The organism is Burkholderia sp. WSM2232, assembly GCF_000472545.1.
Taxonomy (GTDB): domain Bacteria; phylum Pseudomonadota; class Gammaproteobacteria; order Burkholderiales; family Burkholderiaceae; genus Paraburkholderia.
In genome coordinates this window covers 1-56,904 of sequence record NZ_AWZV01000037.1, presented here as the reverse complement: position 1 = coordinate 56,904, position 56,904 = coordinate 1, and the positions used below count along the sequence as shown (strand labels likewise).

The window sequence follows — 56,904 nt, the reverse complement described above, 5'->3', positions numbered from 1 at the left end:
GCGCGTCGACAAAATGGAAATCGTCATGTGACCAGCCTCGTCTCAATGAATACGGCTGTCCACGATAGAGGCATGCCGATTCAAGAAAAAGTGGGGTACAGTTCCGGGTTATCCGGAAATTTGTGTCCGTAATGGAGAGGAATCGTGGATAGCCTGAACGGCTTCGTTGTGTTCGTGCAGGTTGCCGAGACGCGCAGCTTCGTGGCTGCTGGACGGTCGCTGGGCGTGTCGGCGTCCGCTGTCGGCAAGAGCGTTGCGCGTCTGGAGGACAAGCTCGGTGTGCGCCTCTTTCATCGCAGCACGCGCAGTGTCACGTTGACGTCGGAAGGCACGCTGTTTCTGGAGCGAAGCCGTCGCATCCTGGCCGAGATAGAAGCCGCGCAGATGGAGCTTTCGCAGGCGACAGAAACACCACGCGGGCGCCTGCGAGTCAGCCTGCCGCTGGTAAGTTCGCTCGTATTGCCGGTGCTCGGCGAGTTTATGGCCGAGTATCCGCAGATCGAGCTCGATCTGGATTTCAGCGACCGGATGGTCGACGTGATTGACGAAGGCTTCGACGCGGTGGTCCGAACCGGCAAGCCGACCGACTCGCGGCTCGCGGCTCGCCGACTCGGTCACTTCCATTGGCAGGTAGTCGGATCGCCAGACTATTTCGAGCGGCGCGGCGTGCCGAAAGTACCTGCCGACCTACTTGAGCACACTTGCCTGCACTACCGCTTTCCGAACAGCGGCAAGTTGGAGACATGGGCACTGCGCCAGGCGGCCGGCGAGCCGGAGCTGACACTGCCCGTCTCGATGATCTGCAACAACATCGAAACGCGCGTGTGCTTCGCGTTGCAAGGTCGAGGCATTGCTTACCTGCCGGATTTCTCGATCAAGGAACCGCTCGCGGATGGAAGACTGCGTGCGGTGCTCTCGGAGCATATCGAGCGCACGGGCGTGTTCCATGTGCTGTGGCCGGCGAGCAGGCACCCATCGCCCAAAGTTCGGGCGTTCGTCGATTTCCTGAGCGCGCGGGTGTTTCCGTTTTCTGCAGACGCAAAGCTCGAGCCCACCTGTCGGTAGTGATTTGGGGAACAGGAAGGCAACTGACGCATGCTGCCAACCGATCACGATCAGCTCCGACGTCCTACGCGCGCAACGTCGGCAGTTGTCGGCTGCGCAGTAAAGCCGAACAATCGCAGTGGCGTGTCCCACTGAATCTGCCGCCGCGCCGCGGCGTCGGGCACGATGTGTTCGAACAGCGTCAGCAGCGGCCCATAGTCGACCCGTTCAGGCGCGCGCAGAAACGGCCAGTCCGAACCCCACACACAATGCTCCGGCCCGAACGCGCGCAGCAGCGCATGGGCAAACGGCCACGCGTCCTCGTACGGATGCGGTTGCTGTGCAAACTTTTGCCAACCGGACAGCTTCACGGCGGTCCTGCCGCTATCCGCAAGGCGCAACAGCGCCTGGAAGCCCGGCTGAGCGAGATCGTCCGTGTCGGCCGGCCTGCCGCAGTGATCCACGACTAGTGTCGCGGGCTGTCGCGCGAGCCACGGACCGAGTACTGTCATCTGCTCGCCTGCCACCTGAATCTGAGCGACCATGCCGAGATCCGCAAGCGCGCCGAACAGGCTCGCCGCGCTCATCACGAGTTCGACGCCCTCCATCGCCGGATTGAATGCCACTCCCCTCACGCCGCGCTCGCGCAGCGCGCGCAACCCGTGGCGGCCGATGTCGTTATCGACCACAGCGATGCCGCGAAAGCGGCCCTGGTATCGCTCCAGCGCGTCGAGGAGGCAACGGTTGTCGGTGCGATAGCCGCTCGTCGGCCCGACCAGCAGCGCATGTCGTACACCATACGCATTCATCGCGCGGATCAACTGCGCAGGCGTGCCGACCTCCTGTTGCGCGGGACGGTAATGGGTGTCGTCCACATACGGAAAGCGCAGCGGATCGAACACATGACAGTGACAATCGATCTTGTCTTCAGTGAATACGCTCATATGCTCGTGTTCAGTTCGTGATGGTTGTGGCGAGCGCATCGGCCGCGGCGCGGTCCACCACACGTCGTGCCGACCGATAGGCCAGCTCAAGACGCTCGGCGAGCGGCAATGACGGCATAGGCATTTCGACACTCAGTGCCGCGTGCGATGGCAACGCCCGCAGCAGCGCGTCGAGCGGCAGCGCGCCCGCACCGGGCGCCATCCGGTTGAGCCGCGCTTCGTGAATAGCAGCGTCGTCGCTAGCGGGCAGCGGCGCCGATGCATCGCATAGCTGCGCGGAACCGATCGAAGCCGGTCGCAACGCGGCAACGTCTTCTGGCGTACCGCCCGAGCGCGAAAGATGCAACGCATCGACCAGCAGCGCGAGATTCGGATGCGCGGCGCGTTCGATCACTGCGCGGGCTTGCGCCAGCGAGGCGACGCTTCGCCAGCGCATGAATTCCAGGTCGATGCGCAGGCCAAACGGCTGCGCGCGTTCGGCGAGCGCCGCAAGCGTAGCCGCGAGCCGTGCGCTATCCGGGTCGTCGCCCGACACGTTCACGCAGCGCGCGCCGAGCGATGCCGCCACCTCGAAAAAGGTGGCAAGCGACGCTGGGTCGAAGCCGGGTCCGACAGGCACGAACTCGACATCATGAACCGCTACGCCCTCGCCCGCCAACGTGTCGCGCAACTCGCGATGTGCAGCGCTGCCAATCGCGCTCAGATAAGCGATGCCGTCCGCGCTCGCCGGATAAAGACGCAGCCCGACCGCGGCGAAGCCGGCGCGCGACGCGGCGCGCACCCACCTCGCCGGCTCGACATCGAGTGCAGTCAGATGCGCGACCGCCAGCGGACGCGCGCCACCGTTGGCCGGTTTCAATACGTGGCCCTCCCGCCGGTGAGGTCGAACGTGAAGCCGGTCGTAAAGCTGCACGCAGGGCTCACGATCCAGCGGACCATCCTGCCGACTTCCTCGATTTGCAGAAAGCGGCCCATCGGAATTCTGGCCTTGCTCGCCTCGATGTGCTGCTCCGACATCTCGCGCATCAGTTCGGTTTCCACCATTGCGGGCGCGACGCAGTTGATCAGCACGTTGTCGCGCGCAAGTTCCTTCGCGGCCGACTTCGTGAACGCGATCACCCCCGCCTTCGCTGCGGAATACGCAGAGATGTACTGCACGCCCTCCTTGCCAGCGATCGACGCGACGTTCACGATGCGTCCGCCGCCGCGTGCACGCAGATGTGGAATTGCGACGCGGCAGCAATAGAACACGCTGTTCAGATCGACGTCCAGCACGCGCTGCCAGATATCGACCGGATACTCCCAGCTCGGCGCGACCGGCCCATTGATGCCCGCGTTGTTCACGAGTATGTCGACTTGGTCCAACGCGTCGACCGTAGCCGCGAACGCGCGTTCGACCGCTTCATACGACGACACGTCCACTGCCTGCAGATGATCGGGTTCCAACTCCGCGTGCCGCGCGCTAAATGCGCTGACATCGAGGTCCCATAGCGCAACCCGTGCGCCGGCCGCCTTCAGTTGTCGTGCGATACCGAGGCCGATGCCTCGCGCGGCGCCCGTGATGATCGCGACCTGGCCGTCGAGTGTCTGATCCATGAAAAAGCGTTCCTTTGGAATATCAATGAGAGGGTGTCGAAGATGTATAAGCACCGCCCGGAAGCACGATCCGTTTGATGTCGCCGACGACGAACACATACGACAGCGCGCCGACCAGCGTTACCGCCGAGATAAACGCGAGTGCATAGACGAAAGAGCCGGTCGCGCCGACGATCAGCCCGATGACAAGCGGCGTGACGATGCCGGCCGCGTTCGCGAACAGATTGAAGATGCCGCCGCTCAGGCCGAGCAGGCCCTTCGGCGCGATGTCCGAGACGATCATCCACGCCAGTGCCGACATGCCTTGCGCGAAATACGCAACGCACAGAATTGCGATAACCGCGGTGGTCGACTCCACGTAGTTGGCAAGCGCAATCGTCGCCGCGCTCACCAGCCCGACGATCACCGGCAGCTTGCGCGACCAGTTCAGCGAGATGCCTCGCCGCAGCATCGCGTCGGAAATCGAGCCGCCGGCGAGCGTGCCAACCGACGCCGCGATAAAAGGCAGCACCGCGACCATCCCCACCTTCAGCCACGGCATGTGCCGCTCGGTCGCGAGATAAGTTGGAAACCACGTGAGAAAGAACACATTGGTCGAGTTGCACGCGAACTGGACGATGCAGATTTCGAGCATGCTGCGCTGACGCAGCAGCGCGCCGATGTCCGACCAGCGAAACCGCGTAACGTCACGGCTGCCGTCGACGACACCCCCGCCATCCGCGATGTAGTCGAGTTCCGCGCGGTTCGCCGACTTCGATTGATGCGGCTCGCGAAACCGCATTAGCCATATCGCACCGAACGCGATGCCGACCGCACCGACCGTGCCGAACAGCGCGCGCCATCCAAAGCGCTGCTCGAACCAGAACAGCAGCGGACTCAGAAACGCCAGCCCAACGTACTCTGCGAACGTGTAGACACCGGTGGCGCGGGCCCGCTCGCTCTGCGGAAACCAGATCGCGACGACACGGCTATTGGTCGGAAAGCACGGCGCCTCCGCCGCGCCGATGAGCAGACGCATGACCAGCAGAGACACGAAGCCCGTCGCCAGCCCCTGCAGCCCGGTGAACAGCGACCACAACGTCAGCGCGAAAAAGTAGGTCCAGCGGGTGCCGATTCGATCGAGCAATACTCCACCGGGAATCTGCGACGCAGTATAGGTCCAGGAGAAAGCCGAGAAGATCACGCCCATCAACGCGGGTGTCAGGCCCAGTTCGTGGCTCATCGCGGGTGCCGCGATACCCGCGACGCTGCGGTCCAGATAATTGATCGTCGTGCCGATCGCGAGCAATGCGAGGATGCCGATGCGCGCGCGCGTTCGCACTGCGCTGGCGCCCGCTGCGGTGGTCTGAGCGTCGAGCGCGCGGGGCGGATAGGTCCGGTTCATGTTGTCTCCATGTTGTTTTTAGCCGCCCCGATCCTTTTCGCTACTTCCGATCGGGGCTCCATCACCTGATCGAGATACTAGGGAGTTGCCACACTGCTGTCGTATGCCGAGTTTGAGCTACCCTATAACTTCTGGTTAATCGCTCGGCGCGTCGTCGGAGAATCAATGCGTTTCAAACTGCGGCAAATGGAGGTTTTTCGCGCGGTGATGCTGACGGGCTCGATCAATGCGGCCGCGAAAATGCTCTATGTGTCACAACCCGCTGTCAGCAAGTTGGTCTCGCATACCGAAACCACGCTCGGGTTACTGCTCTTCGAACGCTCGAAGGGTCGCCTCGTCCCGACGGCCGAAGCACAGGCGCTGTTTCGCGAGGTAGAACAGGTCTATCAGTCGGCGCTGAGGGTTGACGAATTCGCGCGCGCACTCGCACTGGGACCGGCCAGCCTGCTGCGCGTCGCGTGCAGTCCGTCGCTGGGACCGGCGATCCTCGCGCCCGCGATCGTCGAACTCAAACGCGGAATGCCGAAGCTGCGAATCGACTGGCATACAACGCTCATGTCCGATATGCCGTTCGAGGTGCTGAGCAAAGCGATCGACGTCGCGGTCACCTCCATGCCGATCGAGCACGAACATCTGGAAGTCGTACCCTTCATGCGTGGCCGTATGGTGTGCGCGTTGCCGGCCGGGCATCCGCTGGCGGACAAAAAGCGTATCGCGCTCGCCGACCTCGCTGGCGAGCCGATGATACTTTTTCGACGTGATATTCCGTTTGGCACGATGATCTTCAGAGCGTGCCAGCAGGCCGATGTGGAATTGACTTCGGTGGTGGATGTGACCCGCGCCGATCAGGCGCTCGCGCTCGTGCAGGGTGGACTGGGACTCGCGATCGTCGATGAGTTCGCGGCCGGTGAAACCGATTGCATGGTGCGGCCGCTCGTCGAAGATCTGGAAATGATTTCGACGTTCGTGTATTCGAAGTTTTCGCCGCCGCCTAGAGGCGCGGTGCTGCTAATGCGAGCTATCCATCGCCGCGCGGAAAAACTCGGGCGGCAGCTGGGCCACTCGCATGGCATTGTCCAGGCACGAGCTGATTAATGAAAACCCTCCGCCATCTGGCCCGCAGACCTTCACCAGGCAGTGCTCCGGACACCCGATCTTAACTGCCTTGATTCGAAATCATCCCTCGCGTCCCGATTTCGAAATCCGTGCCATCCGGAAAGTATCGAGTACGGTTGCCGCCTGCGCTGGAATAGCCGTGGCGTTGCGGGCTTTCATCAACGCCTCTATCCGTTGCGCGGTATCCGTCGAGGGCGCCGGCGTATAAACCATGATGCGCATCCCAGGCGCATCGGGCACTTCCAGAGAGAGTGCATCGAGTGCAAGGAGGCCTGCGATGGGATGCTCAACCACCTTTCGCCAATCGCTTCGCTTGAGCACTTCGTGCTCGGCCCACCATCGGCAGAAGTCGGCGTCCGTATCGTTCAGTTCTTCGACGAGATCACGCAAAAAGACTTCGCCCGAGGGCCGAAGAATGTAGTCGCCGCGAAATTGGGCCAGCACGCATTTCGCGTACTCGTCCCAGTTCTGAAAGAGTGCCCGCGCGCCGTCATGCTGGAAAGTGAACCACAGCAGATTGCAACGGCCCGCCGGCATCTTGCGGAAGTCCGTGAATACACGTACTGCCGCTTCGTTCCACGTCACATAGTTCCAGTTTCCATCGACGACATAGGCAGGCATGTTGCCAAGTTGGTCGAGCATGCGCCGAACCGTATCGGTCACGTTCTGCGCAATCGGATATGGGCCGGGCGGCGTGTAGTGGTTAGCCAGTTCGAACAGGTGCGTGCGCTCATGCGGCGAAAGCTTCAATGCGTTTGCAAGACTTTCGATCGTCTTGAACGACACGTTCACTTCCCTGCCCTGTTCTAGCCACGCATACCAGGTGACGCTGATACCCGCGCGTTCAGCCACTTCTTCGCGCCGCAGCCCCGGCGTCTTGCGACGGCTGCCGCTGGGAAAATCGACGTCCTCCGGCCGAAGACGCGCCCGGCGTGTCTTTAGAAAGTCGGCCAATTCGTTCAGACGCTGCTGCTTTTCCATGTCTCGCCTCCTCCGGCTTTCCCTGTTACTGCCATTACTAGTAATGGCAATTGCTAGATGCGCTCCGTGAAGCATGCCACATTGGCGCCGTCGGGAATCACGTTGTGCCTGGCATTGGTAACGCAGGATTATAGATCGCGTTATCCATGCACGTGGCGGCAAACCGTGCGTCATCCAGCGGCCGTAACGCACGCGTCTCCCGGCAGATATTCCAAAATTCACGGAGACATTCATGCGTCGTTCGACCTGCTTTCATCGCGCGAGCGTTCTCGCTGCCGCGGCTTTCATCCTGACGGCGTCTTGTGCCGCGCGCGCGGATTACACCGGCGCGCCACGCACGTTTCTGTTCAATCCGGCCGTGCAGATTCCATTCTCCGACACCGCGAAGTTCAAGAAGAAGCCGCCTTATGTGATCGGCTTTTCGAATGCGGGACTCGGCGATAGCTGGCGCGTCGTGATGCAGCATTCGCTGATGAAGGCTGCCGCCGAGCATCCCGATCAAATCAAGCAACTGCTGATCACTAACGGCAACATGGACGACGCCAAACAGGCCGCCGACATTCAGGATCTGATTTCGCGTGGCGTGGACCTGCTGATCATCAGCGCCAATACACAGAAGGCGCTCGATCCCGTCGTCACACGCGCGATGAAACAGGGGATTCCCGTCGTGATGGTGGACCGGCGCGTTTCGTCCGACAATTTCGTTTCGTTCGTGACGGGCTCCGACGCGATGATGGGCCGCGTGTGGGCGCAATGGATCGTCGAAAAGCTGCATGGCAAGGGCAACGTCATCATGCTGGCAGGTCAGGCGGGTTCGAGCGTCAGCGCCGACCGCGAAGCAGCCGCGCATGAGGTGTTCTCGCAATACCCCGGCATCAAGGTGCTGGACACGGTCTACTCCGACTGGAGCCCAGTCAAAGCCAAGCAGCAAATGCAAGCGATGATCGCGAAGTACGGGCACACCATCAACGCCGTGTGGTGCGCACACGGCTTGCCCGTCGCCGGTTCGGTCGAAGCGTTTCTCGCAGCGGGCTTCAGGCCCGGTGAAATTCCGCCGCATACGACGGCTGACCTCAACGGTCCGCTGCAACTCGCGCTCAAATACAAGATTCCGATGCTCGAGATTGGCTACCCGCCTTCGATGGGCGGCACATCGCTCGACGTCGCGCTGAAAGTACTGCAAGGGCAGCCGTTGCCGAAAATCTACGAGATCAGCCCGCAAATCGCGCTGACGCGTGGCGACGAAACGGCCTCCGTGCCGCATCCCGATCAGTACATCGATCAGGTAGTCGATGCAAAGGGCCCGCCCGACAAGATCATCGACGGCGGCATGGGCCCGGACTACAACCCGTCGACCTTCAAGATCAAGCTGCCGGGTGAGAAATGAGCGAGCGCCTATTCAGTCCGTCCGCCGATAACGCCGCTGCGCGCGCTGACGTTATTGAAGTGAGTGGGATCACCAAGCAGTTTCCCGGCGTCAAAAGTCTCGACGCCGTGAGCTTCGGTGTGCGCGGCGGGGAAATTCACGCACTCGTCGGTGAAAACGGCGCAGGAAAATCAACGTTGATGAAAGTTCTCGCGGGCGCCTATCTTCCCGACGAAGGCACGCTCCGCTTCGATGGGCGTGAGATCGCCTGGAAATCTCCCGCAGACGCGAAGGCGCACGGCGTGCACATCATCTATCAGGAACTCGTGCTGTTTCCGCAATCGAGCGTTGCGCAAAACATTTTCGCCGGCATCGAGCCTCGCACGAGAGCGGGAACGCTCGATCATCGGGCGATGAACGCGCGCGCCGGAACATTGCTGCGCGAACTGGGCGTGCAACTTGATCCGCGCGAGCGCGTCGGTTCGCTCTCCGTTGCGGACCAGCAGATGGTCGAGATTGCGAAAGCAATGGCGAGCGACACACGCGTCCTGATACTCGACGAACCCACCGCCGTGATCGCGGGCAAGGAAGTGCAACTGCTGTTCGAGCGGCTGCGCGCGTTGCGCGAGCGCGGCGTCGCGATCATCTACATCTCGCACCGCCTCGACGAAATCTTTGAACTGTGTGACCGCGTGACCGTGCTGAAGGATGGTCGCAAAATCGGCACGCAAGCCGTGTCGGACACAACGCGCGCCGACCTTGTGCGGATGATGGTGGGCCGCGAGATGAAGGACATTTATCCGCCCAAACCCACGCACAAACCAGGCGGCACGGTGCTGATGAACGTCGAAGGCTTGCACGTCGGCAATCGTGTATTCGATGCGTCGTTGTCCGTGCGCGCCGGGGAGATCGTCGGACTCGCCGGCATGGTGGGTTCGGGCCGTACCGAACTCGCGTCGGGTGTGTTCGGCGCCCTGCCCGCACGCGGCACGATCGAAGTTGGCGGCGCGCGTCACAAACGCATGACGCCTTCGTTGGCGATTCGCCTCGGGCTCGGCTTCGTCACGGAAGACCGTAAGTCCGAAGGCTTACTGATGTACCTGAACGTCGCACAGAACGTCACCGCGGCCACGCTGGAGCGTGTGTCGGGCTTGGCCTGATGAAGGCGAAGCAGGAGCGCGCGGCGGGCGCAGAGGCGATTCGCGCATACAGCATCGCGGGCGCGCAGCCCGCGGGCAGCGTTGCAACGCTGTCGGGCGGCAACCAGCAGAAAGTGCTTATCAGCCGCTGGGTGCGTGTGTGCACCACCGTGCTGATTCTCGATGAACCGACACGCGGCGTCGACATCGGTGCAAAGGCCGAAATCTATCGATTGATGCGCGAGCTGACGGACCGCGGACTCGGCATTCTGATGATCAGCTCCGAGTTGCAGGAAGTGATCGGCATGTCCGACCGCGTACTGGTGATGCGTGAAGGCCGCATTGCGGGCGAAGTCAGCGGCAATCAGATGACCGAGCACGACATCATGGCGCTCGCTACGGGCGATGCGCAACACGCACAGGCGGGAGGCCATCATGCGCACGCTCATTAGACGCCATGTCTCACCAAACGCAGCGCCATTCATCGTTGCGGTGCTGATCGGCCTGTTGTTTGTCGCGGGCGCCAGCGTCAATGACCGCTTTTCGACGCTCTCCAATCTGCTGAACGTGCACCAGCAATCGACGGGGCTCGCGCTTGTCGCACTCGGACAGACGCTCGCTGTTTTGACGGGCGGCATCGATCTTTCAGTAGGATCGCTGATCAGCGTGACAGCCACGCTCACGTCCGGTCTATCCGATGCGACCCAAGGCGGATGGGGCGTGGCGGTCGCCATTGCTATTGCAGTGTCTATCGTCGTGGGACTGGCAAATGGTCTGCTCGTGCTCGCGCTGCGCGTGCATCCTTTGATCGTCACGCTCGGCATGGGTGCGGTGCTGCAAGGCGGCATCCTCTACTATGCGAACGGTCCGGCGGGCGGCGTACCAGACGGCTTCGACGCACTCGCCTACGGCCGCTTCGCCAACGTGCCCGTCACCGCGACCATCGTGTTGCTGGCCTATGGCTGCCTGTCGTACTTGATGCGCAATACGCGACTCGGCAGATACGTCTATCTCGTGGGCGACGACGATCACGCAGCCACGTTATCGGGCATTCCGCGCAAGCGGGTCATTCTGTTCGTGTACGTGTTCTCGTCTCTCTGCGCGGGCCTGACGGGCGTTTATCTCGCCGCACAGTTTGGATCGGGCCAGCCCTATCTCGGCGCGAACTACACGCTCGCTTCGATCACGCCCGTGGTTGTCGGCGGCACGATTCTGAGCGGCGGGCGCGGCGGCGTCATCGGCACGCTGCTCGGCGTGTATCTGCTGGGCATGCTCAACAACCTGATCAACTTCGCCGGCGTGCCGTCGCAGTATCAGCTCATCGTGCAGGGTGTCGCCATCATCGCGGCCGTGTGCGTCAACGTCCAGCAGAAACGGAGGCTCGCATGAACTCGGTTGCTCCGCGCAGCGAAGCGACACCCGCGCGCATGCTGTCACTCAGTGTTGCACGCCGCTACGGCATCTATCTCTTTCTCGTGGCACTCATCGCACTTTCGGGTGCATGGTCGCCCACGTTTCTCCGCACCGGCAACGTCGTCAACATGCTGGTGCAGTTCGCCCCGCTCGGCATCGTCGTGATCGGCCAGGTGTTCGTGATTCTGGTCGGCGGGCTCGATCTGTCGGTTGCCTCCGTGATGGCGACGGCGGCCGTGATCGCCACCGCATTCGACGATACCAACCACTCCGCGCCTGCCATATCCGGCGTCACGCTGGTGCTGTGTATCGGTGCGGGCCTGCTCAATGGCCTGCTCGTCACGAAGCGTCAGGTGTCACCGTTTCTCGCGACATTTGCAACTGCCGTGGTGCTCGACGGCCTGCGTTTTGCCTACACGCAAGGCGCGCCGTCGGGCAACGTGCCGCCTCTCTTTCACGCACTCGGAACGGGCGCGATAGCGGGAGTGCCCGTCAACGTGCTGATGCTGGCCGCCTGCGCGCTCGTCTTCGGCACGCTGCTACAGCTCTCCACGTTTGGACGCCGCGTGTACATGGTAGGCGGCAATGCCGTCGCTGCGCGGCTCGTCGGCGTCAGCCCCGATACGGTCCGTATCGCGTGCTATGTGATCAGTTCGCTGCTTGCCGGACTGGCGGGACTGATTCTGTCGGGCTATGTCGGCATCGTCGACAACTGGGTCGGACGCGGCTTCGAACTCGATTCGATCGTGGCCGCGGTGATGGGCGGTCTCGCGCTCTCAGGCGGGCGCGGTTCACTGCCCGGCGGACTTGCGGGCGCAGCGATTCTCGTCATCGTCTTCAACATCGTACTGTTGATCGGCATGCCCGTGCAGGCGCAGATCATCGTCAAGGGCGTGATCATCATCGGTGCATCCGCGTGCTACGTGAGCCGCCGCCAACGCTGAAATTACCTATCCACACGAGGCCATCTGAAATGGCCCGGTCAAACAAGGAGTCGAACATGAGAGCAGTACGGTTTCACTGTGCACACGATATCCGCGTCGAAAACGTACCTGACCCGACGGGCATGGGCGCGAACCAGATGATCGTCAAGCCGCTGTGGTGCGGTATCTGCGGCACGGATCTGCATGAGTATCAGGCGGGTCCTATCGTAGTACCGACGGAGCCACACGCATTGACGGGTGCCAAAGCGCCGCAGGTGCTCGGTCACGAGTTCAGCGCGGAAGTGGTCGAGGTCGGCAAGGACGTGAAGAACGTGCAACGCGGCGACCGCATTTCAGTGATGCCGCTCGCGTCGTGCGGCCAGTGCTATTACTGCGCACGCGGCATGCGTCACTTGTGCACGAAGATGGGCTGCGTGGGCTTGAGTTGGGACGGCGGCGGCATGGCCGAATACACGCTGCTCAACGACTACCACGCGAATCGCCTGCCCGACAGCGTCAGCGACAAGCAAGGCGCGTTGATCGAACCTGCCGCCGTTGCGCTCTATGCCGTCGACCGTGGCGCCGTCACGGTCGGCTCGACGGTGCTGATTACTGGCGCGGGCCCGATCGGCGTGCTCGCGGCGCTTGCCTGCCATGCAGCAGGCGCCACGAAGATTTTCGTCAGCGAACCCAACGCGGCGCGCGCCGCGAAGATGGCCGGCTTTGGCGTCACGACCGACATCTTCGATCCATCCGATGGCGAGCTTCCGAAAAGAATTCGCGATCTGACGGAAGGCGTGGGCGTCGACGTGGCGATCGAATGCGCGGGCAACCAGCATGCGCTGAACGCCTGCGTCGATGCCGTGCGTTCGGCGGGCGCAGTCGTGCAGGCGGGCCTGCATGTCGGCACAGCGAGTGTCGATCCGATGAAATGGTCGCTGAAGGACATCCGGATAGAAGGAACGTGGTGTTACCCCGTCACGATCTGGCCGCGCATCATCGGCATGATCGCGAACGGCAAGTTCCCCGTTGAAAAGCTCATCCACGATCTGATCGATGCCGACGACGTCGTCGAGAAAGGCTTCGATGTGCTGAACGACAAAGGCAGCGACAAAATGAAGATTCTCATCAATCCCCAGACACGGTGACGACATGCCGCACACGCAAAAGAAACACAACGCGCAACAGATAGGCTGGATCGGGCTCGGCAAGATGGGCACGCCCATCGTGCGCAATCTGCTCGCCGCAGGACTCGACGTAACCGTGTATGACATCGACCCAGAGCGCGTCGGCGAGGCCGTTCGACTCGGCGCGAACCGCGCTGAAGATGTCAGCAGCGTCGCGCGTTCGGCGCCTCTGGTTTTCTCGATCATCCCGGACGACGACATATTGCGCAAAGTCGCGCTCGGCACACATGGCGTGATCGAAAACACGAACCACGGTGCCGTCTACATCGACATGAGCACGGTGTCGCCCGCGGCGTCGGGCGAAGTTCGCGACGCCGCGCGCAAGCGCGGAACCGGCTACATGTGCGCGCCCGTTTCCGGCAGCACGGTCCTCGCGGACAAGGCCCAGTTGACCGTGTTCGCGTCGGGCCCGAAAGACGCGTACGGTCGCGCGTTGCCCGTCTTCGAGGCCATGTCGGCGCGCCAGTACTATGTCGGCGAAGATCAGCAGGCACGTTATCTGAAGCTCGCCATCAATCATCTCGTCGGCTCGACGGCCGTACTGCTTGCGGAAGCGTTGACGCTCGGCACGAAGGGCGGCCTGGACTGGGCCGAGATGCTGGATGTGATCGGCGACAGCGTCGCCGCGTCGCCGCTCGTCAAATACAAACTCGATCCGTTGAAGAAGCGTGACTTCTCCCCTGCCTTCTCGTCGCGGCAAATGCTCAAGGACATGTCGCTCGTGGTCGATGCGGGCGCCCAAGCCGGTGTACCGATGACAGCCGCGGCGCTCGTGCACGAGCAGTTCGCGCGCTACGCACAGGGCGATGGCGCAGAGCTGGACTTCTTCTCCATCGTGCGCGCAATTGAAGCGCAAGCCGGCCTTTCCCGCTGAATAGCTTTTCACCTCGTTCCGGAGTCGCAATGCACTACACCGTCTATTGCCTCGACCACGACAACATGGTCGAACGCCGTCTTGCTCATTACGAAGAACACAAGGCTTATCTGGCCGCCTCGCCCATCAGGATGGTCATGTCGGGCCCGCTGCTGGCCGGCGACGAGGAAACGATGATCGGCAGCTTCTTTCTTTATGAAGCGGACGAGATCGGCGACGTGATGCGCTTTAACAGCAACGACCCGTTCAACAAGGCGGGAATCTGGCGCACCGTCGATATCCGACCGTTCCTCAAGCGCGTCGACAACCGCTAGCCAGACCAACGGAACCGATTTATGCGAAACCTCGACGAGAACACCATCACGGATGCCATGCTCGCACGCCACGAACACGCAACCGACGAGCGGCTCAAGACGATCGTCACGAGTCTCGTGCGGCATCTGCACGCCTTCGCCCGCGACGTCGGCCTGACGGAGCGAGAATGGGAAGCCGGCATCCGCTTTCTCACCGATGTCGGCCATATCACCGACGACCGCCGCCAGGAGTTCATTCTGTTGTCGGACACGCTGGGCCTGTCGATGCTCGTGACAGCGATGGCGCATCGCAAACCCGCTGGCTGCACGGAAGCGACCGTTTTCGGTCCATTCTTCGCCGACAATGCGCCCGAATATCGTAACGGCGACGACGTCGCCAACGGCGCGCGCGGTGAACCGTGCTTCGTGTCGGGCGCGGTGCGCGGCCCGAATGGCGAGCCGGTGAGCGGCGCGCGCATCGAGGTCTGGCAGGCAGACGCCGACGGTTTCTACGACGTACAGACGAGCGACGCCGACACGCATCGCGCACGAGGTGTGCTTCACAGCCTGGCCGACGGCAGTTATCACTTTCGTTCTATCGTGGCAGAGCCGTATCCGATACCGCACGACGGTCCGGTGGGACGCATGCTCGAAGCGCTGGGGCGTCATCCGTGGCGCCCTGCGCATCTGCATTTCATGATTACGGCGCCCGGCTACGAACGGCTCGTCACGCACGTCTTCCGCGAAGGCGATCGCTACCTGGACTCGGACGCCGTGTTCGGCGTGCGCTCGTCGCTGATCGCGCCGTGGATTCGCCACGAGAGCGGCACCGCGCCCGATGGCACGGTCATGACCACGCCATTCAGCACGCTCTCGTTCGACTTCGTCCTGAGCCGATCCTCATGATTGCCTTCACCTATGCCAGCCGGCCGGGCCGCATCGTCTTCGGCACGGGAGCAATCGAGCGCCTCGCGGATGAGCTCGACGAATTGTGCATCCGGCGCGCGCTCGTGCTCTGCACGCCTGAGCAGCGCTTTCTTGCCGACCGCGTGCGCAAGCTCGCGGGCGAGCGCTGCGCGGACGTGTTCGATCGGGCCGTCATGCACGTGCCCGTCGAAACTGCGCAGGAAGCGGTCGCGGCGGCGCTCGCCACGGGCGCGGATGGGCTGGTCGCAGCGGGCGGCGGCTCGACACTCGGACTCGCGAAAGCCATCGCGCTCGAAACCTCGTTGCCGATCCTTGCCATTCCGACCACATACGCCGGATCGGAAGTCACGCCTATCTACGGCATAACGTCGGCCAGCGAGAAAAAGACCGGCAAGAGTTATCGCGTGCTGCCGCGCACGGTGATCTACGACGCGTGCCTCACACTGACCTTGCCAGCGGCGCTGTCGGCGACGAGCGGCCTCAACGCGATCGCGCATGCCGCCGAAGGCCTGTATGCGCAGGACGTCAATCCCGTGATGTCGCTGTTTGCGGAAGAAGGCATCCGCAGCCTCGCGCGCGCGTTGCCGCGCATCGTCGAACAGCCCGACGATATCGCGGCGCGCGAAGCCGCCCAGTACGGCGCATGGCTGTGCGGGACTGTGCTCGGGAGCGTCGGCATGGCGTTGCATCACAAGCTGTGCCACACGCTCGGCGGTATGTTCAATCTGCCGCACGCGCAGACCCATGCGGTGATGCTGCCTTACTCGATGGCGTTCAATCTGCCGGCCGCGCCGGCGGCGCACGAACGCCTGTGCAAGGCGCTCGACACGCAAGAACCCGCTGTCGCGCTGCACGACCTTGGCCGCTCGCTTGATGCGCCAGCGTCTCTCGAAGCGCTGGGCCTTCGGTCATCCGATATTCACGCGGCGGCCACGGCGGCACTGCAGGCGCCCTATTACAACCCTCGGCCGCTCTCTTATGAAGCGGTACATCGCTTGCTGGTATGTGCTTTCGATGGCATACGGCCCGACAGCCGGACGTTCGAAAGCGTGTAGATACTTCCTTTAGCGAAGCATCCATCCGCAGATTCTTCCTGCAACCACAGCTACTTTTCGATTCATTTACTCTACATGGACAAACGGGCACTCATCATTGGCGCGACGGGCATCGTCGGCGGCAATCTCGCGCAACATCTACTCGCACGCAGGGGCTGGAATGTGACGGGGCTCTCGCGCGGCCGCACAGCGTTGCCTGACGGCATCGAATCCGTCACAGCAGACCTGACCTCCGCGAGATCCGTTGCGGACTCGCTGCAAGGGCGGTATTTCAGTCACGTCTTCTTTACCGCGTGGTCGCGACAGGCAACCGAGCGCGAGAACATCGAAGTAAACGGCGCAATGGTCCGTCACGTGCTGGATGCGCTCGGCCCTTCCGGCAAGCTCGAACATGCCGCGCTGGTCACAGGGCTCAAGCATTACCTCGGGCCCTTCGAAGCGTATGCGCAGGGCAGTGTCCCGATCACGCCGTTTCGCGAGGAACAGGGCCGCCAGCCCGTCGACAATTTCTACTACGAGCAGGAAGACCGGCTGTTCGAAGCAGCCCGTCAATATGGCTTCGGCTGGAGCGTGCATCGACCGCATACGATCATCGGTTTCGCGCTCGGCAACGCGATGAACATGGGCGTCACGCTAGCCGTGTATGCGACGCTGTGCAAGGAAACGGGGCAGCCGTTCGTGTTTCCAGGCTCAGCCGCACAATGGAACAGCCTCACGGATATGACCGACGCACGCTTGCTCGCACGGCACCTCGAGTGGGCGTCCACGTCGCCCAACGCGCGCAACGCGGACTTCAACGTCGTGAATGGCGACGTGTTCCGGTGGAAATGGATGTGGTCCCAGCTCGCGCAGTATTTCGGCATCGAGCCCGCGCCTTTCGACGGTGAGACTCGTCCGCTCGAACATCGCATGCAGGATGCAGGCAGGCAATGGTCGGAGATCGCGGGTCGCTACCAATTGAAGGAACCGGGTATCGACAGGCTCGTGTCCTGGTGGCATACGGATGCCGATCTCGGACGTCCGATGGAGGTTCTGACCGACATGAGCAAAAGTCGCAAGGCCGGGTTCCTCGATTATCAAAGCACACCGGATGCCTTTTTCGCGCTCTTCGATAAATTGAAGGAGGAACGGATCATTCCTTCCTAGACCGTCTGTTCCGGAGAGCGGCGGCACTCACTTCGTTGGCTGGCAGGTCAAGGAAAGTTGTATCGCGCTGAGCGATCCCGGAAGGTTTTGTAGCGCAATCGACGGCCAGGCCGCTGGACCTCGTCACGGCCATCGTGTGGCGACGGAGATTATCTCGCCACGACACATGACGTCCTGACCGATCCGACCACGAAGGTCCGCTGTATGAGCGGTGCGGTCGCCTGAATGACAGGTTGGCAACGAGAGCGAACGTCGCTTAATGGGCGTCTGCTGCCCGCAGCGCTACCGCAAACTTCTGCGTCGGTCGCCGCCCCGCGCGACGGTGACGGTGACATTGCCAGGGCCAGGAAGGCCGGAGGCGGGTCCGACCTTCCCGCCTGCTCGCTCATTCTCTGGGCGCGCGTTCATTGCGCCAGTTGCCAGCGCAACACGGGATGCGTCGCGCCGGTAGGCATTGCCCACACGCCGTTCGGGCCGAAGTCCCATGTCGGCCCGAAGCTGGCCGTCGTAGCCATCTGCGCCGAGGTCAGCCCTTGCGCGGCAGGCACCGCGTTACCCTGCGCCGCGCCGACTGTCGCGCCCGTCGTTTGCGTGTCCCAGTAGACGTCGCCGCCGATCAAGCCCGCGTTGTTGTTGGCGATGCCCGCGGGCTGCTGGCCGCCCGTCGGTGCGAGGTCCTGGATGATGGTGCCTGTCGCGAATGATTGCGTGATCTTGCCGGTGCCCAGGTTCCAGCCCACCAGAGCCCCCGGTCCTTCCAGACAGGCGTTCCCGCCGAAGTGCCCGCAGTAGTTCGGGTTGTAGGTCACAGGGCCTGTCGCATACGACTGTGTGATGGTGCCGGAGTTGACGTTCACCAGCCCCCCCACGTATGAGACGTGAATCACACCTTCGACGGCGCCCGTCGCAAACGACTGCCTGATCACCCCCGTCTCGCCATTTCCATTGACCAGGCCTCCGCCCGAATGGCGGACCCTCGCGCTGCTCGACGACCGCGTAATGAGGCCGTCATTGGACCCGACGAGGCCGCCAGCGCCCGGGCCGTCGAATGTGCCTGCACTGCCGCTCGAGTGTGCATTGGCGATCGTGCCGTAATTGATGGCGGCCAGGATGCCGATGCTGGCATTGCGCAGGACCCCATCGCCACCCGCACTGCCGTTCACGGTGACGTTGCGCACGACCGCCGTCGGACCGATTACACCGAAGAGCCCGACGGCGCGGAGCGAATAATCGGAGATGTCCGACGTAGCACTTACGCTCAGATTCGAGATCGCCAGGCCCATGCCATCGAACTGGCCGGTGAACGGCGTCGGCAAGTCGCCGATGAGCACGTTCGGCTGTGCACCGGGGTTCGTTGCATCGATATTTCTGCCAAGCGCGTAGTTGCCGGCCAGATTCGCCGCGATGTTCAGAATGTCGCTGTGTGTGTTGACCAGCCGGTACGCCGTGATCTGGTCGACAAGCCCGCTATCGAAGGGCGCTGTCCAGGCCGTGTTCCCGCGCATCGTGCCGAGCGTCGCGCTGCCATTCATGTCGTACAGCACGCTGACGATGCCCGTGCTGCTCGACCAGTCGATCGTGCCGTTGTTGATGACGCTGCCACCGTTGTCAATTCCCGACGCGTCGGCGCGCAACGTCAGGTTGCCCGCACCGGAGTTCGCGATGGTCGTACCCGTCGCTATCGAGACATCGTGGTACGCGGCAAGCGTGAGCGAAGCCGGAGCGGACCAGCGCAGGCTCGACGCGACGCCGAGGTCGCCCGTTGCGCCGTTCGCGCCCGTCGTGGTCACGTTGACCGAAGTGCCCGCGCTCAGACTGCGCTGCAACGCATGCGCTGCGACATCATCGATGGTGAAAGCGGGCGTGGAGAGGTTCCATTGGGCTGCATCGACCACCGTGTGCCTGCCGAACGTCAGTTGTGCCGCTTGTGTATCGACCGTTCCGCCGCTGCCGTCCGCGTTGCTTGCGGCGATCCTGCCGAGCGGCTCAACGCGGCCGCTGTCGGCGACCAGCCATACATGGCCGTCGCGGCTTGCCGTGCCCGTTGCGCGGATGCGCGTGCCGCCGCCTGCAAGCGCATACACGTTGCCATCGGCGGCCTGCAGGCTGACCTGCGCGGCGTTGATGGGCCCCTTGTTGACCACGGTGCCCTGACTGCCCGTCTGCACGAACACCTGCTTGCTGCTCGCGGAGTCCTGCAGCAACACCGTCTCGCCGACAGCCAGTTCCGCCGTACCGTTGGGCGCGGTGATAGTGCCCCCGTTGATGGCGGCACGCCGGCCGATCAGGAACACATCCCCGCCGCTCGAACTGACCTTGCCCAGGTTGACTACGCTTGCAGCAGAGTTCCCCGCGAATGTAAGCGCGTTGCCCCCGGTCATGAATGCACAGTTGCAGACATCGAGCGTCGACGCGACGAAGCGGCCACCCGTGCTGATCACACCCGATGGGCCCACAACGATGCCTTGCGGATTGATCACATAGAGGCTTCCGGTTGCGCTGAGCCTGCCGAGAATGGCCGACGGCGAGCCGCCCGTTACCCGGTTCAGCGTCGCGCCCGAGCCGTTATCGAACATGACACTGTTGTGCCTGCCGATCGAAAAACTGTCCCAGTCAATCACGCCGCGCGTCGAACCGGGTTGGGTGACGACGAGACCGTTGCCGTTGCTGGCTATCGTGCCCGTGCCCGCCACATAAGTGCCGCCTCGCGGAAGTGGGCCCACCGCCAGCGTCGCCTGGGTAAAGGACAGTCCGGCAAGCGCGCCACCGATGACAAGCCATCGGCGTCCGTGTGACTGGCCGCGACGCGGTGCGCGCAGTAGCGTGGGTCGAAGTAGTTCGGGATTTGACATACAGCCCCCTTTCCGCGCGCGGCGCGGACTGGCTGACGACGACCCGCGGAGCCGACGTGAAACGCGTTAGTCGCAGCGTCTGAAGAATAGCCGCTGGGATCGCTAATGCATGCCGATACTTCTGCTTTTTGCGCCTACTTGACTCGCCGCTTTCGGCCACTTCTCGTGTGGGACTCGGCTGGGTCCTACCGGTGGCATGACCGACCCTCAAGAGAAGCTCGGACTTCCCGGAAATGGTCACTCAGCCGATAAGCCCGCAACGTACATCGTGAGTCGCCAACGCTTATCACGCTCCCACGCGAAACCTGTCTCTCGCCCACGCCATGTACCTGGTTTCCGACGTTTCGCGCCGCATGGTGGATGACTCTTTCGCATCCTCGCCCACGATGTATCGTAATTGCCCTGTCTCGTCCGTCGCTGCATCGAGGATGGCTTGCGCGACGTCGCGTTCGGACGCCAATTGAAGCTTTGGCTCTTGCATGTACATCGCCATTGTCTGGTCGACAAGCGTCTGATAAGCAGGCGGCACGGAGATGGTCGCCGCCTGCTCGGCCGCCTTGCGCGCGAGACTCGTTGCCGGGACAAAGCCCGGCTCGATCAGCTTGATCAGGATATTCTGGGAGTGCAATTCATATTGCAGCGATTCCGTCAGTCCCTCGATCGCACACTTGCTCGCGCTGTACACCGACATCAGCGGTTCGGGCAGGATTGCAGAGCCAGAACTGACATTAATGATTCGGCCCCGGCCGACACCCCGGAAATGCGGAATGACAGTTTGCATTGTCTGCATGTAGCCAAAAACATTCGTTTCAAAGAGGCCACGAATCACGTCCATCGGCGTAGCTTCAAATACGGAAAGCAACGCGAATCCCGCGTTGTTCACAAGACAATCAAGGCGGCCGAAGTGCTCGATCGCTTTCCTGATTGCCGACTCGATCGTTGCCACGTGCCGCACGTCGAGCGGGACGATCAAAAGATTTGAAGGAGTGTCCCGACTCGACCAGCCGGAAGGGTCGCGCATGGTTGCGACGACGTCCCAACCGTCAGCGAGAAATGCTTGCGCGGACGCTTTGCCGAAACCAGACGAGCAACCTGTGATTAAAACTGTCTGCGCCATTTTGCTTCCCGTCCTTTGAGGGTTGATCACTTTCCACAATGCAACTGTAGACAACACCATTTGGACGGTCTATAAGTCAGGCTCCATATTTCTTTACCGATCGTCCAGAATGGAACCGCTCACGGAACTGATCGCACTTTTGCGCCCGGAAGCGCTTGACTTGAAGCATTTCGAGGCACGGGGAGATTGGGCACTTCTTTTTCCGGCGGATAACCATGTCGTATTCGGTCTCTTTATGTCGGGCAGTTGCCGGTTCGAAGCGCAAGGATTCCCGTCTGCGCAGATGGAGGCCGGCGACTTTCTGTTGATGCCAGCACCTCCTTCGTGGATGCTTTCGAACGGCGAAACGACGGCGCCCATCGAATTTCAAGCGCTTAGGCATCCATCGGATTCGCGCGTGTCGATTGGAAGCGGAGTAGATACGACCCGAATCATCGGAGGTCAGTTTTCCTTCGTCACGGCCAACGCGGATCTGCTGAACGGACTTATGTCGCCGGTTACACACATCCGCCATGCCCACACATCGGCTTCCAGTTTGCGCGGCATCGTCGAACTGATCGACCGGGAAGCGTCGTGTGCACGCCCAGGACGAACATTTATTCTCAACCGCCTTCTGGAGATCATGCTCGTCGAAGCGCTGCGATCCCAGAGTGCCGTTCTCGACGGACAGGGAACGATAAAGTCGGGCTTGCTGGCCGGTCTTGCCGATGAAAAGCTTGCGGTTGCATTGCGTGAATTTCATGCGGACGTTGGGCGGCAATGGACTGTTGCGCTGTTGGCAGCGACAGCTGGAATGTCCCGTTCGGCGTTTGCCGATCGATTCACGCGGCTCGTGGGAACACCGCCTATGGACTACGTAGTGAACTGGAGGATTGCGCTGGCAAAAGACGCGCTGCGCTTCACCCGTCGTCCGCTGGTCGAGATCGCTACGGCTACCGGCTACGGATCGACAAGCGCGTTCAGTACCGCCTTCAGTCGTATCGTCGGATGCTCCCCCGCGCGGTATGCTGAAAGGCGTCGCCCGCCGGCAGGGGGAGAGCGGGATTAAGCAGGAAACAGCAATTGTCGACCATCTGATGGCGGGGGCCGTCCGTCCGCTCCTGGCCCGATCGGGTAAAGCCGCCAACCGCCGCACAGTGAGCGTTGAAGCCACCAGGTGCGGTGTGACGCAATTGGCCAGCTCAGCGCTTCGGTCGCACCGTCGCGAACGTCAGTTAGTCGACCGCGGCGTACATCTTCGTTCTTCGCCGGCCTATCCTGCTATTGCCTCGTCACGTCATTTGAGGGCGGCGAGAGCCACCTCGATGAGTTGCTGCTGTCGTGCGGTGGCGTCGCTACTCTGTTTGCGCAAAATCATAAAAAGAGAAAGCGGATCGGGCGGATTCAAAGCAATCCGATGGATCGTGCATCCCGTTTCCTTGGCCAATGGCATCGTCAAAAAACTGGGAACAACGGCCCAGGCTCCGTTTCTGAGCATCGGTGCCAGCATGTGTGCTTTCTCGACCCAATTTACGTGCCGTGAAAACCCGCGCCGAACGCGCCATAGATCGAATTGAGGCGACCACGGTAGATGAATTTCTCTGGACGGATCGAGATCCGCCATATCGAGCGCTTCGGGCAACGGGGCCGTTCCGGACGCAGCATAGACCACCAGCATCGCGTAGTCCCGGATCTTTGTTGAAAGAAGATCGACGTGTTCGGATGGGGTCAATGTAAAGGCTACGTCCAGATGACCAGAAGCAACGCGGTTAGCGAGCTGGAAATAGCGCGAGCTTTCCATATGTAATCGAACGGGCGGTGTCTCATCGCAGAGCGCGGCCACAAACGGAGGAAGGACATTGATCGCAACGGCGTCCACCGAACCGACAGCAAGGTGCCGCACCTGATTGGCCTGAAGTTGCTCGGCCTCAATTTCGAGCATTTTCCAGCGCTCGGCAATGTCGAGGAAACGCTCACCTTCAGAGGTCAGCGATATGCCCCGCGCTCCCCTCGAACGCCGCAATAGCGGATGTCCGACCCGGCGCTCGAGGGACTGGATGCGATACGAGACCGTCGATTGCGTTGTGGATACGATCTCTGCAGCCTGAAGCAAACTGCCCGAGCGGACTACCGCCAGGAACGTGTTGATTTCCTCGCTGAATAACATATCGAACCCTTCGATATTTGATGAATAAAATCCGACATTGACCGATATTGTGCCCGACCTTAGCCTAGGCGAATAGAAGAACAAATCCCGTCATCTGATTCGGCAACGTTTGGAGGCACATATGGCAGAGGCACTCGTCGGCATTGAAGATTTACCTACAAGCCGGTTTCACAAGAGGATCGCCGTCGTGGCGGCAGGAGGGCCGTTCTGTGACGGCTACCTGCTCGGGATCATCGTTGTAGCGCTGCCGTTCATTGCAAAGGACCTCGCGCTGAGCGCGCTCCAGATCGGTCTGATCGGCGCTTCGAGCCTCATCGGCATGTTCGCCGGCGGCCTCGTTTTCGGACCCATGACGGACCGCTTCGGCCGCCAGAAGATGTATGTGCTCAATCTCGCTGTATTCGTCATCTGCTCACTCGCGCACCTGTTCGTGCATGACGTGACGACGCTCTTTATCCTTCGTTTTGTCATGGGAGTTGCGCTGGGGGCGGACTATCCCATCGCGACTGCGCTCGCTGCTGAATTCCTGCCTCGGAAGCTTCGCGGGCCGGTGCTCGCGAGCCTCGTGCTTTTGCTCTGGGTGGGATACACCTTAAGCCTTGCAACGGGGTTGATCGTTAGCGGTAGCGAAAGCGGTGTATGGCGCTACATTCTTGCGAGCGCAGCCATCCCTTCGGCAATTTTCCTGTTGCTGCGCCTTAACATTCCCGAGTCGCCGCGCTGGTTGATTTCCGCAGGACGCGTAGAGGCGGCTCGTGACGTCGTGAACCAGCATCTTGGGCCGCAGGTTGACTTTGATGCGCTCGTTGCTGAAACCCGTGTCAGCACCTCCGGGCGTGGACTCGGGTTGTCCAAGATTCGCGAGCTGCTTTCGCGAGGCTATGGGCGCATGCTGGTGTTCTGCTCGATCTTCTGGATGTGTCAGATTGCGCCTTCATTCGCAATCAAGACGTTTCAACCGATGCTGCTGAAGTCGCTCGGCGTCACCCAGCCACTCGCCGGCTCGCTCCTGATCATTTCGTTTGCAATCGTCGGAACTGCGATCGGCATGGTCGTCGTCAACCGCGTCGGTCGGCGCACGCTTTGTCTCGCCTCTTTCGTTCTTGCGACGCTCGCGCTGTTTCTTCTCGCGACGCCGATGTCGAGCATTGCCATGGTCGCGATCGGTCTGTTCATTCTCTTCACGGTGGCCGAAGCTGCCGGTTCCGGGCTGCAATTCATCTACCCGAACGAGATCTTCCCCACTGATCTTCGTGCAACCGGTATGGGACTCGCGATGTCTGCAAGCCGCATTGGAGCCGCGGCAGGAACGTTCCTCCTTCCTACCGTACTCGTCCATTCTGGAAGCGCGACTGGTCTGCTCATCGCGGGCGGGATCAGCCTGATTGGCCTGCTCGTATCCGTTCGCATGGCTCCCGAGACCCGTAACGTGTCGCTTGGCGCGGCGAACGCACCGGGCATGGAAGCTAGCGCCAGCGAACACGGTCTGCGGCAACGAGAGGCTCGTAGCTGAGCGGCAAGGACGGCAAATCCTTCGCCGACGGCGGCTAGCCATAGCAACTCGGACTCAAGAATCTAACCTTCGCAACACTTCCTGCATCAATGCAAAGAGGCACTCCATGAATTCGGCACCAAAAGTTGTCATCATCGGCGCAGGCATTATCGGCACCACGCTCGCCTATGATTTCGCGAGACGCGGCGCGCGCGTCACCGTGCTCGACAAGAACGAAGTCGCGAAAGGCGCCACGTCGGGATCATTCGCGTGGATAACGAACCAGACGAAGTTTCGCAATGCCGACTCGCTTGGCGAAGCAGGCGCGCAGCATTACTTCAATTTGCATCGGCTGTCGCACCTGCGCTGGCGTTTCCTGCAAAGCGAAATCGACGGTCTGCCGATTCGCTGGTCAGGCTGCTTTCAAAGCGCCGAGCCCGGCACCGAAGAGGCACGGGAACTCGCGGCTGAACTTGACCGGCGCCTGCGCTGGGGCAGCCCGACGTACCGCGTCACCGCCGCCGAGGCGCGCGAGATCGAGCCGGGGTTTGAACCGGGGGCCGAGACGGACATTTTCTACACGCCCGACGAAGGAATGATGTCCCCGGTGCAGCTCACGTCAATGATGCTGGATGCGGCGGTCGCACACGGGGCGCAGTACTCGCCGCACGATGCGTATCAAGGGTTCGCGAAGACAGCGGGCGGCTATGAGATACAGAGCGCAAGTGGCAAGCGCGAGGCCGATTTTCTCATCTTCGCGGGCGGCATTGCGAACCCGGAACTCGTCGAAGGCACGGGACTTAAGGCACCGCTCATCCACAGCACGGGGAGCGTCGTCCATCTCGCGCCGTTGCCACGGATCTTCGATTCGGTCATTCTTGGCGCGCATGTTCACGCCATCCAGCGCCTCGACGGTCGTGTGGTCATCGCGAAGCACTTCTCCGGTTCGCCCGTTGGCGATCCAAGCACGCCCGACCCGCAGGAGCTTGTACGTGTCGCCGCGCGAGTGCTACCGGGCTTGAAGGACGCCGTTGTCGAGAAAGTCACCGAAACGCGTCGCGTCATTCCCGCTGACGGACTGCCTGTCGTGAGCCGCTCAGAAAAACTGCCTGGCGTGCTGTCCATCACAACGAACGCAGGCATCAGTCTCGCGGCCGGACTGTCGCAGTTCATCACTACCGAATTGCTTGACGGCGTGACGGTGAACCTATTGGACCCCTATCGCTCCCAGCGTTTTGCCGGTTAGGCAATGCGGTAACGCGGCTCAAGCGCAACGCCATGAAGCGGCCTTGGTTTGTTGACTGCTTCACGATCCGAGGCAACAGCCTGACGGTCGCCGAATGGACGGCGACCGTCGCCTATTGACAGACCTCTGCCCGACGCCGGTCGGCCGAACCCGCCCGATTCGGCCGTTGACCTGCACCGCGGCTGCTGCCGAAGTGTTGCCATGATGGTTAACGGTCAGGACTACTTTTTCCATCAGCAGATGCAGCTTCTCCGCCTGGGTTTGCACGATCCGCTGATTAGCCTGATGCGGCACGACCCAGTCAACATCGTCTTTACTCAAACCCTTCGCGGCCAACGCCTCCTGCGCTGCATCGGCGAGATTGACGACCGCGTGCAGAAACACCTCGCGCCCGGCTAGATGAATCGTGCCACCTTGAACATGCACGCTACCTCGACTGCGCCCTTCGTCTTCCGATTGACTTCAGCGAGCCTCACCTGCCGCAAGCTGTCGACGGGAGATTTGTAGCGATACCTCCACGATTTGAATCGCTTGCGGATCATTCTGGCTCACCGCAGCCCACCGCGGACACGTACCAACTCCTGCCTATTCGTTCTCGTCGAAGTAATGCCCGAACTTGAGCTGCTTCGTACGTATATAGCGCTCGTTTTCCTCGCGCATCGGAATAGCAAGCGCGACTCGTTCGCACACCGGAATGCCGTGTTTGGAGAGCGTGTCGAACTTCTCGGGGTTGTTGCTCATCAGGCGAACCGACGTGACTTTCAGCGTGCGTAAAATGCCCGCCGCCGAGTCATATTCGCGTGAGTCGTCCGGCAGACCAAGGTCGAGATTCGCCTCCACGGTGTCGCGCCCCTGCTCCTGCAGCGCGTACGCGCGAATCTTGTTCGACAGGCCAATGCCGCGGCCCTCATGGCCGCGCAGGTACAGCAGGACACCGCAGCCTTCAGCGGCGATATAGCGCAGTGCGAGATCGAGTTGCTCGCCGCAATCGCAGCGATAGGAGCCGAGCACGTCACCCGTCAGGCATTCGGAGTGCAGGCGTGTCAACACCGAAGACTTGTTGGCGACGTCGCCCATCACGAGCGCGAGGTGTTCGGCGCCGCTTTCGATCACGCGAAACACGTAAGAGGTGAACGTGCCGTAGCGCGTGGGAAGCGTGGCGGTGGCGTCGAGAACGACGCACTCGCCCTGGACTGCGCCGTCTGCCGCAGGCGACGGATCGTGAGACGTGAGCATGGCGTTGGACAGTAGTGCTGGACATGAACCCGATCAAACCGGGGATTAGGTACGGACAGGAGTTTACCGCTAATCGGGCCGCCGCATCCGGATGCCCATGCATGGCGCACGGTTCATGCACCGCCGCGGCGCGAGATCTGCGCACAAGAGGAGCGGTGAACCGCGAGCTACCTGAATTGCCCGCCGCGCGCGCTCCAGTTATTCCCGGACACACTCGCTGGCGCGTCGCGCCTATACTGGAATCGACTGTCCCTGACAGCCCGCCGCGCCGGCGTGCTGCACTGCGAAACGGAGCCGCTCCATGACAACCGTTGCACAGCTTCTCAAAACCAAACCGAACCACACCACCGTTTTTACGATCGGGGCCGACGACTCTGTCTATGAAGCGATCAGGTTGATGGCCGACAAGGGCATCGGCGCGCTGGTCGTGACGGATGGCGACAGCATCGCGGGAATCGTCACGGAGCGCGACTATGCTCGCAAGGTCGTGTTGATGGACCGGTCGTCGAAGGCCACACCGGTACGCGAGATCATGAGCAAGGCGGTGCGCTTCGTGCGCCCGGACCAGACCACCGACGACTGCATGGCGCTCATGACCGAGCGGCGCATGCGCCATCTGCCGGTCATCGAGAATGAGCGGCTCGTGGGCATGGTGTCGATTGGCGACCTGGTGAAGAACATCATTGCCGAACAGCAGTTCACCATCCAGCAACTCGAGTTTTACATTCATGGCGAGCGTCCCTGAGTCCTTAGGGATCGCGCCTGCCGCATGTCAGCCCGTTAGCCGCAAAAAAAGCCCAATCGCTGAACGGTTGGGCGAAGCTACCTTGCGGCAGCGGAGGTTCGAGGGATTCTGAACGGCCCTTGTCATGCCGGGCCGTCGGGATGCCGGGCCTCCCGAGGTTCTGGATCTGACGCCTGCTCACGCAGGCGCCAGAATGCGGGCGCATCGGTTGCCGTTAGCCGGACAAGTGCCTGGCCGGCTGCGGCGCGGCTTCGTGATCGCGGCGCGCGCCGGTCACGACTCGAAAGCGCAAGGCGGAACCTTCGCACTCACCGCCTAGCTGTCTTTCTGCCGTCCTGCTTGATCGCTCACGACGATCGCGCAGCGCGAACATCGATCCGGGCCGCCGCCGACGGACCTCATAGTCCGTCGCGGCCCGATGCGCTTTGCACGCCGGCTGGTTGCCGAAGCGTGGTTGCCGAAGCCCGGTTGCCGAAGCTTAGTTGCCGAAGTAGACCGACTTCGGACCCGTCATCGGCTCACGCACGCCGCCGGCTTGCGACGAGCCGCTCGTCACGCCGCCGTAGCCGCTGGTGTCGGCGACCGGCAACTGGGTCTGCGCGACTGCGGGGTTTTGCTCCTGCACCCGGCGTTCGGCGGCCTGGACGTCGGCAGGATAGTTCGGGTCGTTGCTCACAGCGGGGTTATAGCCCGCCCGCTCCAACTGGATCAGTTCGTTGCGCACTTCGGCGCGGGTGACCGGTTGCTGGCTCGACTGCGCGAACGATGCGACCGGAGCTGCGAGAACGGCTGCAATGGCGACTGCCTTGATAAGCGATTTCATGATTATTACCTCCAGACTTGGTTTTATTTGCCGCGCTTGCCACACCATGTGGAAGCGAGTGATTCCAGTCTAATCACCGGCACACCAAGGGAAAACCCCTATTTGTGAGATACATAATTGTCGTAGCTGAAAAAGTGCGACGAAATTGCCGGCAGCCAGATGCAGCCCGCATTGCGACCGTAATAATGGCGCAGCGCCGCTCAGACGGGCACATTCCAGGATGAAACCGGCTGACCAGCCTTACTGACCGCTGTCGCTGCCCGGCGCGGCGTTCACACTTGCGGGTCGTCGCCGAAATCGGCATGCGGGGCGACGAGCAGTTTGCGCGGGCCGCTCACGAATGCGCTGCCGGGCTCGAAAAACCGCAGCGGACGATGCATCTCGCGAGACAACCCAATGCGCGTGGTCACGCCCACAGGCACATCGCCCTTCTCGATCACGCCAATCCACAAATTGCGGCCTGTACACAGATCGTAGCCGTCAAACGACGGGCCTATGCCGAGCGCCACGGTCAGGCGCCCCGGACCCCGCGCGAGATCGCGCAACGGCACGCCAGGCCGGCGCGCTTCCATGAGCGGCAGGCCCTCGAGCGGCTCCACCGCGCGAATCAGCACGCCAGCGCCCACGTCCTGCGCTTCGGCGGAGATATTGAGCATGTACGAGACTCCGTAGGTCAGTCTCACGTATGCATGGCCGGGCGCGAGAAACAACGAGCCGTTGTAGTGGCGACGCCCAATGAAAGCGTGACTGGTCGAATCGCCTATCGGATACGCCTCGGTCTCGACAATACGGCCGCTCATGCGCCCCTGCGGCACGTCGTGCACGAGGTATTTGCCGATCATGAAACGCGCGAGCTCTGCCGCGCCCACCGGCAAATCGTCACGCGACAACGGGATGATGGGAAGCTGCGATTTGCGCATGCGTTAAGCCTTGGTGTTCGTAGATATGGATACGTTGCGTGCTGCATGGGCCCCGGCCGGCTTCGGCCACTGCCGCAAGGGCCAGGCCGGGTCTGCGACACAACACCGCCTCGCCGCGCTGCAACGCCTTGCAGTCAACAGCTAGACCGTTGTAGCCACGCCTCATTCCTGGCGCCGCGGACCTCATTCTGGAACCAATTGAGGTATCGTGTTCTTCCGGCCAGGAGCAGGTCCTGGCCTGCCGCGCGGCTCCGGCCCGCTCCAGCAGCTTCCGGGCCTGTCGGCCTCACGCATTCGCAAGATCTGCAGCAACGTCCTTCGCGTTCCATCCCGCTGTACCCGTAGTGCAAGCAAACGGTCCCACCGGGGACCAGCCAATTCACGACAAGGAGAACTCGCATGAAAGCATCCACGGCAATGAAGATGGTCGGCGGCGCGCTGATCGTACTGGCTTCGCTCAATGCATCCGCGCAAAGCAGCGACGCGGCGGCTGCACCGGCGGCAACGGCTTCGTCCGCGGCGACCGGCAAGCAGGCCAAGGCCGCCAACCGTGCGCTCGGCCGCAAGGTCCGCGGCGCGCTCGCCAAGACCAAGGGCCTGAGCGTCGCCAACATCAGCGTGCGTGCACGCGGCGGTGCAGTGACGCTGGCCGGCTCGGTGCCCGACCAGTCGCAGGTCGACATCGCGACGCAAGCCGCGCAAGGCGTAGCAGGTGTCACGTCGGTCAAGAACGCTTTGACGGTTCGTCCGGTCGGCCAATAACGCACTAACCCGCTAAGCCGGCGCCGCGAGGGCGTCGGCGCCCTTGGCCGGCAGGTGCCCGAATGTCCGGTTGCCAGAGCAGGGACATTCGCGGGACCGCACGGCGATGAGCGTCGTTTCCAGATCGCGCCGCCCGCCAGCCGCCGAATGCACCTCGCGCACATCGCGCACGGTGGTCTAGGCAGTTCGCCGCTACTCACCGGACGGACGTTCGCCGCGACGCGCCAGGCCACGCATATATACGTTAATATTCAACGCATTATGCAGCACTCTTAATGCATCGCCTCAAGAATCGAACAGCCCATCGCTCGCAATACCGAGCACGTCGCACCATCTGGAAAACACAGACAAAGGGAAGCCGATGACCACGCCCGCGACCGTCTTGCCCCGCTGGACTCTGGCCGTGCCGCTCGTCGCGTGGATCGTGCTCGGTGCGGCCTATGTGTTGCCGGGCAATGGACTGTTGCTCGCCCTGGTGGGGCTCGCGCTGTGTTCGGCGGTATTTGCCGCCGTGCACCACGCAGAAGTGGTCGCGCATCGCGTCGGCGAACCGTTCGGCACCCTGGTGCTGGCGGTCGCGGTCACGGTGATCGAGGTCGCGCTGATCATCTCGGTCATGCTGACCTCCGGTCCTGAGAAAGCCGGACTCGCGCGCGACACGGTGTTTGCCGCTGTCATGATCGTCTGTAACGGCATTGTCGGACTGTGCCTGCTGGTGGGCGGCATCCGCCATCGCGAGCAGGATTTCCAGATTCGCGGTGCGGCTGCAGCGCTCGCCGTGCTCGCGTCGTTGTCCGTGCTGACGCTCGTCATGCCGAACTACACCACGACTCATGCCGGTCCGGTGCTGTCGTCGTCGCAACTGGCGTTCGCCGGGGTGTCGTCGCTCGTGCTATATGGCGTGTTTGTGTTCGTGCAGACGGTCCGGCACCGCGACTACTTTCTTGCCGACGTGCCCGACGAAAACGCGCACGCCGCGCCGCCTCGCGCCGCGCTTGCGCTTACGAGCGGCGGCTTGTTGCTGGTATGCCTGGTCGCGGTCGTGCTGCTGGCCAAGCTATTGTCGCCGGTAGTCGAAACAGCGGTTGAAAACGCGGGCGCGCCGCCGGCGGTGGTCGGCATCGTGATCGCCGCGCTCGTGCTGCTGCCCGAGGGTCTGGCCGCAGTGCGCGCGGCGCGCGCAGACCGCTTGCAGAACAGTCTGAATCTCGCACTGGGTTCGGCTCTCGCCAGTATCGGCCTGACCATTCCGACCGTGGCGGCCGTCTTTCTGACGACGGGCGAACCGCTCGTGCTCGGCATCAACGGCAAGGAAACCGTGCTGCTGTTGCTGACGCTACTGGTCGGCACACTCACGCTCAGCACCGGACGCACCACGATTCTGCAAGGCGCGGTGCATCTGTCGCTGTTCGCCGCCTATCTGTTCCTGTCATTCGCGCCCTGACGCATTGCCTTCGACGCGAGCCCGCGTTCACTCTTCCCAATGCGCCGCGATCCAGTCGCGAAAGAGCTTCAGCTTTTGCTGATGCGCGACCGAGTCCGGATGCACGAAGTAGTAGCGCCACCCCGTCTTGAGCACGGTGTCAAAGGGCCGAACGAGACGCCGCGCGGCCACGTCTTCGTCTATCAGCGCGAGATCGCTGATGGCCACCCCGAAGCCCTGCAACGCCGCATTGGTCGCCATGTCGAGCGTGTCGAAACTCGGACCGTGTTCGGCGTCGATGGCGCGCGCGTTGACGGGGTCCGTTTCGGCAACCCTCGCAAGCCACATCTTCCAGTCCCGATGATCGCGAGTCGGATGCAGTAGCGTATGACGCGCCAGATCGCCGAGCGCGGTGAGCGGCTTGTCCTTCAGCAGATCGGGCGCACACACGGGCGTCAGACGCTCTTCGAAGAGCGGCACCGCTTGCACGTCCGCTCCCGGCGACGAGCCATAAATGATGGCCGCATCGAACGGTTCCAGCTGGAAGTCGACGTCGTGCTGCCATGTCGTGGTGATCTGCACGTGCAGCTCCGGATACTCGGCCTGGAAGCGCATGATTTTCGGCAGCATCCAGCGCATCACACAGGTCGGCACCTTCAGCGCGAGATCTGTGCGCTGCCGTGTAAGGCGCAGCGAGATCTCCTCGATGCGCGCGAAACTTTCCTTTACCGCCGGCAGCAGCAACTCACCTTCGGCGGTGAGCGTGAGGCCCTTGGCGTGACGCTTGAACAGCGGGAACTTGTAGTAGTCCTCGAGCGCGATGATCTGCCGGCTCACCGCTCCCTGCGTGAGACACAAATGGTCGGCGGCGCGCGTGAAGCTGCGATGGCGCGCCACCGTTTCGAAAATCTGCAGTGCGTTGAGCGGCGGAAGTCGTCGCATCTAAGTGTCCGGATAAGAAAAAGTCATTCTGGCCGGCACGCCGGCAGCCTCTCGCGCCGCACCCGCCGGCCCCACAGGATACGCGATTGCGCCCACTGCGACGAATTGCGGCGGACCCTGGCCGCATGCGTGTGGCTCATGCGTCAGGCGACGCACGGCTTCATTCGCTTCACCGGGCGGCGGCGGGCCCACGATGCCGGTCGCATGAGCTTACGTCATGGCCTCCATGCGGATATTTCGTTTGTTGAGGGATTTTGGCAAACCTAGAGTCCAGCTCATTCCAATACGCGTTTTACGACAGAGGACAAACCATGAACCAGCCCAAGCCCGTTCAACCGAAGTCGATCGCGCGCCGCGCGTTCGCCACTCTTGCCGCGGCGCTCGCCGTCACCGCCGCCGGCGCGCTGAGCGCGTTCTCGCCGGCCGCCCATGCCGATGCGCTGGATAACATCGCCAAAACGGGCACAGTGCGTATTGGCGTGTTCATGGACTATCCGCCGTTCGGCTCGATCGGCCCCGACATGAAGCCGATGGGCTACGACATCGACGTGGCCAATCTGATTGGCCGCGCGCTCAACGCAAGGGTGGAACTCGTGCAGGTAACGGGCGACAACCGCATGGCCTACCTCGCCGACCGCAAGACCGACATGCTGCTGTCGGTGGGCCAGACGCCGGAACGCGAAAAGGTGATCGACTTCTCCAAACCCTACGCGCCCTACTACCTCGCCGTATTCGGCCCGAAAGCCTTGCCCGTGAAGAATGCAGCCGACCTCGCCGGCAAGTCCATTTCGGTGGCGCGCGGCACGCTGGAAGACCTGAGTGTCACGAAAATCGCGCCGCCCACCGCGAACATCAAACGTTTCGACGATCCGAACGGAGCAATTTCGGCGTTTATTTCTGGTCAGGTACAGTTGATGGTCGTCGGCAACGACGTGGGCGCCACGATTCTCGCGCGTCATCCCGCGAACGATCCCGAGCAGAAGTTCTCGCTGTTCAGCTCGCCGGACCACGTCGGTCTGAACAAGAACGAGCCGCGCCTGAAGCAGAAAGTCGACGAAACCATCGCCAAGGCTCGCAGCGACGGCACCATGAATGCGATCTCGCAGAAATGGTTGCGTGCGCCGCTGCCTGCCGACCTCTGAATTTACGGTACGGAGTTTGACCTCACGATGAGCGCCAAGTCATGACCTATGCGTTCGATTTCAGCGGCTTCGGCCTCTATGCGGGCATGCTCGCGCACGGCGTGGCCGTCACTCTCGCGCTGACCGCCGTCTCGACGTTGCTCGGCGGCCTGCTCGGCATTGCCGGCGCGAGTGTCGCGGTGGCCGGCCCCGCATGGGCACGCTGGGTGGTGGCGAGCTACGTGGAGTTGATCCGCAACACGCCGTTCATCGTGCAGCTCTTTTTCGTGTTCTTCGGCCTGCCGAGCCTCGGCATTCATATCGACGAAATCCAGGCCGCGATTCTGGCGATGACGGTCAACCTGGGCGCCTACGCGATCGAGATCGTGCGCGCCGGCATCGATTCGATCTCGCGCGGCCAGATCCAGGCGGCCCAGGCGCTCGGCCTGCACGGGCGCCAGGTGTTCCGCTACGTCGTGTTGCCGCAGGCGCTCGCCAACGTGTTTCCCGCGCTGCTAAGCCAGGTGCTGATCGTGATGCTGGGTTCGGCGGTCGTGTCGCAGATCTCCGTGCCCGACCTCACCTATGCGGCCAACTTCATCCAGTCGCGTAACTTCCGCTCGTTCGAAAGCTACGTGATTATCACCGCGACGTATCTGCTGCTCTCCATTGCGCTACGCCAGATTCTCAACCGGTTTGGACGCGGCCTGTTCGCCGGGCGAGCCGCGCGCGGGTCGGAAAGCACGCCGCGCGGCTGGCGCGCGCGCCTCATGTGGCGAGCTCCCCGCACTCTGCCGACGGAGCGTTGATCATGGTCGAATTCACCCTTTGGGACATCGCCCGCAACCTGCTGCTGGCCGCTCGCTGGACGGTGCTGCTCTCGCTGATCGCGTTTGTGGGCGGCGGCCTGGTGGGCCTTCTGCTGCTCGCAATGCGCGTGTCGCCTGTCGCCTGGCTGCGCCGCATCGTCGTGCTGTATGTGGAAGTGTTTCAGGGCACGCCGCTGCTCATGCAATTGTTTCTGGCCTTTTTCGGCTTGCCGCTCGTCGGCGTGGACGTATCGCCGTGGGTCGCGGCCACTGTCACGTTGACGCTTTATACAAGCGCGTATCTGGTCGACATCTGGCGCGGCTGCGTGGAAGCCGTGCCGCGCGGTCAATGGGCCGCGGGCGCGAGTCTCGGCATGACATTCGGCCAGCAGTTGCGCTATATCGTCTGGCCGCAGGCATTGAAAATCGCCGTCGCGCCGACGGTCGGTTTTCTCGTGCAGGTGGTCAAGAGCACGGCGCTTGCGTCGATCATCGGCTTCACGGAATTGACCAAGACCGGCACGATGATCACCAACGCGGCGTTCCGCCCGTTCCCCATCTACGGCATGGTCGCCATGATCTACTTTGCGATGTGCTTTCCGCTCACGTGGTATGCACGCGTGCTGGAAAAGCGCAACAAGGTGGGCCAGCATCGTTAGCCACCAGCGCAGCGGCATGAACGCGAACTCACGGCTCGCGCAAAAAAAAGCGTCGACCGCCGCAAGACGGTTGACGCTTTTTTCATGTGCCGCTGGTCGACCAGATGAACCGGTGCTAACGCGCAGCTTGTGTCGACTTGCGCAGCTTCGCTACCTCGGCGGCCGTGACTGCCGGCGCGCCGTTGTTCCAGCCGGCGCGCACGAAAGTGAGCACGTCGGCGATCTGCTGATCGTTCAGCACCGGCGCGTACGTCGGCATTGGATACGGCGCGGGAATGCCGCCGATCACAAGATCTTCCGTGCCGTTGAGCGTGACGTTGATCAGCGACGACGCGTCTTTCTCCAGCACGTTCGGATTGCCGGCGAGCGGCGCGAGCATTGGCGCGAAGCCGCGCCCGTCGACGCCGTGGCAGTGCATGCAGTACGCAGTGTAGACGCGCGCACCGGCATCGTTGGCCGCACGATTGAGCGACACCCTGGTTGCTTGCGGATCGTACGTGTAAAGCGGCGCGCCGTTGCCGCCCGCCGGCGCCAGCGACTTCAGGTACGTCGTCATCGCGGCGATGTCGGCGTCGTTCAGCGCCTGCGTGCTGTTGTTGATCACGCTCGTCATCGAGCCGAATGCGGACGCGTGCCGATTCGCGCCGGTCTTCAGGAACGCCTGCAAGTCCTGATCGCTCCAGCGCCCGAGGCCGACGTTATGCTCGCCCGTCAGGTTGGCTGCGAACCAGCCATCGAGCAGCCCGCCGGTCAGAAACGCGCTGCCGCTTTCGTCGAGCGCCTTCTCCTGGAACGCAATGCCGCGCGGCGTATGGCACGAGCCGCAATGCCCCAGCCCCTGAATCAGATACGCGCCGCGATTCCACGCGATGTCTTTGCCCGGCTTGTTCTGATACACGCCCTTTTCGAGGAACACCATGTTCCAGAGCTTGAGCGGCCAGCGCATGTTCATTGGCCACTTGATATCCGACTCGCGATTGGCCTGCTGCACCGGCGCGACGCCGCTCATGAAGAATGCGTAGAGCGCCTTCATGTCTTCGTCGTTGACCTTTGCATACGACGGATACGGCATGGCCGGATACAGGTTGTGCCCGTCTTTCGCGACGCCTTCGCGCATGGCGCGCGCAAAGTCCTGCTCCGTGTAGCGGCCAATGCCGGTTTGCGGGTCCGGCGTGATGTTCGTCGTGTAGATCTGGCCCATCGGCGTGTTCATCGGGAGGCCGCCCGCGAACGGCTTGCCTTTCGGGGCGGTGTGACACGCCACGCAATCGCCTGCCTTCGCGAGGTAGGCGCCGCGCTGGACCAGCGCCGGGTCCGCTGCCGTTGCTGCCGTTGCTGCCGTTGCTGCCGCCGTGGCCGTCGCTGCCTGCATCAGCAGCGGCAACGCGACACCCAGCGCCGCGCCGAAACCCTTCAATGTGCTTTTCATATCGGGCTCCCGTTAAGCGGTTTGCAACTGGCTGCCCACCGGCAATTGCCGCAGACGCTTGCCGGTCGCCGCGAAAATCGCGTTGGTCAGCGCCGGCGCGAGGGCCGCCGTGCCAGGTTCGCCGATGCCGCCCGGCGCCTCGCTGCTCTTCACGATATGCACGTCGATAGGCGGCGCCTGGTCAATGCGCAGCATCCGGTAGTCGGTGAAGTTGTTCTGCTGGACGCGGCCGTCCTTGATGGTGATCTCGCTATAAAGCGCCCCCGTAATGCCGAAGATGATGCCGCCTTGCACCTGCGCCTCCACCGTGTCCGGATTGACCACCATGCCGCAATCCACCGCGCACACCACACGCTTGACCGCGACCTCGCCCTGTTCGACCGCGACCTCGACGACAATCGCAAAGTAGCTGCCGAACGCGTGCATGACCGACACGCCGCGCCCCTGGCCTTTCGGCAGCGCGCTGCCCCAGTTGGCCGCCTGCGCAGCGGTGTTGAGCACGTTCAGCGCGCGCGGCGTCTTGCCAAGCAGATCGTGCCGATACTTGACCGGGTCGACCTTCGCCTCGGCCGCGAGTTCGTCGATGAAACTCTCCACTACGAAGGTGCTGCGCGTCGGGCCGACGCCACGCCAGAACGCGGTGGGTATCGCGTGCGGCTCCTGACGCACGTAGTCGACCAGCTGGTTCGGCAAGTCGTACGGCAGGTCCGCGGCCACCTCCACCGCGTCGGGATCGAGCCCGTTCTTGAACGCGGGCGGCGCGAAGCGCGCGAGGATAGACGAGCCGACAATGCGGTGCTGCCATGCAAGCGGCTTGCCGTTCGCGTCCAGACCCGCGGAGATCTTGTCGTAGTAGTACGGGCGATACATGTCGTGCTGAATGTCTTCTTCACGCGTCCACAGCACTTTGACGGGCGCCGACACCTGTCGGGCGATCTTGACCGCCTGCGTGACCATGTCGAATTCCAGCCGCCGCCCAAAGCCGCCGCCGATCAGATGGTTGTGCACGATGATCTTGTCGGCGGGCAAGCCGGTGACGGCCATCGCCGCGTCGCGCACGCGCGTGGGCACTTGCGAGCCGAGCCAGACTTCGCAGCTGTCGGGCCGCACGTGTACCGTGCAGTTGATCGGCTCCATCGTGGCGTGCGCGAGAAACGGCTGCTGGTAGATCACATCGACGCGCTTCTTCGCGTTCGAAAAAGCCTGCGCGACGTCGCCTTCCTTGCGCGCCACCGCGCCGTCGCGCTGCGACGCATGCGCGAGATCGTCGACGATCTGCTTCATCGAAACACTGGCGTTCGCGCCTTCGTTCCACTTGATGTCGAGCGCCTGCAAGCCCCGTTTGGCAGCCCACGTGTGGTCGCCGATCACGGCGACCGCGTTGTCGATCTTCACGACCTGACGCACGCCGGGAATCTTTTTCGCGTGGGTATCGTCGACGCTCGCGAGCGTGCCCCCAAACACCGGACAATTGGCGATGGCCGCATAGACCATGTCGGGCACGCGCACGTCAAGACCGAAGCGGGCGGTGCCGTCCACCTTTTCCGGAGAATCGAGGCGCTTGACCGCCGTGCCGACAATCCTGAAGTCCTTCGGATTCTTCAGCGGCACGTTCTGCGGCGCGGGCAATTTCGCGGCCGCCTCCACCAGTTGGCCGTAACCGATGCTGCGATTGCTCGCCGCATGAATGACCTGGCCGGCCTGCGCATGGCAGCTCGCCGCATCCACCTGCCATTGCTGCGCGGCCGCGCTGATGAGCAGCGTGCGGGCCGTCGCGCCGGCCCGGCGCATCGGCTCCCATGCATAGCGGATCGAGGTGGAACCGCCGGTGAGCTGGCCGCCGAGCAGCGGGTCCATGAAGAGCTTTTCGTCGGGCGGCGCATGATCGAGCGTGACGGTGTCGAGCGGAACCTCCAGCTCCTCCGCAATCAGCATCGGAATGGAGGTGTACACGCCCTGCCCCATTTCGACCTTGGGAATGATCAGCGTGACCTTGCCTGCTGTGTCGATCTGAATAAACGCGTTCGGTGCGAACACACCGTTTTGAGGCGTTTCGTTCCCGTCGCCGCCGATCACGGACTTGCCCGCCTTCTGATCCTGACTGACGGCCGGCATGCTGAAGCCGAGCAGCAGGCCGCCGCCCGCCGCCGCGCCCACGCTCACCCCGAGCTTGAGGAATGTGCGGCGCGACAAGCCGCGTGGTTCATGCGATCCGGCTTGCGGGCGCTTCGCGTCGCGATGTGCATCGAGCAATCCTTGCGACATGTCAGACTCCCTTCGCCGCATGCTTGATCGCCGCGCGGATGCGGTTGTAGGTGCCACAGCGGCAGATGTTGCCGGCCATGGCGGCGTCGATGTCCGCATCGCTGGGATTGGGGTTGCTCGCAATCAGCGAGGCCGCCGACATGACCTGGCCCGACTGGCAGTAGCCGCATTGCACGACGTCGAGTTGACGCCAGGCCTGCTGCACTTTCTGACCGGCCGGCGTGTTGCCGACTGCTTCGATGGTGGTGATTTTTTTGTCGCCGACAGCCGCAGCCGGCAGCACGCACGAGCGCACAGCCACGCCGTCGAGATGCACCGTACACGCGCCGCATTGAGCAATGCCGCAACCGAATTTCGTGCCGGTCAGACCGACAAGGTCGCGCAAGACCCACAGGAGTGGCATGTCAGGCGGTGCGTCGACGGTATGCGTCTCGCCGTTGATGTTGAACGTTGTCATGAGCGGTTCCTTGTGGGTTTATCTTTATTCGGCTCTTTAGACCAGCATGCCGATCAAAAGGCAATGACTTGCCGCGTTTATTCGAGAGTCCGGACTAATGTGCGATGCCCATGCGCGGCCCGCGAGAAGAGTCGCTGCACTGGTGCACTGTGAGGTCCGGCGATTGTAGCCGCGCGCAAAAAAGTTCGCCTGGAGCGTGCACGCGCTCATTCGGATTACGGAGGTCACCCTCGCATATGGTTGCGTGAATATGCCAGGTCATGGCGATCCTGGCCTTGCATCATGCGCAGGATATAGTCCTTGCGCTCCTCGTCGTCCTTGTAGAGGTGATATACGTAGGCGAGCGGGTCTTCATCCTGGTCGCGCTCCGCAGCGAACTTGTTGAACGTTGGATCGTGAGCCCACCATGCGTCATATTCGACGCTGAATTCGTTGATGGTGAATGTCGTGGTTTTCTTCTCGAAGTTGTGGCCATAGCGCACATCGCTAGCCGGGCCAATTTCCCATCGTTGCGCCTCGAGTTGAAGGTACATCCGCCCATCTTCCGCATACTGCACGAACGTCTTGCCCTCGACCGGAAACGCAAAACCACGCACGGGCAATGACTCTGATCCGGTAAGAGGCGTCAGACGGCCCGTTGGCTTTTCCAGCACCAGGCGCGGTCTGTTCGGCAGGGTGCGCACGACGATTTGGGTTTCGCTCATTTGACTTTCGCGATGCCTGCGAGAATGTCCATGGACGGGTTGGTGCGGGTTGCGCCACAGCGGAGTCAGGCGCATACGCCTGTGCCCCGAAGTTGCTGCCGGTTATCGACAATCTGGCGGACCCTTCGGCCGCCTGCTGTCGACTGCACGGGGAAACGTTATCGGACCCCGTCCAGCATCCGGTTTCCCACAATGCATTATGTTGTAGTCCAAAAGCACCAGCCCGAACCTCCACGCCGACCCCCAGTGCAAATCACCGCGCCAACGACACCACGCCATTGCAAAAGGCACCCAACGCGGCCCGTGGCGCGCATTTTTGTTAGCATGGACGCGACCGCACCGACCATCCGAAGGAGACGCATCATGAACGACCAGCAATGCACCCAGTTCCTCTCGGATATCCGCAGGCCGCTGCTCGCGCTGCACAAGGCGATACTCGATCACGAGCGCTCGGCGTATGAGAAGGAGTTCGGCCCGGTCACGCCCGCTGCATTTCTGCAGGTGCTGATCAACGGCTCGGGGTTCCGCTGGCTCACGCCGCTTTCCACGATCATCGCGAACGTCGACGAGATACTCGACGACAAGGAAGCCGATTCGGCGGACCGGCTGGCCGCGGCCGAAGCGGTCACCGGCCTATTTTCCACAGATCAGCCGAACAATATTTTCTTGCCGCGTTATCTGCCGCTGTTGCAGGCCGATCCGGGCATCCTGCATCTGCATGGGCAGGTGTCGCAGGTGCTGCGCGGCGCGCAGACCAGGTAGACCGCTCGCGCTCACTGTGTCGCTCCCGCTCGCTGCCATGACCGACTGGCCACTTCCCGAGACCTACACGTTCCGCGATCAGACCGTGCGCTTTGCGGTGACAGGAACCGGACCGCCGCTCGTGCTCGTGCATGGCACGCCGTTCTCGTCCTATGTGTGGCATCGCATTGCGCCTCATCTGGCGCAGGCGCGCACGGTCCATTATTACGATCTGCTCGGCTATGGCCAGTCGCAGATGAGCGATGGGCAGGACGTGTCGCTCGGCGTTCAGAACGTCTTGCTCGCCGAGCTGCTCGCACACTGGCAAGTGAAGAGCCCGGACGTGATCGCCCATGACTTCGGCGGCGCAACTTCGTTGCGCGCGCATCTTATCGACGGTTGCGAGTATCGCAGCCTGACGCTGATCGATCCGGTCGCACTGGCGCCGTGGGGCTCGCCATTCGTGCAGCACGTGCGCCGCCACGGCGATGCGTTCGCCGGCCTGCCGCCCTACGTTCATGAAGCCGTGGTGAGCGCCTATGTGCGCGGCGCGATCGCGCGCGACATCACTGACCAAGAGCTCGCGCCCTATGTCACGCCGTGGCTCGGCGCAACAGGACAAGCCGCGTTCTACCGGCAAATAGCACAAATGGATCAGCGCTATACCGATGAAGTCGAGCCGCGCTACTCGCAGCTGCGCTGTCCAACGCAGATTCTATGGGGCGAAGAGGACCAGTGGATTCCGCTGGAACGCGGCCGGCGTCTTGCCGGGGTGATTCCCGAGGCGCGTTTTCAGGCCGTGCCGCGCGCGGGCCACCTGGTACAGGAGGACGCGCCGGAGGCCATCGTCGCGGCGGCGCTGAGGTGGCTCGACTGACGCCGCCGCGTCAAGCGCTCAGCGGCGCTCTAGCCTCGTCCTTGCGGCAGATACGGCATCGGATCGACAGGTTTGCCGTCGCGACGCAATTCGAAGCCGACTGACACGCGCGAATTGTTTTCGTCGCCCATTTCGGCGATCTGCTGACCCTGTCGAACGATGTCGCCAGTTTTGACCAGCAGCTTGCGGTTATGCGAGTACGCGGTCAAAAAGTCCTTGTTGTGCTGCACGATAATCAGACTGCCGTAGCTGTTCAAGCCCGTGCCAGCGTACATGACCTTGCCGTCGGCGGCCGCGCGAACCGGATCGCCCGGCTTGCCGCCAATCTCGATGCCGCGCGTCTCGCCCGGCTGGAACGCTTCGACGACCCGGCCGCCCGCGGGCCACGCCAGCGCCACGCTGTTTGCCCGGCGCGTGACCTGTTGCGCGACTTCGCGCGCTTCTGCGGCACTGGGCGCTTGAGCTGCCGGCGAGCCTGGCAAACCCGCTACGGCGGGAGCCTGCGCGGACGACGCAGCTTGCGTGGCAGCGGGGGCCTGCGCGGACGATCCACTTGGCGTGGCTGCGGGAGCCTGCGCGGACGACGCACCTGGCGTGGCAGCGGCAGCTTTTGCCGCTGCCGCTGCGGCATTCACCGCCTGCACGGTTTCCGGCGATGCCACGCGCAACGCCTGGCCGTTCTTCAGCCGCGATGACGCTTTCAGTCCGTTCCACGCCTGCAACTGCTTGACGCTGCAATGGTGACGCTGTGCAATGCGCGCGAGCGTGTCGCCGCGCTTCACGCGATAGACCAGCGGCTGCGCCTTGCTGGCCGGCGCAGCCTGCGCCGCACCACCACCTCTCGCGGCATTCGCCGACGAAGGCGCTACGCCCGCGCCTTGCACGCTCGCTGCACCCGCCACGGGCACGCCCGACGCCACCGGTGCCACCGATGCCGCTGCGTCCTGCCCGGACTGCTGTCCGACGTTGGCGCAACCGCTCATTGCGAGCGCGAGCCAGGCGCCGGCGACGCCTGTCACCATTGCTCTGTCGAAGCGCTTTCCCATCATGTTCGACTCCTGCTTGTTCTGTCGGCGGGCCGGACGCCGCCTTGCCGCCTCACCACCGGACTGCGATGCGCGCGGTACGCTGACGCTCGCTCTTTCGCGTGGCGACCCGCCGAGCGTCTTGCGACCGTCACCGCTGGCGGGCGGCTGGCCCTACCGGTTTTTCGACTCTTCGACTCTTCGACTCTTCGACTCGTCGATTCGCCGCTCACGGCGGCGGCGATTTCGGGAGCTCAAGGCCGCCACTTTCCACAGATGGAACCAGATGGCGATTAAATTTCCAGCGGGATTGTAAAGTGGGTTTTACACAAAACGCGGTGCGTCCAACAGTCTGATACAAACTTTACGCACCTTCCTTTGAGCAAAGCGTTGTGCGTACAACCATTGCGCGCGCACCGAGCGCAACTCCAGCGGCACCGACGCCATCTGCATAACGGCACGCCAGTGCCAGAACTTGAGTCGCCGGTTCCAGAAACGCGATGACCGGGGCGCGCAGTCGGGTCGGGTACATGTCGGCGCCTGACGGTGCTCATCGTTGCGCTCGCGCCCATGCTTTAGGATTTTTCCGAAGCCGGATTAGGAAACGGACGATAGGTTGCGAAGCGCAAAAAAAATATTCTTAGGTTTTCCCTGAAGTGGACCGGCGGCGCAACGCCGGTCCACAGCTCAACGGAACACCTTCCCTTCAGAATATTTTTTTGCTTCGTCAGCCTGCATCCGGGCGATGAAGAAGTCGAGGCTCAAGTGGATTCTCTTACATCAGCCAACCGCTTCATGGGCGGTTTCTTCTTTGGCGCCATAGTCGCTACGGTCATCATGGTGGTGCTTTGCGTCGGCGGCGAATTTTCGCCCTTCATGGCGAAACTGCATGCGCTCGAGCAGGTCATCGCCACGGTCGTGATTTCACTGCTCATTTCCGATACCAAACCGCTTCTGTATAAAACCGTCTGGAGCGAGCGCCGCAGCAGCTTCATTCTCGACGAAGACCTCAACGCAACATTGCGCGGCAGAACCTTTGGCATTCCCGCCGGCGTGATGGTCGGCATTCTGGTTCAAAACCTTCTGACTGCTTAAGCACTGAGTCACGCACACCGCGCGCGCCGCCTAGAATTTATGACGGATCGCGGCGCGCACCACCACCTGTTTCGATGTCGATGAAGGCGCCTGCGCGCCAGGTATAAACGCTTCGTCGAGTATCGAATACGTCGAGTCGCCAGCGACCTGCTGGTATTCGCCCTGAATGTAGACGTCGGTTCGTTTCGACAGGTTGTAATCCGCCATCAGGCCGAACGAGTGGATTTTCGGTTTGACGCCGCCGCTCGACGCATCATAATTCTCGATCGTGTAGACGTACTGCGCGCCGACAAACAGCATCGGCGAAATCTGATATTTTCCGTTGAGCTCGAAGTTCTGATATTTCAACGAGTTCAGCAACACGCCAGGCGGCACGAGCGGCGTAGTGCCGAGATAGCCATTGCCGGTCGGATTCAAATATCTTGAATTGCTATATACGAACCCCGCGGTAGCCGGCCCAAAGCTATAAGTAATGCCACCGCCGAACACCCGCATGCGGGCGGCGAGGAAACTGGCGTCATTGGCCGTAATCGCGCCGTTCGCGCCATTGCCAGGATTATTCGCTCGCAAATAAGCGGCACTCACGAGCAGACCGCCATACGCGTACTGCCCGCCCAGGCTATATGCGCGGTTATTGCCGAAATTCGTGGCGTTGCTGAAGCTGTAGGTACCGCCGAATCGAAAGCCGCTAATTGACGGGCTTGTGTATTTAACCGTGTTGTCGAGGCGAAACGAGTTGTCGGTGTTGTCGTTGTCGTAAGGATGCGAGAAAAGCGAACCGGCCCAGTTGCCATTCGCCGTGCTCTGCGCAAGATAATCGACCACTGAATCGTATTGCCGCCCGAGCGTCAATACGCCATATCGCTCCACGCTCAAGCCGACAAAGGCCTGCCGTCCGAACAGGCGGCCGCCCTGATTCAGCCGCCCTGAACTCACGTCGAAACCATTTTCCAGCTGGAAGATCGCCTTGAGCCCGCCGCCGAGTTCCTCGGTGCCCTTGAGCCCCCAGCGGCTGCCTTGCGCGTAACCGCTTGCCAGTTCGTAGACGTGTCCGCGGCGGGCGTTGTTCGTGTAGTTGATGCCTTCGTCGAGTACGCCGTACAGCGTGACGCTCGTCTGAGCGGACGCGGCGGCGCTCCAGGCGGCTGAGACAGCGGTTGAAACAGCGAGCGCCAACACTTGCCTGTTCATGACGATCCCCCTGCACCCGAGTAAGGGCCTGACTCGATAGGACGCCTTCTTCTTGACTCTATGACAACGCGCTTCTGGAAGTCCGACGCGCTTGTGGGAAATCGTCACACGCCGGAACGCGTCCGTCCATTGGGTGTCGCGTGGATCTGTCAAAACGTTGCGAAATCTCCACTGTCCTAAAACGCCTGATCCGCTTGCGGCCCGGCGGAACGGACTCTGCAGTGTGCGGTTCTCAGCAGACTTGTCACAGAAAGAAATATAATCGCCCACTTTCGCGGCACCGAAGCGGAACTCCGCCGTGCTGCGGGAGTCATTTTTACTGCCCGATGCAAGCCCGCCTGCTTGCGGCAGGCCAAAGCGGCAACGCGAGTTGCGGCCGCCACGCAGCATCACTCCACTATTCCAAAGCCTTGTGAGACGCCCGACGCGCTAAAAGAGCGCGCCGTCGCACGGGGCTTGCTTTTGGCATAAAAACAATGCAACCGTCGCAATCCCGTTTAATCGAGCTCGACTTTTTTCGTGGACTCGTCCTGCTGATCATCGTGGTGGACCACATCGGCGGCAGTATTCTGTCGCGCATCACGCTGCATGCTTACGCGCTGTGCGACGCGGCCGAGGTGTTCGTGTTTCTCGGCGGATTCGCGACCGCCACGGCCTACGCAGCACTCGCCGAGCGGCGCAGCGAGAGCATCGCGCGCAATCGCTTCCTGCGGCGCTCGCTGGAAATCTATCGCGCATTTCTCGTGACCGCCGGGCTGATGCTGCTCGTGAGCGCAGTCCTGAACGCATTCAGCATCGAGGCGCCCAATCTCGCCATCACTGACCTGGACGACCTGATGGACACGCCGCTTGCCGCCTTGCGCGACATCGTGCTGTTGCGCCGTCAGCCTTATCTGGCGTCCGTGCTGCCCATGTACGCGTTCTTCGCGCTGCTCGTGCCGATGATCCTGCCGCTCGCGCGCAGCAAACCCTGGCTGCTGCTCGCGGGCAGCGTCGCACTATGGGCAGGCGCGCCGGCGATCGCCGCTTACCTGCCCGCCTCGCCGGACATGCATTGGGACTTCAACCCGTTCGCGTGGCAGTTGCTGTTCGTGGTCGGCGTGCTCGCGCGTTGCCAGCCGGTTTATCAGCGCGTCAGCCAGCACCGCCTGGGCTGGCTCGTGACGCTGGCCGCATGCTCAGTCGCGGCTGTCGCGGCTTATTACAAGCTCTTCATCGAGCGCGAGCCGCTCGATCCGACCTTCAAGCAGAACCTTTCCTACTTGCGGGCGGTTAATTTCCTCGCCATCGCGTGGCTCGTGGCCAAGCTGACCGAGCTGGGCTGGGCCAGGAAGCTCGCGCAGTCGCTGCCGCTCGTCGGCCTGATCGGGCGCAAAGGCTTGCTGTGTTTCATTGCCGGCGCCGTGATCTCGCTCGTGGTGGACTCAGTGCTGTATGCCGCCACCGACGGCTACCTGAACTATCCACTCGGTCTGCTCGCCGACGCATGCGCGGTCACGGCGCTTGTCGCCGTCGCGTGCGGAACCGAGCCGCTCAAGCGCCTCGTCACGCGTATGGTCGGCACGCGGCTTCGCACGTGGCCGTGAGTTTCGCGGGCCGGCCGTGGCCTACCAGGTCGCACCCTTGGTCAAAGCGTCTCGGGATGCTGATAGCATGACCGCCGCGTCCCATTTGACGTGGCTGCTTCCTACCGCGACATGCGTCTATTCCTACATTCCACGCTGGTCCTTCTGTGCGCCGTCTGCGGTGCATCGCCGTTCGCCAGCACCATAACGAGCCGCAGCTTCCATTCGCCCGCCTTGGGCCGCGACTGGTCCTACACGCTCTATCTGCCGACAGGCTACCGTCCCGACGCCGCGCGCATTCCGGTGCTGTATCTCCTGCATGGCAACAATGGCGACGCAAACGACTGGATCAGCCGCGGTCATCTGCAAAGCACGCTCGACACGCTCATCGAGCACCGCGATATTCCACCGCTTGCAGTCGTGATGCCGCAAGGCGGCACGGACTGGTACGTCGACCGCAAGGAAAAGATGGAGACGGCGTTCTTCGAAGATCTGCTGCCCGAGATCGAAACGCACTACGCAGTCTCCACGCAGCGCGCGGGGCGCATGATCGGCGGGGTGTCGATGGGCGGCTTCGGCGCATTGCGCTATGCGATAACGCAGCCGGAGCGCTTTTGCGGCGCGCTGCTGCTCAGTCCCGCCATTTACGCCAACGAGCCGCCACGCGGTTCGGCGGCGCGCCGCGTGGGTGTGTTCGGCGAACGTCAGTTCGATCCGCGCATCTGGCACGAGCTGAACTACCCGGCGCAATGGGAACGTTATATGAGCCGGCCCTATCGCGTGCCGATGTTCATCGCGGCCGGGGACGACGACCTCGCGATCCAGGCCGACGCCTCCCTGCTTTACACGCAGCTTCGACTCGCGGGCAATCCCGCGGCGCTGCGCATCATCGACGGCGGTCACACGTGGGACGTGTGGAGCGCGCTGCTACCGGGCGCGCTCAAATACACCCTCGGCTGCACGAAACTGCCGGCGCTCGAACATCCGTCGAACCAACGGCCCTAAGCGCCCGCCCCGCATCGCACGCACCCGCATCGCACGCACCCGCACCGCACCGCACGCACCGCACCACAACCGGGCGTGCAACTATTGCACGAGGTCGGTCCACAGCACCATCAACACGGTCATGAGCGCGGGGCCGATAAAGAGGCCAAGCAGCCCAAAGGTCTCGGCGCCGCCGAGAATTCCGAACAGTACCAGCAGGAAAGGCAGCCGCGTCGAATTGCCGATCAACACCGGCCGCACGAAATGCTCGGCGACGAAAACCACGATCGAACCGAACACCAGGAGGCCAATTGCATCGGCCACCGATCCCTGCGAGAACAGCCACAACGCTGCCAGACTGAACGTGATCGGCGCGCAGAACGGCAGCATTGCGGCAATCGCGGTAATGAGCGCGAGCAGCGCGACGTGCGGCAAGCCGGTGACGAAATAGGCGACGCCCAGCAACGCGCCTTCGCCGAGCCCAACCACCACCAGGCCCGATACGGTGCCGCGCACGGCTGTGGCCATGCGCTGGACAAGCTGCGCGCCGTCTTCGCCGAACCCGCGCTGCAAACCTCTCGCGAGGGCCCCGGACAGACGCGGCCCCGCCTGAAAGATCACGAACAAGGTCACCAGCATGAAGGCGAATACGGTCACCGCATGCACGGCGCGCGCGCCGAAGTGGCGCCCCAGCGTGACGACGGTGGTGCTGTGCAAGCCCTTCATCGCGGCCGAATCGCGCAGAGGCGGCGCGAGGTAGGCTTGCCACCACGCCTCGGCCTGGTGCACGCCGAACGGCAAATGGTGAATGAAGTCCGGCATCGCAATGCCGTTCTCCTGCGCCGCCTTGAACCACTCGCTCAGATCGTGTGCTTCGCGCAGCGCCTGAGCGATGCCGACGCCTACCGGCAGCACGACCAGCAACGCAATCGCGAGCGTCAGTGCGGCGGCGATCAGCGTGGTGCGCCCGCTCAGCCAGCGGCTACCCTCGACCATGCGCAGCAGCGGCCATAGCGCAATCGCGAGCACACCCGCCCATCCCACTACCGCAAGAAAATCGCGCACGACCCACAACGCCAGCAGCACGAGTCCGATGTAAAGCGCGAGCGAAGCGGCCTTCTGTTTCTTCACGCGCTCGGGCGTCAACAGTGCCTGCGTGGGGTGTTTCGGATACGCCGATTCGGACCCGGCGGCGGGTGGACGTGAATTCATGTTGACTCGAATGTGAATACCGGGAGTGCACGCGAGCCGACCCAAAAAAAGCAAACCCGTTAGACTGGCGGGACGCGCTCGCACAATGACCATGACATCTTAAAGGATGCGCGTGCACGTCTGCCTGGGCGATCTGGCTGTCTCACCAGCTACAACACTGCGTTGCAAAAAGCGCTCCTATCTGTTTTCCATCGACCGCACGCTCCGCTAAGGCGCGCCCATTCAACGCTCATAAAAAGTCAAGTCGGATTGTTGCTATTTGGGGAACAGTGTTTCAACGGGGACACAATGGCTTAGAAGCGCGCGCGGGACTAAATTCGGCACACCCACAAATACGGAGCCGACGATGATGACCCTGGAGTCCATCCCCCTTGACGGTACCAACGGCGTACGCATCGAGATTCTCGAGCGCTCCGACACGACGCTGGTGATCCGCTGGGTCGAGCCGGGACGATGTCATTACGGCGAGCAGCGCTGGCGGCGCAGGTCGGCGCATACGTCGGGAACGTGCGCAGTGTCGCGTCGCAAGATCCGCCGCGGCGACGCGGTGTTCAAGCCGGCCGAGCGGCCGGCGCCCGCGAACGCCTCGGCGATGATCTGTGCCGAAATACTCGGCGCGCTGCCTGCCGAAGCCTGAGTCGCCGTCGCCCTGTCCGCCGTTATGCGCCGCGAGGACCGCGTAACGGCGCAACGTGCGGCGCATCGCATCGCCGCCGCGTAAAACCGTATAAAAGCCACCGGATTGCGGCCCTTCGCCACGTGCGTTAAGGTGGACCTGCTTGCGTCACATCATCCTGCTGGCTGCACGCCTGACGGTACAGTGACACGCATCTCCACCCATCGCGCCGTGCGCGGCACGGCGCCGTTTAAGGGCACACCATGGCAGAAGACACGCCGCATCCGTCCGCCAGGCCGGACACCCGCGCGGCCAGCGCGCCCCCCGCTCCGCTAGTCGCTCCCCAGCAGTTTTCCACCGACGTCCTGCTCGAAAAGTACGCGAAAGGCGACGAGCAATCCGCCGACGACGTCTTCAGGCGCGTCGCGCACGGCGTCGCCGCGGCCGAACCGGCGGTGTTGCGCGAATCCGTGGAAGCGCTTTTCGTCGACAATCTGCGGCACGGCGCGCTCGGCGCAGGCCGCATCATGAGCGCCGCGGGCAGCGGGATCGCCGCCACGCTGATCAACTGCTTCGTGCAGCCGGTCGGCGACGCGATCCAGGGCGTCGACGAACAGGGCCTGCCCGGCATCTACGTCGCGCTGCTGCAGGCGGCGGAAACCATGCGGCGCGGCGGCGGCGTTGGCTACAACTTCTCCGCGATCCGGCCCAAGGGCGCGCGCGTTCATACCACGAGTTCGTCGGCATCCGGGCCGTGCAGTTATATGGACGTGTTCGACGCATCGTGCCGCACGGTGGAGAGTGCGGGCTCGCGGCGCGGCGCGCAGATGGCCGTGCTCGACTGCGATCATCCGGACCTGCTCGAATTCATCGAGGCGAAGCATTCGAAGGGCCGCTGGAACAACTTCAACGTATCCGTTGGCGTGACCGACCAATTCATGCGCGCGGTCGAGGAAGATGAGCCGTGGCAGCTCGTGCATCGCGCAGAGCCGTCGCCGGCGCTGCGCGCGGCCGGCGACATGCGTCAGCGCGACGACGGCATGTGGGTGTACAGCGAGCGGCCGGCGCGCGAGATCTGGGACCGCATCATGCGCTCCACGTATGACGTTGCGGAGCCGGGCATCGTCTTCATTTCGCGGATGAACGAAGACAACAACCTGCGCGCCGTCGAAACAATTCGCGCGACCAATCCCTGCGGCGAGCAGCCGTTGCCCGCTTACGGCTGCTGCAATCTCGGCCCGCTCAATCTCACGCGTTTCGTGCTCGAGCCGTTTGCGCAACTGAAAGGCCGCAAGCCCTCATTCGATTGGGACGGCCTCGCACAACGCACCCGCACACAGGTGCGCTTTCTGGACAACGTGCTGGACGTGACGCTCTGGCCGCTGCCGCAGCAATACGACGAATCGCGCGCCAAACGCCGTATCGGCGTGGGTTTTACGGGTCTCGGCGATACGCTCGTGATGCTCGGCCTGCGCTACAACTCGCAGGAAGGTCGCGACTTCGCCGTGCGCATTGCGCGGCTGATGCGCGACGAGGCGTACCGCGCGTCGGTGGAACTCGCGAAAGAACGCGGCGCGTTTCCTCTGTTCGACGCAAAGCGGTATCTGGAGCCCGGCACCTTCGCGTCGCGCCTGCCGGAGGACCTGAAGGACGCAATTCGCCGCGACGGCATTCGCAACAGCCATCTTCTGTCCATCGCGCCGACCGGCACAGTCAGCCTCGCGTTCGCGGACAATGCGTCGAACGGCATCGAGCCGGCCTTCTCCTGGACCTACAAGCGCATGAAGGTGATGGCCGACGGCAGCCGCGAATCGTTCGATGTCGAAGATTACGCGTACCGGCTGTATCGCGAACTGGGCGGCGACGTGAGCCGGCTGCCCGACTACTTCGTCAGTGCGCTGGAAATGTCCGCGCGCGATCATCTCGACATGATGGCGGCGGTTCAGCCTTACGTGGACACGTCGATTTCGAAGACCGTGAACGTGCCCGCCGACTATCCGTTCGAAGCCTTCGAAAGCCTCTATTTCGACGCATGGAAAAGCGGACTGAAGGGCCTTGCCACCTACCGCCCGAACGAAACGCTCGGCGCGGTGCTGAGCGTGAGCCCGGCTCAGGCGGACGACACGCTCGCCGAGAGCGACCTCGATCCGCTGCGTATCGCGATCGATCATCGGCCCAAGGGCGAGTTGCCTGCGATCATCGAGAAGGTCGAGTATCTGACGCAAGCCGGCAAGAAATCGCTGTACGTCGCCGTGTCGTTCATCGAGGTAACCGGGCGCCTGGGCGGCGAAGACGTGACGATCGAGCGGCCCATCGAGTTCTTCATTCCGACCGGTCAGCGCGACGAATCGCAGCAATGGATCACGGCGACCATGCGCTCGTTGTCGCTCGCGGCGCGCGGCGGTTTCGTCGCGCGTAATCTGCAGGACATGCGCAAGGTCTCGTGGGACCGCGGCCAGGTGCGGCTTGGCGAGGTGCAACGTCTGGACGGCCACCGCACGCCGCGCTGGCACGATTCGGAAGTGGCCGCGCTCGCCTTTGCCATCCAGCAGATCCTGCACCGCCGCGGCTTTCTTGACGCTGAAGGCAATCAGGTTCCGTCGCGCCTGCTCGCCCGCTTGCCGCGCGGACAGATGAAAGCCGAAACGGCGCTGCCCGCGGACTTCGGCATTCGTGCGCATCCGGCGGACGCGGAAACGCCGGAAATGGCACCGCCTGGCATGGTGCCCGGACTGCATACCATGCTCGGGCGCAAATGCGGTTCGTGCGGCGCGAACGCCGTTATCCGCAAGGACGGCTGCGACTTCTGCACGGCCTGTGGCGAGGTGGGCGCTTGCGGCTGAGTTAGCCGACTGACGCCTGAACAGCGGGTGGCTGCGGCGCGGCATCGTTGTCGATGCGCGCCGCACCCGCAACCGTCTTTTTTCGAGCGACTCAACGGGACCGTAGAATAGCCAGACTTTCTGCGACGAGAACCTCATGCCGGATATTTCGCCTCACGTCCCCCAGCCTTCCAACGACGATTCCAAAATGTTCGACCTTGCGCCCGTCTCGCTGTGGGTCGAAGACTTTAGCGGCGTGCGCGATCTGTTCGACACATGGCGCGCCGAGGGCGTGACCGACCTGCGCGCGTGTTTCGCCGAAGCGCCCGCACGGGTCGCCGAATGCGCGCGTAGCATTCGCGTCATCAAGGTCAATCAGAAGACGCTCACGCAATTCGAGGCTGCGGACTTCGACACGCTCAACGGCAACCTTGCTGCCGTGTTCCGCGACGACATGCTGAAGACTCATCTCGAGGAACTCTGCCAGTTGTGGGCCGGGCAATTGCACTTTACGAGCCAGACCGTCAACTACACGCTCACCGGGCGGCGACTCGACGTGCTGCTCAAAGGCTCTGTGCTGCCGGGGCACGAAGAACGCTGGGACCGTGTGCTCGTTTCGGTGGAAGACATCACCGAACTGGAGGGGGCAAGACACCGCGTGACGCTCGCCGAGGAATACGCACGCGGCCTCTTCGAACATTCTCCGGTATCGCTGTGGGTGGAGGATTTCAGCGCCGTGAAGCAATTGCTCGATGGGGCGCGGGCGGCGGGCATCAGCGATTTTCGCGTGTTTACCGATGTGCACCCGGAGTTCGTCGAACGCTGCATGCAGGAGATTCATGTGCTCGACGTGAACCAGCACACGCTCGACATGTTCGCCGCGCCCGATAAGAAGACACTGCGCGCCCGCCTCGCCGACGTGTTCCGCGACGACATGCGGCCGCATTTCCGCGAGCAGTTGCTGGACTTATGGGAAGGCAAACTATTCCAGCAGCGCGAGGTGCTCAACTATTCGCTCGACGGCAGCGAAGTGCACGTACACCTGCAGTTTTCGGTGCTGCCGGGACATGAAAACGACTGGGACCTGGTACTCGTCGCGCTGACCGACATCACCGCACGCAAGAAGGCGGAGGCTTACCTCGAGTTTCTGGGCAAGCACGACGTGCTGACGAAACTGCGCAACCGCTCGTTCTATGTCGACGAACTGAACCGGCTCGAGCGCAAGGGACCTTGGCCCGTAACGATCATCATGGCCGATCTGAATGGCCTGAAACGCGTGAACGATCAACTCGGCCATGCTGCCGGCGACGCATTGCTGCGCCGCGCCGGCGAAGTGCTTGCCAAGGCCATGGAGACGCCGTTTCAGGCCGCGCGCATTGGCGGGGACGAATTCGCGATTCTGATGCCGGACACGGACGAGCGCGGTGGCGCGGCGATGATGGAAGCGATCTGCAAGCTGGTCGAGATGAACAATCAGTTCTACCCCGGCTCGCCGCTCAGCTTTTCGATGGGCGCGGCGACCTGTCAGCGCGGCGACCGCCTGGAAGCGGGCGTACAGCGCGCCGATCTGCTGATGTACGAGGAGAAGCGCTCGCACTACGCCAATCAGCTCGACCCACAGGCGAGCGGTCCGCAATGAACCGCGGTGACGCTGGCCGCGTGCGCGTCGGCTTTCCCTACACCGCCGTCACGTAGCGCGCGACAGGCTTGACGATACGTGGCGGCGGCGAATCGTAGATTGCGCGCATGCGTTTGACCTCGTCGACGGGACTCAGGCCGAAAAGACGCTTGAATTCGCGGCTGAACTGCGACGCGCTTTCGTAGCCCACGCGCGCGGCGGCCGCGCCCGCATTCAGACCGTCCTGCACCATCAGCAAACGCGCGTGATGCAAACGCGTGGTCTTCACGTATTGCATCGGCGAAGTCGCCGTCACGGCCTTGAATTGCGCGTGAAAAACGGCGAGGCTCATGCCGGCTTCGGAGGCGAGCGTATCCACATCGAGCTGGCCGTGATAGTCCGCATGAATACGGCGCAGTGCTTTGGCAATGCGCCCGAAGTGATTCTGATGCATGAGCGCTGCGCGAATCGCATCGCCCTGCTCGCCGGTCAGCACGCGATAACAGATTTCGCGCACTATGCCGGGCGCGAGAATGCGCGCGTCGACCGGCGACATCAATGCGTCGAGCAAGCGCTGCACCGCGCTGCTCAAGGCTGGATCGAGCGGCGTGGAATAAATGCCGAGCGGTTCGTTGCGTGCAGCGCCCTGCGTTTCGTTGAGCGCCATCAGCAACTCGGCGACCACTGCCAGATCGACCCGAATGGAGATGCCGAGAAACGGTTCGTCGATGCTCGCCTCGGTCTCGCATTCGAACGGCAACGGCACGGACAGCACCAGGTATTGCTGCGCGTCGTACTGAAACACCTGATCGCCGAGATAACCCCGCTTGCGTCCCTGGCACACGATCACAATGGACGGCTCGTACATGACGGGCATGCGCGGCATCGGACTGTTCGCGCGCATCAGGCTAACGCCGTCGAGGCTCGAGCCGGTCATGCCCGGCTTTGGCGCAAGCGTGTCGAAGACTTCGATGAGGCGCTGCTGTGCGGCAGGGGCAGCGGCAATTTCGGCGGCAGACGGTGATGGTCCGGACGGTAACGGCGACATGACGATATAGTGACGGCAAGAGGATAATGCCTGAAATTTAGCATCAAACAGGCTGCTGCGCTCCATTCGCGGAGTTTTAGGCAAACCTTCAAGATATTCAGGTATTCACTGGCCCACTACGGGCTTCTAACATGGGAACCCTGCCTGCACGACCTTTTCCGCGCCTCGCGGCATGGGGTCGGCAGCTCACATTCGATGAGTCCGCCGTCGCGGCCCGCGCCGCTATTTGGCGCTGCTGTCCCGCGCCGCGAGGCCGGCTTCGAATGGCAAACCACGGCAAGGTTGGCTGCATCGGCGACGCACGTCGCCCATCTTCGGCGCCTTGCAATCTCACTCTCTTTGCCGGAGCTACTCATGAGCACGACGTATGCCTATGCTGCGAACGACGCCAGCGCGCCGCTCGCCCCGTTCGAAATCCAGCGCCGCGCACTGCGCGCGCACGATGTGCAGATGGAAGTACTGTTTTGTGGCGTGTGTCACTCCGACCTGCATCAGGCCCGCAACGAGTGGAAGAACACGGTGTATCCGGTGGTGCCGGGTCATGAAATCGTCGGCCGCGTGACTGAGGTGGGTCCGGATGTCACGAAGTACAAAGTAGGCGACCTGGTCGGCGTGGGTTGCCTTGTCGACTCATGCCGTGCTTGCGCAAGCTGTGCGGAAGGCCTCGAGCAGTATTGCGAGAACGGTTTTGTCGGAACCTATAACGGCGTGGACCGCGTCGACGGACAGATCACCTACGGCGGTTATTCGACGCAGCTCGTCGTCGACGAGGAATTCACGCTGCGTGTGCCGCAGAATCTCGATCCGGCTGGCGTCGCGCCGTTGCTGTGCGCGGGCATCACCACGTATTCGCCGCTGCGCACGTGGGGCGCCGGTCCTGGCAAGAAGGTCGGCATTGTCGGCCTCGGCGGCCTCGGCCACATGGGCGTGAAGCTCGCGCGCGCAATGGGCGCGCACGTGGTGCTGTTCACCACGTCGCCTTCCAAGATCGAGGACGCGAAGCGGCTTGGCGCGCACGAGGTAGTGATTTCGAAGAACCCGCAGGAGATGGAAGCGCATGCGAATAGCTTCGATCTGATTTTGAATACGGTGGCCGCGCAGCACGACCTCAATCCGTTCCTGAACCTGCTCAAGCGCGACGCAACGATGACGCTGGTGGGCGCGCCCGAGCACGATCATCCATCACCGCAAGTATTCAACCTGATTTTCAAGCGCCGCCGGCTGGCCGGTTCGCTGATTGGCGGCATTGCCGAGACGCAGGAAATGCTGGACTTCTGCGGTGAGCATGGCATTACTTCGGATGTCGAAGTGATTCCCATGCAGAAGATCAACGAGGCTTATGAGCGGATGTTGAAAAGCGATGTGAAGTATCGGTTTGTGATTGATCTGGATTCTTTGCGGAAGTGATTTCAGGTTTTTGGCTGGGGTGGGGTTTGTTCTAACCCCCTTGGCCTTTCCTTGAGATCACGGTGGTCTATTAGTGTTGCCCCTGTGCGGGGCGGCACTTACTTTCTTTGCCGCCGCAAAGAAAGTAAGCAAAGAAAGCGGGCTCAAACCGCCAGCTCATAAGTGGG

At 62.6% G+C, this 56,904-nt stretch carries 54 protein-coding genes (1 of these 54 only partly in view); 32 read left to right on the top strand and 22 right to left on the bottom strand.

All coding sequences use genetic code 11. The annotated features are described in order from the left end of the window. A protein-coding gene (locus F757_RS0126805) for a serine hydrolase domain-containing protein (RefSeq protein WP_027214072.1) crosses the window boundary here: on the bottom strand, positions 1–27 show its 5' end (the start). Its footprint begins 1,167 nt before the window's first position; only the first 27 of its 1,194 coding nucleotides appear in the window; its start codon is at positions 25–27; the stop codon falls past the left edge of the window. Between the two features lie 117 nt (positions 28–144). Here F757_RS0126805 and F757_RS0126800 point away from each other — a divergent pair, with 117 nt between their 5' ends. Continuing rightward, the gene (locus F757_RS0126800; protein WP_027214071.1) at positions 145–1,065 is read left to right on the top strand and encodes a LysR family transcriptional regulator; all 921 of its coding nucleotides are present in this window, start codon (positions 145–147) and stop codon (positions 1,063–1,065) included. A gap of 50 nt (positions 1,066–1,115) precedes the next feature. Here the strand turns inward: F757_RS0126800 and F757_RS34170 are convergent, their stop codons facing one another. Genes F757_RS34170 through F757_RS34160 form a run of 4 tightly spaced genes read right to left on the bottom strand, consistent with a single transcriptional unit; the run spans position 1,116 to position 4,968 of the window. Then, the gene (locus F757_RS34170) at positions 1,116–1,988 is read right to left on the bottom strand and encodes an amidohydrolase family protein (RefSeq protein ID WP_051376874.1); all 873 of its coding nucleotides are present in this window, start codon (positions 1,986–1,988) and stop codon (positions 1,116–1,118) included. Between the two features lie 10 nt (positions 1,989–1,998). Further along, the gene (locus tag F757_RS34165) at positions 1,999–2,847 is read right to left on the bottom strand and encodes a sugar phosphate isomerase/epimerase family protein (RefSeq protein ID WP_035467479.1); all 849 of its coding nucleotides are present in this window, start codon (positions 2,845–2,847) and stop codon (positions 1,999–2,001) included. After that, positions 2,844–3,584, bottom strand: a complete 741-nt coding sequence (locus F757_RS0126785; protein ID WP_027214070.1) for an SDR family NAD(P)-dependent oxidoreductase — start codon at positions 3,582–3,584, stop codon at positions 2,844–2,846. The genes F757_RS34165 and F757_RS0126785 overlap by 4 nt, the downstream gene beginning before the upstream one ends. A 22-nt stretch (positions 3,585–3,606) precedes the next feature. Then, complete coding sequence (locus F757_RS34160) at positions 3,607–4,968, bottom strand: MFS transporter (protein WP_051376873.1); 1,362 nt, start codon at positions 4,966–4,968, stop codon at positions 3,607–3,609. Positions 4,969–5,133: 165 nt separating this feature from the next. Here F757_RS34160 and F757_RS34155 point away from each other — a divergent pair, with 165 nt between their 5' ends. Then, the gene (locus F757_RS34155) at positions 5,134–6,063 is read left to right on the top strand and encodes a LysR family transcriptional regulator (RefSeq protein WP_051376872.1); all 930 of its coding nucleotides are present in this window, start codon (positions 5,134–5,136) and stop codon (positions 6,061–6,063) included. Between the two features lie 81 nt (positions 6,064–6,144). Here the strand turns inward: F757_RS34155 and F757_RS0126770 are convergent, their stop codons facing one another. After that, positions 6,145–7,065 (bottom strand): helix-turn-helix transcriptional regulator, encoded by a 921-nt coding sequence (locus F757_RS0126770; RefSeq protein ID WP_027214069.1) that lies wholly within the window; start codon positions 7,063–7,065, stop codon positions 6,145–6,147. 232 nt (positions 7,066–7,297) lie between these two features. Between F757_RS0126770 and F757_RS0126765 the strand changes: the two genes are divergently transcribed. The 11 genes from F757_RS0126765 (at position 7,298) to F757_RS0126720 (ending at position 17,388) form a co-directional block, all read left to right on the top strand. Further along, on the top strand, positions 7,298–8,452 hold the full coding sequence (locus F757_RS0126765) for an ABC transporter substrate-binding protein (RefSeq protein WP_027214068.1): 1,155 nt from the start codon (positions 7,298–7,300) through the stop codon (positions 8,450–8,452). Further along, the gene (locus tag F757_RS34150; RefSeq protein WP_232221464.1) at positions 8,449–9,591 is read left to right on the top strand and encodes a sugar ABC transporter ATP-binding protein; all 1,143 of its coding nucleotides are present in this window, start codon (positions 8,449–8,451) and stop codon (positions 9,589–9,591) included. Before F757_RS0126765 ends, F757_RS34150 begins: the two co-directional genes overlap by 4 nt. Next, positions 9,591–10,022 carry an ATP-binding cassette domain-containing protein gene (locus tag F757_RS37080; protein ID WP_232221463.1) on the top strand — a complete coding sequence of 144 codons (432 nt, stop codon included), beginning with the start codon at positions 9,591–9,593 and terminating at the stop codon, positions 10,020–10,022. Before F757_RS34150 ends, F757_RS37080 begins: the two co-directional genes overlap by 1 nt. Beyond that, complete coding sequence (locus F757_RS0126755; protein ID WP_027214067.1) at positions 10,006–10,959, top strand: ABC transporter permease; 954 nt, start codon at positions 10,006–10,008, stop codon at positions 10,957–10,959. The genes F757_RS37080 and F757_RS0126755 overlap by 17 nt, the downstream gene beginning before the upstream one ends. Further along, positions 10,956–11,927: an ABC transporter permease gene (locus tag F757_RS0126750; RefSeq protein WP_027214066.1), complete on the top strand. Its 972-nt coding sequence runs from the start codon at positions 10,956–10,958 to the stop codon at positions 11,925–11,927. Before F757_RS0126755 ends, F757_RS0126750 begins: the two co-directional genes overlap by 4 nt. 56 nt (positions 11,928–11,983) lie before the next feature. Next, positions 11,984–13,054, top strand: coding sequence for a 2,3-butanediol dehydrogenase (locus F757_RS0126745; protein ID WP_027214065.1), 1,071 nt, complete (start codon positions 11,984–11,986; stop codon positions 13,052–13,054). A 4-nt stretch (positions 13,055–13,058) separates the two neighbouring features. Next, on the top strand, positions 13,059–13,967 hold the full coding sequence (locus tag F757_RS0126740; protein ID WP_027214064.1) for an NAD(P)-dependent oxidoreductase: 909 nt from the start codon (positions 13,059–13,061) through the stop codon (positions 13,965–13,967). 29 nt (positions 13,968–13,996) lie between these two features. Next, positions 13,997–14,281: a YciI family protein gene (locus F757_RS0126735; RefSeq protein ID WP_027214063.1), complete on the top strand. Its 285-nt coding sequence runs from the start codon at positions 13,997–13,999 to the stop codon at positions 14,279–14,281. Between the two features lie 21 nt (positions 14,282–14,302). Further along, on the top strand, positions 14,303–15,166 hold the full coding sequence (locus tag F757_RS0126730) for an intradiol ring-cleavage dioxygenase (RefSeq protein ID WP_027214062.1): 864 nt from the start codon (positions 14,303–14,305) through the stop codon (positions 15,164–15,166). Beyond that, positions 15,163–16,242, top strand: coding sequence for a maleylacetate reductase (locus F757_RS0126725; protein WP_027214061.1), 1,080 nt, complete (start codon positions 15,163–15,165; stop codon positions 16,240–16,242). Before F757_RS0126730 ends, F757_RS0126725 begins: the two co-directional genes overlap by 4 nt. 75 nt (positions 16,243–16,317) lie before the next feature. Further along, on the top strand, positions 16,318–17,388 hold the full coding sequence (locus F757_RS0126720) for an SDR family oxidoreductase (protein ID WP_027214060.1): 1,071 nt from the start codon (positions 16,318–16,320) through the stop codon (positions 17,386–17,388). A 404-nt stretch (positions 17,389–17,792) separates the two neighbouring features. Here the strand turns inward: F757_RS0126720 and F757_RS0126715 are convergent, their stop codons facing one another. Together F757_RS0126715 and F757_RS0126710 are read right to left on the bottom strand one after the other, a co-directional pair. After that, positions 17,793–20,240 (bottom strand): two-partner secretion domain-containing protein, encoded by a 2,448-nt coding sequence (locus F757_RS0126715; RefSeq protein WP_027214059.1) that lies wholly within the window; start codon positions 20,238–20,240, stop codon positions 17,793–17,795. A gap of 286 nt (positions 20,241–20,526) precedes the next feature. Then, on the bottom strand, positions 20,527–21,357 hold the full coding sequence (locus F757_RS0126710) for an SDR family oxidoreductase (RefSeq protein WP_035467478.1): 831 nt from the start codon (positions 21,355–21,357) through the stop codon (positions 20,527–20,529). Between the two features lie 109 nt (positions 21,358–21,466). On the opposite strand from F757_RS0126710, the gene F757_RS0126705 reads away from it, so the two are divergent. Further along, entirely contained in the window at positions 21,467–22,405 is a 939-nt protein-coding gene (locus tag F757_RS0126705) for an AraC family transcriptional regulator (protein ID WP_027214057.1), read from the top strand. Between the two features lie 228 nt (positions 22,406–22,633). Here F757_RS0126705 and F757_RS0126700 read toward each other — a convergent pair whose 3' ends face one another. Then, positions 22,634–23,503, bottom strand: coding sequence for a LysR family transcriptional regulator (locus tag F757_RS0126700; RefSeq protein ID WP_027214056.1), 870 nt, complete (start codon positions 23,501–23,503; stop codon positions 22,634–22,636). A gap of 121 nt (positions 23,504–23,624) precedes the next feature. On the opposite strand from F757_RS0126700, the gene F757_RS0126695 reads away from it, so the two are divergent. Both F757_RS0126695 and F757_RS0126690 read left to right on the top strand, forming a co-directional pair. Continuing rightward, positions 23,625–25,016: an MFS transporter gene (locus tag F757_RS0126695; RefSeq protein WP_027214055.1), complete on the top strand. Its 1,392-nt coding sequence runs from the start codon at positions 23,625–23,627 to the stop codon at positions 25,014–25,016. Between the two features lie 106 nt (positions 25,017–25,122). Continuing rightward, positions 25,123–26,241: an NAD(P)/FAD-dependent oxidoreductase gene (locus tag F757_RS0126690; protein WP_027214054.1), complete on the top strand. Its 1,119-nt coding sequence runs from the start codon at positions 25,123–25,125 to the stop codon at positions 26,239–26,241. 60 nt (positions 26,242–26,301) lie between these two features. Here F757_RS0126690 and F757_RS35450 read toward each other — a convergent pair whose 3' ends face one another. Beyond that, positions 26,302–26,535, bottom strand: coding sequence for a 3-oxoacyl-[acyl-carrier-protein] synthase III C-terminal domain-containing protein (locus tag F757_RS35450; protein ID WP_232221465.1), 234 nt, complete (start codon positions 26,533–26,535; stop codon positions 26,302–26,304). Here F757_RS35450 and F757_RS36685 point away from each other — a divergent pair. Further along, positions 26,443–26,640, top strand: coding sequence for a hypothetical protein (locus tag F757_RS36685; protein ID WP_027214053.1), 198 nt, complete (start codon positions 26,443–26,445; stop codon positions 26,638–26,640). The genes F757_RS35450 and F757_RS36685 overlap by 93 nt on opposite strands. Before the next feature lie 186 nt (positions 26,641–26,826). Here F757_RS36685 and ribA read toward each other — a convergent pair whose 3' ends face one another. Beyond that, positions 26,827–27,477 (bottom strand): GTP cyclohydrolase II, encoded by a 651-nt coding sequence (gene ribA, locus F757_RS0126675; RefSeq protein WP_027214052.1) that lies wholly within the window; start codon positions 27,475–27,477, stop codon positions 26,827–26,829. 301 nt (positions 27,478–27,778) lie between these two features. Between ribA and F757_RS0126670 the strand changes: the two genes are divergently transcribed. Beyond that, positions 27,779–28,222: a CBS domain-containing protein gene (locus tag F757_RS0126670; RefSeq protein WP_027214051.1), complete on the top strand. Its 444-nt coding sequence runs from the start codon at positions 27,779–27,781 to the stop codon at positions 28,220–28,222. Positions 28,223–28,700: 478 nt separating this feature from the next. Here the strand turns inward: F757_RS0126670 and F757_RS0126660 are convergent, their stop codons facing one another. After that, on the bottom strand, positions 28,701–29,045 hold the full coding sequence (locus F757_RS0126660; RefSeq protein ID WP_013343215.1) for a DUF4148 domain-containing protein: 345 nt from the start codon (positions 29,043–29,045) through the stop codon (positions 28,701–28,703). Between the two features lie 272 nt (positions 29,046–29,317). Further along, positions 29,318–29,965, bottom strand: coding sequence for a DNA-3-methyladenine glycosylase (locus F757_RS0126655; protein WP_027214050.1), 648 nt, complete (start codon positions 29,963–29,965; stop codon positions 29,318–29,320). A 399-nt stretch (positions 29,966–30,364) separates the two neighbouring features. On the opposite strand from F757_RS0126655, the gene F757_RS0126650 reads away from it, so the two are divergent. Both F757_RS0126650 and F757_RS0126645 read left to right on the top strand, forming a co-directional pair. Beyond that, positions 30,365–30,727, top strand: coding sequence for a BON domain-containing protein (locus F757_RS0126650; RefSeq protein ID WP_027214049.1), 363 nt, complete (start codon positions 30,365–30,367; stop codon positions 30,725–30,727). Between the two features lie 361 nt (positions 30,728–31,088). After that, a complete protein-coding gene (locus F757_RS0126645; protein WP_027214048.1) occupies positions 31,089–32,171 on the top strand; it encodes a calcium:proton antiporter in 1,083 nt (360 codons plus the stop codon). A 27-nt stretch (positions 32,172–32,198) separates the two neighbouring features. Here the strand turns inward: F757_RS0126645 and F757_RS0126640 are convergent, their stop codons facing one another. Continuing rightward, positions 32,199–33,092, bottom strand: a complete 894-nt coding sequence (locus tag F757_RS0126640; RefSeq protein WP_027214047.1) for a LysR substrate-binding domain-containing protein — start codon at positions 33,090–33,092, stop codon at positions 32,199–32,201. Between the two features lie 311 nt (positions 33,093–33,403). Here F757_RS0126640 and F757_RS0126630 point away from each other — a divergent pair, with 311 nt between their 5' ends. From F757_RS0126630 to F757_RS0126620, 3 genes are read left to right on the top strand one after another with little or no spacing between them, the layout of a single operon-like run. Next, positions 33,404–34,234 carry a transporter substrate-binding domain-containing protein gene (locus tag F757_RS0126630; protein ID WP_027214045.1) on the top strand — a complete coding sequence of 277 codons (831 nt, stop codon included), beginning with the start codon at positions 33,404–33,406 and terminating at the stop codon, positions 34,232–34,234. Positions 34,235–34,275: 41 nt separating this feature from the next. Then, the gene (locus tag F757_RS0126625) at positions 34,276–35,022 is read left to right on the top strand and encodes an amino acid ABC transporter permease (protein ID WP_027214044.1); all 747 of its coding nucleotides are present in this window, start codon (positions 34,276–34,278) and stop codon (positions 35,020–35,022) included. 2 nt (positions 35,023–35,024) lie between these two features. Continuing rightward, positions 35,025–35,681, top strand: coding sequence for an amino acid ABC transporter permease (locus F757_RS0126620; protein WP_013343208.1), 657 nt, complete (start codon positions 35,025–35,027; stop codon positions 35,679–35,681). Positions 35,682–35,796: 115 nt separating this feature from the next. Here the strand turns inward: F757_RS0126620 and F757_RS0126615 are convergent, their stop codons facing one another. From F757_RS0126615 to F757_RS0126600, 4 genes are all read right to left on the bottom strand, one after another. After that, positions 35,797–37,110 carry a c-type cytochrome gene (locus F757_RS0126615; RefSeq protein ID WP_027214043.1) on the bottom strand — a complete coding sequence of 438 codons (1,314 nt, stop codon included), beginning with the start codon at positions 37,108–37,110 and terminating at the stop codon, positions 35,797–35,799. 12 nt (positions 37,111–37,122) lie between these two features. Beyond that, a complete protein-coding gene (locus F757_RS0126610) occupies positions 37,123–39,375 on the bottom strand; it encodes a xanthine dehydrogenase family protein molybdopterin-binding subunit (protein ID WP_027214042.1) in 2,253 nt (750 codons plus the stop codon). Position 39,376: 1 nt separating this feature from the next. Continuing rightward, positions 39,377–39,832 (bottom strand): (2Fe-2S)-binding protein, encoded by a 456-nt coding sequence (locus tag F757_RS0126605; protein WP_006053023.1) that lies wholly within the window; start codon positions 39,830–39,832, stop codon positions 39,377–39,379. Positions 39,833–40,056: 224 nt separating this feature from the next. Then, on the bottom strand, positions 40,057–40,536 hold the full coding sequence (locus tag F757_RS0126600) for a hypothetical protein (protein ID WP_027214041.1): 480 nt from the start codon (positions 40,534–40,536) through the stop codon (positions 40,057–40,059). A gap of 363 nt (positions 40,537–40,899) precedes the next feature. Here F757_RS0126600 and F757_RS0126595 point away from each other — a divergent pair, with 363 nt between their 5' ends. Then, on the top strand, positions 40,900–41,298 hold the full coding sequence (locus tag F757_RS0126595; RefSeq protein ID WP_027214040.1) for a hypothetical protein: 399 nt from the start codon (positions 40,900–40,902) through the stop codon (positions 41,296–41,298). A 37-nt stretch (positions 41,299–41,335) separates the two neighbouring features. Continuing rightward, a complete protein-coding gene (locus F757_RS0126590; RefSeq protein ID WP_027214039.1) occupies positions 41,336–42,154 on the top strand; it encodes an alpha/beta fold hydrolase in 819 nt (272 codons plus the stop codon). Between the two features lie 29 nt (positions 42,155–42,183). Here the strand turns inward: F757_RS0126590 and F757_RS0126585 are convergent, their stop codons facing one another. Beyond that, positions 42,184–43,203 (bottom strand): peptidoglycan DD-metalloendopeptidase family protein, encoded by a 1,020-nt coding sequence (locus F757_RS0126585; RefSeq protein ID WP_232221462.1) that lies wholly within the window; start codon positions 43,201–43,203, stop codon positions 42,184–42,186. 741 nt (positions 43,204–43,944) lie between these two features. Here F757_RS0126585 and F757_RS0126580 point away from each other — a divergent pair. Continuing rightward, positions 43,945–44,274: a hypothetical protein gene (locus F757_RS0126580; RefSeq protein ID WP_027214037.1), complete on the top strand. Its 330-nt coding sequence runs from the start codon at positions 43,945–43,947 to the stop codon at positions 44,272–44,274. 30 nt (positions 44,275–44,304) lie between these two features. On the opposite strand, the gene F757_RS0126575 is transcribed toward F757_RS0126580, so the two are convergent. After that, a complete protein-coding gene (locus tag F757_RS0126575; protein WP_027214036.1) occupies positions 44,305–45,465 on the bottom strand; it encodes a porin in 1,161 nt (386 codons plus the stop codon). 476 nt (positions 45,466–45,941) lie between these two features. Between F757_RS0126575 and F757_RS0126570 the strand changes: the two genes are divergently transcribed. Together F757_RS0126570 and F757_RS0126565 are read left to right on the top strand one after the other, a co-directional pair. Continuing rightward, positions 45,942–47,051, top strand: coding sequence for an OpgC domain-containing protein (locus tag F757_RS0126570; RefSeq protein WP_027214035.1), 1,110 nt, complete (start codon positions 45,942–45,944; stop codon positions 47,049–47,051). Positions 47,052–47,162: 111 nt separating this feature from the next. After that, positions 47,163–48,035 (top strand): alpha/beta hydrolase, encoded by an 873-nt coding sequence (locus F757_RS0126565; RefSeq protein ID WP_027214034.1) that lies wholly within the window; start codon positions 47,163–47,165, stop codon positions 48,033–48,035. Between the two features lie 81 nt (positions 48,036–48,116). Here F757_RS0126565 and F757_RS0126560 read toward each other — a convergent pair whose 3' ends face one another. Beyond that, positions 48,117–49,226 (bottom strand): AI-2E family transporter, encoded by a 1,110-nt coding sequence (locus F757_RS0126560; protein WP_027214033.1) that lies wholly within the window; start codon positions 49,224–49,226, stop codon positions 48,117–48,119. Positions 49,227–49,575: 349 nt separating this feature from the next. Here F757_RS0126560 and F757_RS0126555 point away from each other — a divergent pair, with 349 nt between their 5' ends. From F757_RS0126555 to F757_RS0126545, 3 genes are all read left to right on the top strand, one after another. Next, complete coding sequence (locus F757_RS0126555; RefSeq protein ID WP_027214032.1) at positions 49,576–49,863, top strand: DUF3331 domain-containing protein; 288 nt, start codon at positions 49,576–49,578, stop codon at positions 49,861–49,863. 242 nt (positions 49,864–50,105) lie between these two features. Continuing rightward, a complete protein-coding gene (locus F757_RS0126550; protein ID WP_027214031.1) occupies positions 50,106–52,685 on the top strand; it encodes an adenosylcobalamin-dependent ribonucleoside-diphosphate reductase in 2,580 nt (859 codons plus the stop codon). Between the two features lie 136 nt (positions 52,686–52,821). Next, entirely contained in the window at positions 52,822–54,303 is a 1,482-nt protein-coding gene (locus F757_RS0126545) for a sensor domain-containing diguanylate cyclase (protein WP_027214030.1), read from the top strand. Positions 54,304–54,340: 37 nt separating this feature from the next. Here F757_RS0126545 and F757_RS0126540 read toward each other — a convergent pair whose 3' ends face one another. Then, positions 54,341–55,330 carry an AraC family transcriptional regulator gene (locus tag F757_RS0126540; RefSeq protein WP_027214029.1) on the bottom strand — a complete coding sequence of 330 codons (990 nt, stop codon included), beginning with the start codon at positions 55,328–55,330 and terminating at the stop codon, positions 54,341–54,343. Positions 55,331–55,684: 354 nt separating this feature from the next. Between F757_RS0126540 and F757_RS0126535 the strand changes: the two genes are divergently transcribed. Continuing rightward, the gene (locus tag F757_RS0126535; protein ID WP_027214028.1) at positions 55,685–56,737 is read left to right on the top strand and encodes an NAD(P)-dependent alcohol dehydrogenase; all 1,053 of its coding nucleotides are present in this window, start codon (positions 55,685–55,687) and stop codon (positions 56,735–56,737) included. Positions 56,738–56,904: the final 167 nt, after the last annotated feature.

Coding starts and splice junctions, on each gene's coding strand:
- F757_RS34170 (WP_051376874.1), bottom strand. CDS start 1,988: ATGAGCGTATTCACTGAAGACAAGATCGATTGTCACTGTCATGTGTTC.
- F757_RS0126785 (WP_027214070.1), bottom strand. CDS start 3,584: ATGGATCAGACACTCGACGGCCAGGTCGCGATCATCACGGGCGCCGCG.
- F757_RS34160 (WP_051376873.1), bottom strand. CDS start 4,968: ATGAACCGGACCTATCCGCCCCGCGCGCTCGACGCTCAGACCACCGCA.
- F757_RS34155 (WP_051376872.1), top strand. CDS start 5,134: ATGCGTTTCAAACTGCGGCAAATGGAGGTTTTTCGCGCGGTGATGCTG.
- F757_RS0126770 (WP_027214069.1), bottom strand. CDS start 7,065: ATGGAAAAGCAGCAGCGTCTGAACGAATTGGCCGACTTTCTAAAGACA.
- F757_RS0126765 (WP_027214068.1), top strand. CDS start 7,298: ATGCGTCGTTCGACCTGCTTTCATCGCGCGAGCGTTCTCGCTGCCGCG.
- F757_RS34150 (WP_232221464.1), top strand. CDS start 8,449: ATGAGCGAGCGCCTATTCAGTCCGTCCGCCGATAACGCCGCTGCGCGC.
- F757_RS37080 (WP_232221463.1), top strand. CDS start 9,591: ATGAAGGCGAAGCAGGAGCGCGCGGCGGGCGCAGAGGCGATTCGCGCA.
- F757_RS0126755 (WP_027214067.1), top strand. CDS start 10,006: ATGCGCACGCTCATTAGACGCCATGTCTCACCAAACGCAGCGCCATTC.
- F757_RS0126750 (WP_027214066.1), top strand. CDS start 10,956: ATGAACTCGGTTGCTCCGCGCAGCGAAGCGACACCCGCGCGCATGCTG.
- F757_RS0126745 (WP_027214065.1), top strand. CDS start 11,984: ATGAGAGCAGTACGGTTTCACTGTGCACACGATATCCGCGTCGAAAAC.
- F757_RS0126740 (WP_027214064.1), top strand. CDS start 13,059: ATGCCGCACACGCAAAAGAAACACAACGCGCAACAGATAGGCTGGATC.
- F757_RS0126735 (WP_027214063.1), top strand. CDS start 13,997: ATGCACTACACCGTCTATTGCCTCGACCACGACAACATGGTCGAACGC.
- F757_RS0126730 (WP_027214062.1), top strand. CDS start 14,303: ATGCGAAACCTCGACGAGAACACCATCACGGATGCCATGCTCGCACGC.
- F757_RS0126725 (WP_027214061.1), top strand. CDS start 15,163: ATGATTGCCTTCACCTATGCCAGCCGGCCGGGCCGCATCGTCTTCGGC.
- F757_RS0126720 (WP_027214060.1), top strand. CDS start 16,318: ATGGACAAACGGGCACTCATCATTGGCGCGACGGGCATCGTCGGCGGC.
- F757_RS0126715 (WP_027214059.1), bottom strand. CDS start 20,240: ATGTCAAATCCCGAACTACTTCGACCCACGCTACTGCGCGCACCGCGT.
- F757_RS0126710 (WP_035467478.1), bottom strand. CDS start 21,357: ATGGCGCAGACAGTTTTAATCACAGGTTGCTCGTCTGGTTTCGGCAAA.
- F757_RS0126705 (WP_027214057.1), top strand. CDS start 21,467: ATGGAACCGCTCACGGAACTGATCGCACTTTTGCGCCCGGAAGCGCTT.
- F757_RS0126700 (WP_027214056.1), bottom strand. CDS start 23,503: ATGTTATTCAGCGAGGAAATCAACACGTTCCTGGCGGTAGTCCGCTCG.
- F757_RS0126695 (WP_027214055.1), top strand. CDS start 23,625: ATGGCAGAGGCACTCGTCGGCATTGAAGATTTACCTACAAGCCGGTTT.
- F757_RS0126690 (WP_027214054.1), top strand. CDS start 25,123: ATGAATTCGGCACCAAAAGTTGTCATCATCGGCGCAGGCATTATCGGC.
- F757_RS36685 (WP_027214053.1), top strand. CDS start 26,443: ATGATGGTTAACGGTCAGGACTACTTTTTCCATCAGCAGATGCAGCTT.
- ribA (WP_027214052.1), bottom strand. CDS start 27,477: ATGCTCACGTCTCACGATCCGTCGCCTGCGGCAGACGGCGCAGTCCAG.
- F757_RS0126670 (WP_027214051.1), top strand. CDS start 27,779: ATGACAACCGTTGCACAGCTTCTCAAAACCAAACCGAACCACACCACC.
- F757_RS0126660 (WP_013343215.1), bottom strand. CDS start 29,045: ATGAAATCGCTTATCAAGGCAGTCGCCATTGCAGCCGTTCTCGCAGCT.
- F757_RS0126655 (WP_027214050.1), bottom strand. CDS start 29,965: ATGCGCAAATCGCAGCTTCCCATCATCCCGTTGTCGCGTGACGATTTG.
- F757_RS0126650 (WP_027214049.1), top strand. CDS start 30,365: ATGAAAGCATCCACGGCAATGAAGATGGTCGGCGGCGCGCTGATCGTA.
- F757_RS0126645 (WP_027214048.1), top strand. CDS start 31,089: ATGACCACGCCCGCGACCGTCTTGCCCCGCTGGACTCTGGCCGTGCCG.
- F757_RS0126640 (WP_027214047.1), bottom strand. CDS start 33,092: ATGCGACGACTTCCGCCGCTCAACGCACTGCAGATTTTCGAAACGGTG.
- F757_RS0126630 (WP_027214045.1), top strand. CDS start 33,404: ATGAACCAGCCCAAGCCCGTTCAACCGAAGTCGATCGCGCGCCGCGCG.
- F757_RS0126625 (WP_027214044.1), top strand. CDS start 34,276: ATGACCTATGCGTTCGATTTCAGCGGCTTCGGCCTCTATGCGGGCATG.
- F757_RS0126620 (WP_013343208.1), top strand. CDS start 35,025: ATGGTCGAATTCACCCTTTGGGACATCGCCCGCAACCTGCTGCTGGCC.
- F757_RS0126615 (WP_027214043.1), bottom strand. CDS start 37,110: ATGAAAAGCACATTGAAGGGTTTCGGCGCGGCGCTGGGTGTCGCGTTG.
- F757_RS0126610 (WP_027214042.1), bottom strand. CDS start 39,375: ATGTCGCAAGGATTGCTCGATGCACATCGCGACGCGAAGCGCCCGCAA.
- F757_RS0126605 (WP_006053023.1), bottom strand. CDS start 39,832: ATGACAACGTTCAACATCAACGGCGAGACGCATACCGTCGACGCACCG.
- F757_RS0126600 (WP_027214041.1), bottom strand. CDS start 40,536: ATGAGCGAAACCCAAATCGTCGTGCGCACCCTGCCGAACAGACCGCGC.
- F757_RS0126595 (WP_027214040.1), top strand. CDS start 40,900: ATGAACGACCAGCAATGCACCCAGTTCCTCTCGGATATCCGCAGGCCG.
- F757_RS0126590 (WP_027214039.1), top strand. CDS start 41,336: ATGACCGACTGGCCACTTCCCGAGACCTACACGTTCCGCGATCAGACC.
- F757_RS0126585 (WP_232221462.1), bottom strand. CDS start 43,203: ATGATGGGAAAGCGCTTCGACAGAGCAATGGTGACAGGCGTCGCCGGC.
- F757_RS0126575 (WP_027214036.1), bottom strand. CDS start 45,465: ATGAACAGGCAAGTGTTGGCGCTCGCTGTTTCAACCGCTGTCTCAGCC.
- F757_RS0126570 (WP_027214035.1), top strand. CDS start 45,942: ATGCAACCGTCGCAATCCCGTTTAATCGAGCTCGACTTTTTTCGTGGA.
- F757_RS0126565 (WP_027214034.1), top strand. CDS start 47,163: ATGCGTCTATTCCTACATTCCACGCTGGTCCTTCTGTGCGCCGTCTGC.
- F757_RS0126560 (WP_027214033.1), bottom strand. CDS start 49,226: ATGAATTCACGTCCACCCGCCGCCGGGTCCGAATCGGCGTATCCGAAA.
- F757_RS0126555 (WP_027214032.1), top strand. CDS start 49,576: ATGACCCTGGAGTCCATCCCCCTTGACGGTACCAACGGCGTACGCATC.
- F757_RS0126550 (WP_027214031.1), top strand. CDS start 50,106: ATGGCAGAAGACACGCCGCATCCGTCCGCCAGGCCGGACACCCGCGCG.
- F757_RS0126545 (WP_027214030.1), top strand. CDS start 52,822: ATGCCGGATATTTCGCCTCACGTCCCCCAGCCTTCCAACGACGATTCC.
- F757_RS0126540 (WP_027214029.1), bottom strand. CDS start 55,330: ATGTCGCCGTTACCGTCCGGACCATCACCGTCTGCCGCCGAAATTGCC.
- F757_RS0126535 (WP_027214028.1), top strand. CDS start 55,685: ATGAGCACGACGTATGCCTATGCTGCGAACGACGCCAGCGCGCCGCTC.